This is a genomic window from uncultured Thioclava sp. (genome assembly GCF_913064665.1).
Taxonomy (GTDB): Bacteria; Pseudomonadota; Alphaproteobacteria; order Rhodobacterales; family Rhodobacteraceae; genus Thioclava; species Thioclava arctica.
Genome location: NZ_CAJYBT010000015.1, coordinates 1 through 55,183, shown reverse-complemented (window position 1 = coordinate 55,183; position 55,183 = coordinate 1). Strand labels below are relative to the sequence as shown.

Here is a 55,183-nt window from a genome sequence, read left to right as displayed (position 1 = left end):
GATCGTATCGGCCTCAACCTTGGTAGCCTCGATCGCAAGTTGCAGGCTGTCACCCACAACATCTGCTACGCCGTGGTAAATTTCCGGCGTCATATAGTTATGCGCCAGAATAACGGCATTCTTTTCGCGCTTCAGCTTGTTGATCGCGCGAATATAGGGCGCGTAGCGAGCGAAGTCAGGAAGCGGAACGACCCGATCCATCTTGGCGTGAATGTCGCGCATCTCTTGCGCGAGTTCTAGAGACGGCGCGAGATCGTAGATCTCGGCCAAGGTGGCGCGCATCGTGGTCAGGTCCAGCATGGGTTATCCTCCCTCAAGCCCGGAACAGGTCTTGGATGTAAGGGTAGTTGACGCAGGGTGAAATGGGAAACTTCGCGAAATCTGCGCAAAACCTACAGGTTTGGCTAGTCATACCGCTTCCAGATCGCGGCTTCGCCGATTTTGGCGACAAAGGCGACGTGCGCCTCATTTTCCTGCGCAGTTAGTCGAGGTGGCAGGGGGGTGGGGCGCGGCGAGGGACGCCAGGTATCAGATTGAGCGCCTTTGCCCTTGGTATCATTGACAAGTTGCAGGCCAAAGCCGGGCTGACGGCCGCCGATCAGCTCTAGATAAACCTCGGCTAGGATTTCGCTGTCGAGAAGCGCGCCATGCAGCGTGCGCGACGAATTGTCGATGCTGAAGCGCCGACACAGCGCGTCAAGCGAGGCAGGAGAGCCCGGAAATTTGCGCCGCGCAATCGCAAGCGTATCCAGCGCGCGTTCGTTCGCGATCAGCTCCATCTTGGCCCAACTTAGCTCGGCATTGAGAAATTTCATGTCGAATTTGGCGTTGTGAATAACCAATCTTGAATCCGGGCCGATGAATTCAAGAAAATCCAATCCGATCTCGGCGAATTTCGGTTTGTCAGCGAGGAAGTCGTCACCGAGCCCGTGCACTTCGAACGCCGATGACGGCATTTTGCGTTCGGGGTTGATGTATTGGTGATAGGTGCGTCCGGTCGGCATGTGATTGAACAGCTCAATCGCGCCGATCTCGACGATGCGGTCACCTTCGCCGGGCTCAAAGCCGGTGGTCTCGGTATCCAGCACGATTTCACGCATCGCGAGCCTCCTTGATCTGCGCAATCAGGTGTCGCACATCTTCACGGGTCTGCTCAAGCGTTCGGGTTTCGATCACATAGGTTGCGCGGGCGCGTTTTTGCGCATCAGGCATCTGACGCGCGAGGATCAGTTCAAGCTGCGCCTGCGTCATGCCGGGTCGGTCCAGCACGCGGGCACGCTGAATTTCAGGTGAGGCCGACACGACAAGCGTCGCATCGCAGCCCTGATCCGCGCCAGTTTCAAACAAGAGCGGGATATCAAGCAAGATCAGATCGGCGTCGCCATGCGCTGCGATGAACGCCTTGCGCGATTGGGTGGTGAGCGGGTGAACGATCGATTCAAGGCGGGCTAGAAACTGTTTATCTTGCGATAAGCGCGCCTTCAACGCGTCGCGACTTACTGCGCCATCTTGGACCGCCTCGGGAAAGGCGGCTGCAATTGGCGCCACAGCGGCCCCGCCTTTGGCATAAAGATCCTGCACGCAGGCATCGGCATCCCATACCGGCACGCCCGCGTCAGCAAACATCGCTGCCGTCGTGGATTTTCCCATGCCGATAGAGCCGGTCAAGCCTAGCAGAAACGGGCGTTTCATGCGTTCAGAACCGCATCGCGCAAGGAATCGGTGACCTCGGGGCGCTGGCCGAACCACCGCTCAAAGCCGGGGACCGCCTGATGAAGCAACATGCCCAAGCCATCGACGGCGACGCATCCGGCCTCTTCGGCGGCGATCAGGAATTTCGTGCGCAGCGGCGAATAGACAAGATCGCAGCACGTCGTTCCGGGGCTTAGCGCGTCAAGGGGCACACGAAACTCTTGTTTTCCGGTCATGCCCAGAGAGGTGGTGTTCACAACCGTCGTTGCGCCTTCGATCATATTGCCTGCCTGCACCCAGTCATAAACGACAATGCGCGCGCCGAACTCTGCGCGCAGCGCGTCGGCGCGTGCGCGGGTGCGGTTGGAGATGCGAATTTCAGGCGCCCCGGTTTCCAATAGCGAGGCAACAATCGCCCGCGCAGCCCCGCCCGCACCCAAGACGGCCGCCGAACCCGCGTTAGCGGTCCAGCCCGGCGCGTATTGCTTGAGATTGGCGATAAATCCGTAACCATCTGTATTATCGGCATGAATCTTTCCATCAGAGCGAAAGATCAAAGTGTTGGCCGCCCCGATCAGCGCCGCTCGATCTGAAATCACGTCGGCGATTTCCAATGCACGAATCTTATGCGGGATCGTTACGTTCACACCAACGAAACCGGCTTTGGGCAAGGTACGCAGGACCGTTTCAAGATCACCTGCTGCGACATCGAGCGGCACATAATGCCCCGCAACGCCGTATTGCTGAAACCAATGGCGAAACAGCGCCGGCGAGCGCGAATGCGCGATGGGCGAGCCGATAACGCCGGCAATCGGTATTCGGGGGTGATCGCTCATGTGCTCAGCTCTCCTCGTGCGCTTAGCCAGTTGAGAAACTCAATCAGGGGCAGGCCCAGAACCGCAAAATAGTCGCCTTCGATGCGAGAGAAAAGCAGCACGCCTTCTTCTTCAAGCTTATAGCAGCCAACGGCGTGACGGATGCTCTCCCAGTTGCGTTCAACATAGGCGTCAATGAAGCCATCGGAAAGCGGGCGCATAGTAAGGCGCACCTCTGCGACATGGCGCCAAAGCGGTTCGCCATCGCGGATCGCGACAAGCGCAGATAGCAATTTATGGGTCTGACCGCTAAGCGCGCGCAATTGGGCACGGGCGTCATCAGGAGTTACGGGCTTTGTAAAGATTTCACCCTTCAACTCAAGCACTTGATCCGCCCCCAGTACAAGTTGACCGGGTGCTTTGGCCGAAATTTTGGCGGCTTTCATTTCTGCCAACAGATCGGCAACGTCACGTGGACGCGCCGCTTCAGCCTCAAGGCCTTGGCGGATCGCATCTTCGTCGATGCGGGCGGGCAGGACCTGAACGATCAGCCCGGCATTGCGTAAAAGTTGCGCGCGGATCTCGGATGCAGAGGCAAGCAGGATGTTCATGACTATGTGGATAACCCGATGTGAAACCCTAGGGATGGAATTGGGCATAACTGGGTTTGACGAAGTTCTCCACCATCTCGTCGTGTTCCACGGACGATCCACGCAGATTATCCACCTGTGGAACTCAGGATCGCGAGGATGTGTGAAAACGCCGCGTTCCACAATCCATCCCAAGAGTTATCCACAGGAATAGATCTCAAAAACACGTTAAATGTCTTTTATCATCAATAGGTTATTGTCTTCTCGAAAAAAGTCAGTCCAGCACTTATCCCGATCCACGTTCCTGTGGAAAAGCCCTGAACAAACTGTTAATCCACATAGTCCACAGGGCCTACATCATCATCATCTTTTCAATATCTATATTTATTTATTAAGAAGAGGCCTGTGACCTGGAGGCGACATGACCAATTTCCTGAGCGACTGGTATCCGTGGATCAAGGCTTTGCATGTGATGTCCATCATCACTTGGATGGCTGGGCTGTTTTACTTGCCAAGGCTGTATGTCTATCACGTTGAGGGGCTTAAAAAGCAGGGCGTGGTGCATGGCTCTGACATGGATAAGCTGTTTCAGCATCAAGAGCGCTTGTTACTCAAGGCGATCATGAACCCGTCGATGATCGCGAGCTGGCTGTTTGGTCTGATGTTGGTTTTCACACCGGGGATTGTGGATTGGTCAAGCATCTGGCCCTGGACCAAGGCGGTTTCAGTGCTGGGGATGACATGGTTTCACATGTGGTGCGCCAAAGAGCGCAAAGCGCTTGCCAGTGGCAATAGTGCTAAAACCGGGCGGCAATATCGGATGATGAACGAGGTGCCGACGGTGTTTATGATCGTGATCGTTCTGTCGGTGATCGTGAAATTCTAAGTTTTATTGACTTCGCACGGCGTGAGGCGTATCTGGCAGATAAGCCCCGGCCGTTCTGGCTGATTGGTTTTTCTGTAGATAATGATATGACGCCGCACGGGTTGCATCCCGTGTGGGTTGGCACGACAGGTGACATATGAGCGAAACCCGCCTCAATCTCTTTGATCTCAAAGCGAAAAGCCCGAAAGAGCTGTTGGCTTTGGCGGAAGAATGGGATGTCGAAAACGCTTCGACCATGCGCAAGGGCGAGATGATGTTCTCGATTCTTAAAGAGCATGCCGAAGATGATTGGGATATCGGCGGTGACGGTGTTTTGGAAGTTCTGCAAGACGGGTTCGGGTTCCTGCGCTCGACCGAGGCGAACTATCTGCCGGGTCCCGATGACATTTATGTCTCGCCCGAGATGATCCGCCAATACAGCTTGCGTACGGGGGACACCGTTGAAGGTGTGATCCGCGCGCCCGGCGAAAACGAACGTTACTTCGCACTGACCACAGTTGAGAAAATCAACTTCGAAGAGCCGGAAAAAGCCCGTCATAAGGTGGCGTTTGATAACCTCACGCCGCTTTACCCTGATGAGCGTTTCAAACTGGAAATCGAAGATCCGACGATCAAGGACCGTTCGGCCCGTATCATCGATTTGGTCGCGCCGATCGGCAAAGGTCAACGTGCGTTGATCGTAGCGCCGCCGCGCACGGGTAAGACTGTGCTGCTGCAAAATATCGCCAATTCGATCGAAACCAATCACCCGGAATGCTATTTGATCGTGCTTCTGATCGATGAGCGTCCTGAAGAGGTGACGGACATGCAGCGGTCGGTGAAGGGAGAGGTTGTGTCCTCGACCTTTGATGAACCGGCGACACGCCACGTTGCGGTGTCCGAGATGGTGATCGAAAAGGCCAAGCGTTTGGTTGAACACAAGCGCGATGTCGTGATCCTGCTCGATTCGATTACCCGTCTGGGGCGCGCGTTTAACACCGTTGTGCCAAGCTCGGGTAAGGTCTTGACCGGTGGTGTGGATGCGAACGCCTTGCAACGCCCGAAACGCTTCTTTGGTGCCGCACGTAATATCGAAGAGGGCGGCTCGTTGACGATCATCGCGACGGCCCTGATCGATACCGGCTCGCGGATGGACGAAGTGATCTTTGAGGAATTCAAAGGCACGGGTAACTCGGAAATCGTTCTGGATCGCAAAGTGTCTGACAAGCGCGTCTTCCCGGCGATGGATATCTTGAAATCCGGCACCCGGAAAGAAGAGCTGTTGGTTGATCAGAAAGATCTGCAAAAGACCTATCTGCTGCGGCGCATCCTGAATCCGATGGGCACGACTGACGCGGTAGAGTTCTTAATTTCCAAGCTCAAACAAACCAAAACAAATTCCGAATTCTTTGACTCGATGAACGGCTGACGCTGATTTATCGTTTTCCCTCAGGGGGTTACGATGGACACGATCTTTGCTTTGGCGACCGCGCGTGGCAAGGCAGGTGTTGCGGTGATCCGAATTTCGGGGCCGCAAGCTTGGGATGCTGCGACTGCGTTATCCGGCCCATTGCCGCCACCGCGGGTTGCAGGCTTGCGCAAATTGCGGCTGGGTTCTGAGGAGCTGGATGAGGCACTCGTGCTGTGTTTTGCAAGCGGCGCAAGTTTTACCGGCGAGGATGTGGCAGAGCTGCATATCCATGGGGCTGTTGCCACGGTCAGTGCTGTTTTGGGTGCATTGGGTCAGCAAGAAGGTCTGCGTTTGGCGGAGCCGGGCGAGTTTACCCGGCGTGCCTTGGAAAATGAGCGGCTCGATCTATCGCAAGTCGAGGGCCTATCGGATTTGATCGAGGCTGAGACGGAAGCGCAACGCAAGCAAGCGTTAAAGGTTCTGTCTGGAGCGGTAGGGGATTGCGTCGAGGGGTGGCGCGCCGATCTGGTGCGCGCTGCGGCCTTGATCGAGGCGACGATCGATTTCGCCGATGAAGAGGTGCCAGTTGACGTGTCGCCCGAGGTTACAGCGTTGATTGATCGGGTTCGTGCTGGATTGAGCGATGAACTCCGTCGAATCGATGCCGCCGAGCGGGTGCGCGAGGGGTTTGAAGTCGCGATTGTCGGTCGCCCGAACGCTGGTAAATCCACACTTTTGAATGCTCTTGCCGGGCGAGAAGCGGCGATCACCTCGGAGTTTGCGGGCACAACTCGGGATGTGATTGAGCTTCGGATGGATATCGCTGGTTTGGCGGTGACATTGCTGGATACCGCCGGATTGCGAGAAACAGAGGATGCCATCGAAGCGATCGGCGTCGAGCGGGCTTTGCAGCGTGCTGGTCAATCCGATTTAAGGGTGTTCCTGCTGGACGGTGGCGAGGTGCCGCTGATTTCCCCTGAGCCCGATGATATCATCGTCCACGGCAAGGCAGATCTTGGAGTCGCTGCGGGGTTTGCGGTGTCGGGGAAAACCGGGCTTGGTCTGGACCGTTTGATTGCTGAAATTGCTTCGCGGCTGTCTGAATGTGCTGCAGGCGCAGGCGTGATGACGCGCGAACGTCACCGTCATGCGATCCGCGCGGCATTTGAGGCTTTGGAATCGGCGCGAGATGAGGTATTGCGCGGGTCTGAACGAAGCGAGTTGGCGGCGGAATCACTGCGACAAGCTGTGTGGTCTTTGGAATCTTTGCTTGGCCGCGTCGATGTTGAGCATCTTCTGGATGAGATATTCTCCAGTTTCTGTATCGGAAAGTAGGAGTGTTTCACGTGAAACATTACGATGTCATTGTTATTGGTGGCGGGCATGCCGGCACAGAGGCAGCGCATGCGGCGGCACGCGTCGGTGCTGTGACGGCACTGGTGACTTTGCGCGCGGATTCGCTTGGGGTGATGTCGTGCAATCCGGCGATTGGCGGGCTTGGAAAAGGCCATTTGGTGCGCGAGATTGATGCGCTTGATGGAGTCATGGGACAAGCCGCAGATCGCGCGGGAATTCAGTTTCGGCTGCTCAATCGACGTAAGGGGCCTGCGGTGCAGGGGCCACGTGCCCAAGCGGACCGCACGCTTTATCGTCGTGCAATCACGGAACTGACGGCAGCGCAGAGAAATTTGGATGTGATCGAAGGCGAGGTTGTGGACCTTGTTATCGAGAGTGGTCGTGTGGCCGGAGTCGTTCTGGCGGATGGGTCCGTCCTTCGGGGCGCGGCCGCTATATTGACCTCGGGCACCTTTTTGAACGGCGTGATCCATATCGGTGATCAAAGGCAGCCGGGTGGGCGCATTGGCGATAAGCCGTCGCGCGCATTGGCAGAGCGTTTGAAGGCATTGGGCTTGCCGCTTGGTCGGCTGAAGACAGGAACGCCGCCGCGGATCGACGGTAAAACGATTGCCTGGGACCGTCTGGAAAGCCAGCCGGGCGATGATGACCCAACGATGTTTTCGTTTCAAAATCGACGGCCTTTTGTTCGGCAAATATCATGTGGGATTACCCATACGAACGAGCAAACGCATGATATTATTCGGGAAAACTTGGATAAATCGGCGATGTATGGCGGTCATATTGAAGGTGTTGGCCCGCGATATTGCCCCTCAATCGAAGACAAGATCGTGCGGTTTGCAGATAAGACGTCGCACCAAATTTTCCTTGAGCCAGAAGGGCTTGAAGACGATACAGTATACCCGAATGGGATCTCGACCTCGTTGCCGCGCGATGTGCAGGAAGCCTATGTTCATTCAATTTATGGGTTGGAGCAGGCGCGAATTCTGCAACCGGGATATGCGATTGAATATGATTACGTCGATCCCCGCGCGCTTGATTTGACACTACAGTTGCGTGAGCTTCCCGGGCTGTACCTTGCGGGACAAATCAACGGCACAACCGGATATGAGGAAGCCGCCGCGCAGGGGCTGGCTGCGGGCTTGAATGCCGCACTAGCCGTGCGCGATCAGGAGCCGGCACATTTCAGCCGCACAAATAGCTATATCGGCGTGATGATCGACGACTTGGTGACGCGTGGGGTGAGTGAGCCTTATCGGATGTTTACCTCTCGCGCTGAGTTCCGTCTTTCGCTGCGCGCGGATAATGCCGATCAGCGGCTGACCCCATTTGGGATCGCTCTTGGCTGCGTCGGGGCGGGGCGGCAGGAGATGTTTGAACGTAAGGTTGAGGCGCTGGAGGCGGGGCGGTTGCTGATGGAGGCGATCTCGTTGAGTCCAACAGAGGCGCAGGCGAAGGGGTTTCGTGTCACTCAGGATGGGACGCGACGTAGTGCGCTGCAGCTATTATCGTTCCCGGACATTTCGATGGATCAGCTCCAAGACGCTCTTCCAAGCTTGGCAGACATCCCACCGGAAATCTGCGATCAGCTTGCGAAGGATGCGCTTTACGCTAATTATACAGCGCGCCAAGAACGTGATGCCGCGTCAATTAAGCGTGATGAGAATTGGGCGATTCCAGCGGATTTCGACTATGACGGGCTTACGGGCCTCTCGAATGAGCTCAAGCTAAAGCTTGAAGCAGCGCGCCCGCAAACGCTTGGGCAAGCGGGGCGCGTTGATGGGGTGACGCCCGCTGCGTTGACGCTGTTGCTGGCAAAGCTCCGTCAGACAAAGAAGGACAAAATTGCATGAGCGGCGCGTCGGCGCAATTTCAAGCGAAATTCGATGTTTCACGTGAAACATTGGAGCGCCTGCAGAAGCTAGAAACGCTGCTCGTAAAATGGAACAAGGCGATCAATCTGGTTTCCGCAACAACGCTATCGGAAATTTGGAGCCGCCACTTTGTCGATTCGGCGCAGATATTTGCTCTGGCATCGGAAACGGGGCGGTCATGGGCGGATTTGGGCTCGGGCGCAGGGTTTCCCGGGCTCATAATCGCAATATTGGCTGAGGAAAAGCGGCCAAATCTGTCCGTGACCCTCGTCGAATCGGATCACCGGAAAGCGGCGTTTCTGATGACAGCGATCCGCGAGTTAGGGCTTTCTGCGCGCGTCGAGGCCGAGAGAATCGAAGAAATGAGCGGGCTTGACTGTGATGTTCTGAGCGCACGCGCCTTAGCGCCTCTCCCGAAATTGCTGGGATTTTCTGCGCTTCACCTCGCAAAAGGGGGCGTTGCGCTATTTCCAAAAGGGGCGCGCTGGGAAGAAGAGGTTGCGAGCGCACGGGAAAGCTGGTCCTTTGATCTTGAGACTTGGTCGAGCCAGACCGATCCTAACGGCGTCATTCTGAAAATTACCGGAGCAAAGCGTGTCTGATCCAATTCGCGCAAGCGATCCTCGAATAATTGCAATCGCAAACCAGAAGGGAGGGGTGGGTAAAACGACCACCGCAATCAATCTGGCGGCCGCATTGGCTGAGGCTGGTGAAAAGGTGCTTCTGATCGATCTGGACCCGCAGGGGAATGCCTCGACCGGGCTGGGCGTTGAGGCCGATGATCGCGATGCGAGCACCTATGAGTTGCTGCTCGAAGATGCGCCGATTGCGTCCGTCATTCGCAAGACAGATATTGAGAACCTCTTTCTTTGTCCCGCGACGACAGATCTTTCGTCCGCCGATATGGAGCTCGTTTCAACGGAAAAGCGCAGCTTTCTTTTGCATGATGCCCTACGACATACAGACATAGATCCCTTTGAATTCGCCTATATCTTGATTGATTGCCCACCTTCGCTCAGCCTATTAACGGTGAATGCAATGGTTGCGGCGCATTCCGTTCTTGTTCCCTTACAGGCAGAATTCTTTGCGCTAGAGGGCCTTTCCCAGCTGATGCTGACGATCCGTGAGATACGTCAAAGCGCCAACCGCTTTCTTCGGATCGAGGGTGTTGTGCTGACAATGTATGATGTGCGCAACAATCTGTCGCAACAAGTTGAGGCGGATGCGCGCGCCACTCTGGGTGAGCTGGTTTTTCGTACGATGATCCCGCGAAACGTCCGCGTATCCGAGGCGCCCTCTTACGCTATGCCAGTGCTAAGCTATGATAGCAGTTCGCGCGGGGCAGTGGCGTATCGTGCGCTGGGTCAGGAATTGGTTGCGCGCCATCAGGCGACGAAACGAGGGGGTTGAGACATGGCCGAGAAGCGAAATGAGCGTCGGGGATTGGGCCGGGGTTTGTCTGCCTTGATGGCGGATGTCGATCTGAACCCGGCTGTGTCCGAGGATGCGCCGCGACGCGCCGAGCAATATATTCCGATTGAGCGGCTGGAGCCCAATCCCGATCAGCCACGGCGAGACTTTGAGCCGGGCGCGTTGGAGGAATTGTCAGCCTCTATCCGAGAAAAAGGCGTCATTCAGCCGCTGATCGTGCGCCCACACCCCAAGAAACCTGATCATTTTGAGATTGTCGCGGGTGAGCGGCGCTGGCGCGCGGCGCAGATGGCACGCTTGCACGAATTGCCAGTGATTGTTCGCAATTTCGACGACACCGAAGTGCTTGAAGTTGCGATCATCGAAAACATTCAACGCGCAGAGCTCAATCCGCTTGAGGAGGCGCAAGCCTATCGTCAATTGATGGATCGCTTTGGGCATACGCAGGAAAAGCTGGCTGAAGCGCTGTCGAAAAGTCGAAGCCATATCGCAAACCTGATGCGGCTTTTGCAGCTGCCTGAAGAGGTCCGCGACATGCTGCGAGAGGGTAAGTTGTCGGCAGGGCACGCACGCGCGATGATTACGGCAGATGACCCAGTGGCATTGGCGCGCCAAGCGGTTGCAAAGTCGCTGTCGGTTCGCGACGTCGAGCGTTTGGCGAAAAAACCCGAAAAAGGGGCGAAGGCCCCGCGACCGAAGCCCCAGAAAGATGCAGATACCCGGGCTTTGGAGGGAGATCTCTCTGCTACAATTGGTATGAAGGTCAATATCGACCACAATGATGTGGGGTCAGGCAAGCTGGTGATCAGCTATAGCGATCTTGATGACCTTGATCGTTTGTGCCAGTTGCTGAGCAGTGGGCGCTGATTAGCTATTTGGTCGTGTCCAAATGAAGATTGAGACAGCGATGAGCGTTGCTGCTTGAATCGCCAAAAGCTTGACCGGCAAGCTGATAATCACCGAGAACGCGAAAGCCATGAGGATAGAGATCGAAGCCGCGATCTTTGCGCGTTTTGAGATCGCGCGGTGCTCTTGCCAGTCCTGAATCGCGGTGCCGAACCGGGGATGGGTGATGAGCCAGTTATGCAGGCGCTCCGAGGATTTCGCGAAGAAAAACGCCGCGAGCAGCATGAGTGGGACGGTCGGAACAAGGGGAACGATCGCGCCAATCAGTCCGATCACTAGCGAAATCAGCCCCAGGGTGAGCCAAAGAAACCGGATCACGGCATGAGCTCTCGAATAATCGCGTTTAGAACAGGGCGGCCCTGTTCAGTCGTGCAAATTCGACCCTGATCCAGCATAATCATGCCAATTTCCTCTAAATGACGAATGGCAGCGGGCTCGATCTCTCTGCCAGCAAGTTTGGCATATCTGTTCATGTCGAGCCCTTCCGTCAATCGCATCGAAAAGAGAAGATACTCGATTGCTTGGTCGCTGTCGCTGAGACTTTCACGCGCACCTTCACCGGTGCCGCGTTCGTTTACTTGGTCAAGCCATAGAGTGGGGGACTTTGGCGTATCAGTTGCATAGCGCGTCCCGTTGAGCGTGAGGCGCCCATGCGCGCCGGGACCAATCCCAAGATAATCTCCATAGCGCCAGTAGATCAGGTTATGGCGGCTCTCCGAACCCGGTATCGCGTGGTTTGACACCTCATAGGCGGGCAGGCCGTGCTGATTACAGATGTCTTGTGTGATCAGATACATATCGGCCGAGGTGTCGTCGATCGGAAGGCCGTGAAGCTTGCCCAGATCGTGACGGGCCCCGAAAACTGTGCCGGGCTCGATCGTGAGTTGATAGAGGGAGAGGTGATCTGCGGCCATACTGAGCGCTTCGTTCAACTCAGCGCGCCATTGCTCCGTGCTCTGGTGTTGGCGCGCGTAGATCAGATCAAAGCTGACGCGGTCGAACGTATTGCGCGCAATATCAAAGGCGCGACGCCCTTCAGCGGCGCTATGCATCCGCCCAAGGCGGCGTAAATCATCGTCATTCAGCGCCTGCATCCCCATCGAAACGCGATTCACACCCGCGTCAAAAAAGGCTCTAAACCGCCCCGATTCAATGCTTGTGGGGTTCGCTTCGAGGGTGATCTCAGGATCGTTGACCATTGGCCAAGTCGCGCGGACACGCTCCAGGATCGCGCCGACAAGTTCGGGGTCCATCAACGAGGGCGTGCCGCCACCGAAAAAGACAGTGTTGAGGGTGCGGCCCTGAGTTTCGCGGCCCACACGGTCAATCTCTGACAGATAGGCTTTGGCCCATTGAGATTGATCAATTTTGGACGAAACATGGGAATTGAAGTCGCAATAGGGGCATTTGGCGGCGCAGAAGGGCCAGTGAAGGTAGAGGCCAAAGCCGCCATTCCGCCAGTCGTCACTCATCCCCGAAAGGCCGTGACTTCGATTTCGACCTTCATCGCAGGGTTTACGAGGCCGGCGACGATCATCGTTGCCGCGGGTCGGATATTGCCGAATGTGTCGCCTAGCGCCGGTGCGATCGCCTCTACGAGGCTTGCGTCGGTGATGATGTAATTCGCCCGCACAACGTCTTTCATCGTGAACCCAGCCTGCTCCAAAGTCGCGCGGATGGTTTTGAGCGCATTTCGAGCCTGTTCCAGCGGATCATGGGGAAACTGACCATTGAAATCCGCGCCCGTCGTTCCCGCGACAAAGCACCAATCGCCCTGAACTACAGCGCGCGAATAGCCGAGTTTCGGCTCGTAGGGGGAGGTGCCAGATATAAGGCGTCGCTCGGTCATCTATCCCTCGAACACTTTTACAAATTGACGAAACGCATCGGCGCGGTGAGAGATTTGGTTTTTCTCATCTGCATCCATCTCGGCAAAGGTAATGTCGTAGCCGTCGGGTTGAAACATTGGATCATAACCATGACCAAGCTTGCCGCGCATTGGCCAAACCAATTGTCCCTCAACCTTGCCAGCGAAGACCTCGTCATGACCATCGGGCCACGCAAGTACGAGGGTCGAACGAAACCGCGCAATGCGTGGGGCGGGGGCCGCAATGTCGTCGCAGGCCTTCCAGGTTTTCTCCATAGCCATCGTGAAATCACGACCGGTGGGTGTGGTTGCCCAATCGGCGGTAAAGACGCCTGGCGCACCGTTCAGGCAATCCACCTCAATCCCGGAATCGTCGGCGAGTGCGGGCAGTCCGGTGGCCTTGGCGGCGGCATGGGCTTTGATGCGCGCATTGCCGACAAAGGTGTCTTCGGTTTCCTCTGGCTCGGGAAGGTTCAGGGCTTTGGCGCCAACGACTTCGATGCCGAAAGGCGCAAGGATAGAGATGATTTCCTCAAGTTTCCCCGCATTATGCGTGGCAACCAATAGCTTTTTGTCCGTGAATTTTCTCATCCGACGGCAGCTTTCTGCGCTGCGACGAGCTGCGTCACGCCCGACTCGGCCATGTCGAGCAGCTTGTTCATCTGATCGCGCGAAAAGGTAGCGCCCTCGGCAGACATCTGCACTTCGATCAGCTTGCCAGCGCCGGTCATGATGAAATTACCATCTGTGCCTGCTTCGCTATCCTCGGCATAATCGAGGTCAGCGACCGGCTGGCCTGCATAGATCCCGCAGCTGATTGCAGCGACATGGTCCAGTAGCGGATCGGAGGTGCAGGCGCCCGTTTTAAGAAGTTTATTCGCAGCCAAACGCAGCGCAACCCAGCCCCCGGTGATCGAAGCACAGCGCGTGCCGCCATCGGCCTGAATGACATCGCAATCCACGACGATCTGACGTTCGCCCAGTGCAGAGCGGTCCACGCCCGCGCGCAGTGCCCGTCCGATCAGGCGTTGGATTTCAACGGTGCGACCGCCTTGTTTGCCAGCCGCAGCCTCGCGCCGGTTGCGGGTATTGGTTGCACGGGGTAGCATCCCGTATTCTGCGGTGACCCAGCCGAGGCCTGAGCCTTTGAGGAAAGACGGTGCGCGATCTTCGATCGAGGCGGTGCACAGAACGTGCGTGTCGCCCATTTTGATCAGGCAAGAGCCCTCGGCGTGTTTTGTTACGCCCGTTTCGATTGAAATCGTGCGAAGGTCGCTTAACTCTCTGCCGGAAGGGCGCATCTTTGGATCCTCTCAACTGGTTTGATCCCATTTGATCCCCGCGTGGCCGCGATGCAACCCCGAAAGCCGAGATTGACGACCGGCCTCACGCAGCTTTAATTCACTCGGAGGCGCGCTGAGATGACAGTTAAGACCGATATTCTGACCGAGATGAATGACCGCTCCCGCGAGGTGTTTCGCCGGGTGGTTGAGGGGTATTTGTCTTCGGGAGATCCGGTGGGGTCGCGCACGTTGACCCGTCAAATGACGGAAAAACTGTCAGCGGCCACCATCCGAAACGTCATGCAAGACCTCGAATATCTGGGGCTGTTGGACAGCCCGCATGTGTCGGCCGGGCGTATCCCTACGCAGTTGGGCCTGCGGATGTTTGTCGATGGTGTGATGGAGTTGAGCCATCTCGGTGAGGATGACCGCGCCGCGTTAGAAGCGACGATGGGGGCAAATTCGGGTGATGTAGGGTCTATTTTAGGGCGTGTTTCAAGCGCTCTGTCGGGGATGACCCAGGGCGCGAGCCTTGTTTTGGCGCCCAAACAAGAGGCACCGATCCGACATATCGAGTTTGTTTCACTTGCTCTGGACCGCGCTTTGGTTGTCTTGGTCTTTGCCGACGGTCAGGTAGAAAATAGGGTATTCACGCCGCCAATCGGGCAGACGCCGTCATCCATGCGCGAGGCTGCGAATTTCCTGAACGCGATGGCAGAGGGGCGAACACTCTCAGAGCTGCGCTCCCATATTCTGCATCAAATCGCCAACCGTCGGCAGGAAATTGATTCGCTGGCGGCCGAGTTGATCGACAATGGTTTGGCCGCTTGGGAAGACAAGGGCGAGCGATCTGAGCGTTTGATCGTGCGTGGCCGGGCGAATTTGCTGGGCGAAGAGGTTGATCTCGACCGCATCCGCACCCTTTTTGACGATCTGGAGCGCAAGCGCGATATCGCGGAATTCCTGAATCTGGCCGAGGATGGCGAAGGTGTTCGCATTTTTATTGGCTCTGAGAACAAACTTTTCTCGCTTTCGGGTTCCTCTTTGGTGGTCTCTCCTTATATGAACGCTGACCGGAAGATCATCGGCGCGGTTGGTGTAATCGGGCCGACGCGGCTCAACTATGGGCGGATCGTTCCGATTGTGGATTATACAGCGCAGCTGGTCGGGCGATTGATTTCCGGCCAGAGCAAGGGATGAAGGGCATGAGCGAGAAGAAAGACGAAATTGCCGAAGATCAGGCCCATGTGGATGAGGCTTTTGAAGATATCATGGCCGCAGAGGCCGATGAGATCGAGCAGTTGCGTGCCGAACGTGATGAGTTCCGTGAACGCTTCATGCGCGCTTTGGCCGATGCCGAGAATGCGCGCAAGCGGGCTGATAAAGAGCGGCAAGAGGCCTCAAATTACGGCGGTTCGCGTTTGGCGCGTGACATGCTGCCGGTCTTTGACGCTTTGCAGCGCGCCTTGGAGGCCGTAACCGAAGAGCAGCGTGCCCAAGCGGGTCCGGTGATCCAAGGGATCGAGTTGACACAGCGCGAGCTGATCAATGTCTTCGCGCGGCACGGGATTACATCGATGGCGCCCCAGATTGGTGATCGCTTTGATCCCCAGCAACATGAAGCGATGTTTGAAGCCCCTGTGCCTGGCACGAAAGCGGGTGACATCATTCAGGTCATGGAGCACGGCTTCATGATCCACGACCGGCTGTTGCGGCCTGCTAAAGTTGGCGTGAGTTCAACGCCGAAATCCTGATCGTAAGTCTGGGGGTGTCATGCCCCCAGACCCTCGTCGGATATTTTCCAAATACGAAGATCAATCCTTGAGCAGGGCGCGCAATGCGTAAAGCGCGTTGAGCGCGTCTTTCGGCGACATCTCATCCGGGATGTAGGATTTCAAAGCCGCCTCGAGTTCCGGATTTCCCGCAGGCTTTGGGCTGGTTTGGGGTGTGTTAGAGACTGAAAACAAGGGTAGGTCATCAATCATCGCCTGCTTTTTGGTGCCAGATTCCCGCTCGCCTTTTTCCAAAGCGTCAAGGACGAGGCGGGCGCGTTCAACGACCGAACTCGGCAGTCCGGCAAGACGCGCCACTTGCACCCCATAAGAACGATCTGCCGCGCCCCTGCGGACCTCGTGCAGAAAGATCACCTCGCCGTCCCATTCCTTGACAGTAACGGTCGCATTTTCCACGCCCTCAAGCTTGGCGGAAAGCGCGGTCATCTCGTGGTAATGGGTTGCAAACAGCGCGCGGCAGCGGTTCGTGGCGTGTAGATGCTCCATCACCGCCCAGGCAATCGAAAGCCCATCGTAGGTGGCTGTGCCTCGTCCGATTTCATCAAGGATCACCAAAGCGCGGTCATCGGCTTGATTGAGGATCGCCGCCGTTTCGACCATCTCGACCATGAAGGTCGAACGCCCTCGCGCGAGATCATCAGCAGCGCCCACGCGCGAAAATAGCTGTGAAACAATCCCGATATGGGCGCTTTTTGCGGGAACGAAGCTTCCGGCTTGCGCAAGCAGCGCAATAAGTGCGTTTTGGCGCAGGAAGGTCGATTTACCCGCCATGTTCGGGCCGGTGAGCAGCCAGATGGCTGGAGTCGGCCCATTTGTGAGGCCGCAGTCATTGGCGATAAAGGGCTCGCCCGTTCTTTTGAGTGCGGCTTCGACGACCGGATGGCGCCCCCCGGAAATCTCAAAGGCGCGGCTATCATCGATCTTGGGTTCGGCCCAGTTTTCACCTCTGGCGAGGGTTGCGAACGCGGTGGAAAGATCAATTTCGGCAAGGGCACGCGAGGCTTCACCAATCGGGCCGGATTGGCCTAAAATTGCGCCTTTCAGGCTGTTATAGAGACGTTTTTCAATTTCAAGCGCGTGATTTCCCGCGTTCAGAATGCGGGTTTCCAGCTCGCTTAGTTCAATCGTCGTGAAGCGCACTTGATTGGCGGTGGTTTGGCGGTGGATGAAGCGTTCCGAAAGAGGCGGCGCAAGCATCTTTTCTGCATGGGTCGCCGTGGTTTCAATGAAATAGCCCAAGACATTGTTGTGTTTGATTTTGAGGCCGGTGATGCCTGACGCCGCAATATATTCCGCCTGCAATTCTGCGATCACGCTGCGCCCTTCGTCGCGCAACTTGCGGGTTTGATCGAGTTCGGCGTCATAGCCCGTGGCGATAAAGCCGCCATCGCGCGCCAGAAGCGGCGGCTCTGCGATGAGGGCCGCATCAAGGAGCGCGACCAAGTCTTCGTGGCCGATCAACGCGCGGGCAGCCGTTTTCAAAAGATCCGGGGCGTCGGTCTGTTGCAGGGCTTCGGCGATGCGTCCCGCTTGTTCAAGGCCATTGCGGATTGCCGCCATATCGCGCGGACCGCCGCGATCAAGCGCAAGGCGTGAAAGCGCGCGATCCATATCAGGGCAGCGTTTGAGATCAGCGCGCAGATCATCGCTGAATCGAGCCTGTTCTAGCAGAAACCGCACGGAGTCGTGGCGTGCGTGGATTTCAGGCAAGTTGCGCGAGGGCGCGGACAGGCGACGCTCCAAAAGGCGCGCGCCCCCTGCGGTCACGCTACGGTCGATGGCGTGCAGCAGCGAGCCTTCGCGGCCACCAGACAGTGCCTGCGTGAGTTCCAGATTGCGCCGGGTCGCGGCGTCAATCTGCATGGCGGCGCCGCCATCTTCTAGCACGGGACGACGCAGGAGCGGGAGTTTGCCCTTCTGGGTGATGTCGAGATAATCGACAATCGCCCCCATCGCGGCCATTTCGGCGCGGCTGAAGCTGCCAAACGCCTCGAGTGAGCCAATTTCATAGAGGTCAAGCAGGCGCTTTTCTGCGGCCTGACTGTCAAAACTTGCCCGCGACAAAGGCGTGAGAGCGGCGCGCATATCAGAGACAATATCGGCGCAATCCTGCTCTTTTACTTCGCTGACCAGCACTTCGCGCGGGGCGAGGCGGGCCAATTCGGGCCCCAAGCGTGTCAGCGGGCAGGTCATGACGCGAAACTCGCCCGTCGAGATATCTACCCAAGCCAGCGCGCCCGCATCGCGAACTTCGGCCCACGCGGCAAGGAAGTTATGACGGCGAGCCTCTAGCAGGCTTTCTTCGGTCAGCGTTCCGGGGGTGACAAGACGCACCACGTCACGTTTCACAACCGATTTTGCTCCGCGCTTTTTCGCCTCGGCGGGGTCTTCCAGTTGCTCGGCGATGGCGACGCGAAAGCCTTTGCGGATCAGCGTCAGCAGATAGCCTTCAGCGGCATGAACGGGCACGCCACACATCGGGATGTCTTCGTCGTTGTGTTTGCCGCGCTTGGTCAGCGCAATATCAAGCGCCGCAGCCGCATCGACGGCGTCGTCAAAGAACATCTCGTAGAAATCACCCATGCGATAAAACAAGAGTGCGCCCGGATTGGCCGCCTTGATCCCAAGATATTGCTCCATCATCGGCGTGACGGTTGGCTTGTTCATGTCGCCCCCATTTCCAGTCGCGTGACCCTACAAAACCCCGGATTCGGGCGCAATTCCATTGAGCGTGAGATAACCGGGCGTTATGACGAAAGAACCTGTAGGAGGAGCCCGGACCATGCCCAGCAAGACTCGTATCACGCCAGAAGAGGCGCTTGCCTATCATCTGGAGCCGCGTCCGGGGAAATATGACATTGTGCCCTCGACGCCGATGACGTCGCAGCGCGATCTGTCGCTGGCCTATTCGCCCGGTGTTGCGGTGCCGGTTGAGGCGATTGCGGCCAATCCAGAGCTGGCTTATGACTATACGGTCAAGGGCAACATGGTTGCGGTGATCACGAATGGTTCGGCGATTTTGGGGTTGGGCAATCTTGGGGCGCTGGCGTCAAAGCCGGTGATGGAGGGCAAGGCGGTTCTGTTCAAACGCTTTGCTGACGTCAACGCGATTGATATTGAGCTCGATACCGAGGACGCCGACGAAATCATCAATGCGGTCAAGCTGATGGGGCCGACCTTTGGTGGCATCAACCTTGAGGATATCAAGGCGCCGGAGTGTTTCATCATTGAGCAGCGGCTCAAGGAGTTGATGGATATTCCCGTCTTCCACGATGATCAGCATGGCACTGCGGTAATCTGTGCGGCGGGATTGATCAACGCGCTGGAGCTGTCGGGCAAGAAGATAGAAGATTGCAAGATTGTGCTCAACGGAGCCGGCGCTGCAGGGATCGCGTGTCTGGAATTGATCAAGTCGATGGGCGCGCAACACGATAATTGCATCATGTGCGACACGAAGGGTGTGATTTTTCAGGGCCGCACCGAGGGCATGAATCAATGGAAATCTGCCCATGCCGCAGTAACTGAGGCGCGCACGCTGGAAGAAGCGATGGAGGGTGCGGATGTGTTTCTTGGCGTGTCGGCCAAGGGGGCCGTGACGCCCGAGATGGTTGCGGTAATGGCCGACAATCCAGTGATCTTTGCAATGGCGAACCCCGATCCCGAGATTACACCCGAGGAAGCTCATGCTGTGCGCCCCGATGCCATCGTAGCGACCGGGCGTAGCGATTATCCCAATCAGGTTAATAACGTGCTTGGGTTCCCCTATCTGTTCCGGGGTGCGCTTGATATCCACGCCCGCGCGATCAATGACGAGATGAAAATCGCCTGTGCGCGCGCATTGGCCGAACTTGCACGCGAGGATGTGCCCGACGAAGTTGCGATGGCCTATGGGCGCAAGCTCAGCTTTGGGCGCGACTACATCATTCCGACGCCGTTCGATCCGCGTCTGATTTATGTGATTCCGCCCGCCGTCGCGCAGGCGGGAATGGATACCGGCGTGGCGCGGCGTCCGATCATCGACATGGAGGGCTATGCCCAAAGCCTCAAGGCGCGGATGGATCCGACGGCCTCGATCTTGCAGGGCATTCACGCGCGTGCGCGTCAGGCGCAGGCCAACATGATCTTTGCCGAGGGCGATGATACCCGCGTTTTGCGCGCAGCCGTCGCCTATCAGCGCGCGGGCATGGGGCAGGCGCTTGTTGTCGGGCGCGAACAAGACGTCAAAGAGCGGCTGGAGGCCGCGGGTCTGGGCGATGCCTATCGCGAGTTGAGCATCGTAAACGCGGCCAATTCCAAACATATCGCCGCCTATAAAGACTATCTCTACGAGCGGTTGCAGCGCCAAGGCGTGGATCGTGAGGATGCCCACAAGCTCGCCACGCGCGATCGTCATGTGTTCGCTGCACTCATGCTGGTGCATGGGCATGGCGATGGGCTGGTGACGGGGGCGACTCGGAAATCGGCGCATGTGCTTGAGCTGATCAACAAGGTGATTGATGCCAAGCCTTCGGATGGGGCGGTGGGGATCACGGCGGTCCTAAATAAAGGGCGCGTGGTGCTGATCGGCGATACGCTGGTGCATGAATGGCCTGATGAGAACGATCTGGCCGATATTGCGACCTCGGGGGCGCAAGTGGCGCGTGGCCTTGGGCTAGAACCGCGCGCGGCGTTTTGTTCCTTCTCGACCTTCGGCTATCCGGTGTCCGAGCGCGCGACCAAAATGCACCGGGCGGCGAAAGTCCTGGATCAGCGTGGCGTCGATTTCGAATATGATGGCGAAATGACTGTCGATGTCGCGTTGAATATGGACCAAATGGCGAATTACCCGTTCTGCCGCCTGACCGGTCCAGCCAACATTCTGGTGGTTCCAGCGCGGCATTCCGCGTCGATCTCGGTCAAGCTGATGCAAGAAATGGCAGGCGCCACCGTGATCGGGCCGATCCTGACCGGGATCTCGCAGGCGGTGCAGCTCTGCCCAACGTCATCGACGGTGAACGACATCCTCAATATGGCAGCCTTGGCGTCTTGTCGGTTGGGGCAAGCGAAATAGGGCGCGAACCAATCCGTAGCGATTGCGCGGGATCGGGCGACGCGATGATCCTGCAAAATGAAGCTGGTTTTCAGGTGGATGCGGCGTATCTGATCGCCGGACTCGCGGAAGGGTTGGCCGGGGCGGCGGCAGTGCTCAAGGTGATACGCCCCGGCGCTGCCGATGTCATACCGACACGCGCCGAGGTTGATGATTTTATCGCCAATCAGCCCAGCGAATAGCCCGTCCCGCGCACAGTGCGCACAGGATCGGCGCCGCCATGAGTCATCAAAGCCTTGCGCAAACGCCCTACATGCACGTCGATGGTGCGCGTATCGACATAAATATCGCGCCCCCAGACCCGATCCAGCAATTGATCGCGAGTCCAGACTCGACCCGGTTTCTCCATCAGGGTCGAGAGCAAGCGGAACTCAGTTGGCCCTAATTTCAATGGCTTACCGTCTCTGAAGACGCGATGTTCTTCGGAATCCAGCAAGATATCGTCGTAAGTTAGCCGCTCTCCCATCGTCGCAGGGCGCGTTCGACGCAACTGGGTACGCACGCGGGCCATCAGCTCGACCACAGAGTACGGTTTTACTACATAATCATCCGCGCCGGTTTCAAGCCCGCGCACCCGGTCCACCTCTTCCGAGCGCGCTGACAACATGATGACGGGGATGTGGCGCGTCTCGGTATTGGCTTTGACGCGCCGACAAATCTCGATGCCCGAAACATTCGGCAGCATCCAGTCGAGCACGATGAGATCGGGCTTTTCCTCGGCGACCATCAGAAGGGCCTCGTCGCCGTTTTCCGCCATCACAACGCGAAAGCCTTCGGCATCGAGATTGTAGAACAGGACTTCACGCTGGGCGGACTCGTCCTCGACCACCAATACACAGGGCTGCTGGGCGGGCGCCATGTCAGACCTCCGTTTCGATCACGCTGGAAGATTTCGGGCGAGTATCATCGGGCAACTCTCCAGTGACGAGATAAATCACCTGCTCGGCGATCGAGGTCGCATGGTCACCCATCCGCTCGATGTTCTTGGCGATAAAATGCAGGTGCATGCAGGGTGTGATGTTGCGCGGGTCTTCCAGCATATAGGTCAGGAATTCGCGAAACAGCGCATTATACATCTGGTCCACTTCAAGATCGCGCGTGCGCACGTCGCGGGCCAGATCGACATCGCGTTGAATATAGCTGTCGAGCGCGTCTTTGAGCATCGCTTCGGTCGCTTGTGCCATGCGCCGGATCGCGGCGGGCGTGCCATTGATCGGCGGGCTGTCGAGCAGAACCTTGGAGCGCTTGGCGATATTCTTGGCGTAATCGCCGACCCGCTCAAGGCTGGCCGAAATCTTGATCACCGAAAGCGCAACCCGCAGATCGCGGGCGGCGGGGGCGCGCAGGGCGATCAGGCGCGCGGCCTCTTCGTTGATTTTCTCTTCAAGCTGGTCGACGGCGCGATCACGTTCGCGCACAGTTTTGGCCAGATCAGCATCGCGGGTCTCAAGTGCGCGCGCGCTGTTAAGGATCTGCTCTTCGACGATTCCGCCCATCTTCACGACGAGGGCCTGAACAGCCTCTAGGTCGCGGTCAAATGCGGAAAGGATATGGTCGCTCATGCCTGCCTCCTTAGCCGATCCGGCCGGTGATATAACTTTCGGTCCGGGGGTCGGTGGGATTTGTGAAAATTTTGTCTGTATCGCCGTATTCCACCAAATGTCCGAGGTGGAAGAAGGCGGTTTTCTGACTCACCCGGGCAGCTTGCTGCATCGAATGGGTCACGATGACGACCGAATAATTGGTCCGTAACTCGTCAATCAATTCTTCAACTTGCGCCGTGGCGATCGGATCAAGCGCCGAACAGGGCTCATCCATCAGCAACACCTCGGGTGAGGTGGCAATTGCGCGCGCGATGCACAGGCGTTGCTGCTGTCCGCCCGAAAGCCCGGTGCCCGGCGCGGTCAGGCGGTCTTTCACCTCGTTCCAAAGGGCGGCCTTGCGCAACGAGGCCTCGACGGTCTCGTCCAGTTCGGCGCGGTTCCGCGTCAAGCCGTGGATCTTGGGGCCATAGGCCACGTTGTCATAAATCGATTTCGGGAAGGGGTTGGGTTTTTGAAACACCATCCCAACCTTGGCGCGCAACTGCACCGGATCGACGCGGCGGTCGTAAATATCCTCGTTATCCAGCAGGATCTCCCCGGTGACCCGGCAGATGTCGATCGTGTCGTTCATCCGGTTAAGGCAGCGCAGAAAGGTCGATTTTCCGCAGCCTGAAGGGCCGATAAACGCGGTCACGGTCTTGTCGAGAATATCGACATCGACATCTTTGATGGCGTGGTTTTCGCCATAGTAGACCTGCACGTTGCGCGCGGTGATCTTGTTTTCGGTGGCGTTCACAGCTCTCTCCGTCAATGTCATGTCGTTCATGGCTGCGTCTCCTTACCAGCGGCGCTCAAACTTGCGGCGCAAAATGATCGCGATGATGTTCATGCTCAGCAGAAAGACCAGCAAGATGATGATACCGCCCCAAGCGCGTTCGTAAAATGCCGGGTCTGCGCGCTTGGCCCATTCATAGATCTGCGCGGGCATCGCTGAGTTGGGCGATACGAAGCCGTCGATAAAGCCATCGGGGGTGTTTGTCGCGACATAGCCCACCATCCCGATCAGCAAAAGCGGCGCGGTTTCCCCAAGCGCCTGGGCCAAGCCAATGATCGTGCCGGTAAGAACGCCGGGCATCGCGAGCGGCAGGACGTGGTGGAACACCGACTGCATTTTGGACGCGCCAACGCCCAGGGCCGCATCGCGGATCGAGGGCGGCACCGCCTTGAGGGCAGCGCGGGTCGAGATGATGATCGTGGGCAACGTCATCAGCGTCAGCACCAGACCACCGACCAGTGGGGCGGATTGCGGCAGATGGGCGAACTGATGAAGACGGCAAGGCCGAGGATACCGAACACGATGGAGGGCACTGCAGCGAGATTGGAGATATTTACCTCGATCAAGTCGGTGAAGCGGTTTTTCGCAGCGAATTCCTCAAGATAGATCGAAGCGGCCACCCCAATGGGCAGAGCCAGCACCAGAACCACCAGCATCATGTAGAACGAACCCAGCATCGACACGCCAAGCCCCGCCTGTTCGGCGCGCGAATCCGAGGCGTCAGAGCCGAATATGAAATTCCAGTTGAAGCCTTTGTGAACTACGCCCGCTTTGAGAAGCGCGTCGGTCAGATCAAGCTGCGCGACATTGATGTTCTTGTCCTTGGCGATTTCATCGCGATGCACGCGGCCCTTGAGATAGCCATCGACGCGTGAGGACGCGAGGATTTTGAAATCGACCGTTTGTCCAATCAGCGCAGGATCGGCGAGCACCTGGTCACGCACCTGAGCCGCTGCTGAGGCCGATATCAGGTTCTTGAGCTCTTTAGCTTTGCTCAGATCAGTCTCTAATCCAGCCTTTTCCACAACTTCCAGCAAGCCCTTCTGGATCAGCGGGGCATAGGTGAACGTGGTCGCCTTTTTCAGATCTGCGGGGTCACGATTGCCCTTTTTGTCGATCTTGGCGGGATCAAGATAGACTGGCACGTTGATAAAAGTCTGTTGAAAGGCCGACGCACCGTTGAGAATGATTGTGGTGAGCAGCAACACCAGAAAGGCCAGTCCAACACTGATCGCTGCGATACCCATCACCTTGAATCGGGTCTCAGAGGCGTTACGGCGTTTGGTGCGCGTATCTAGCTGATGCAGCGAACGGGCGGCCGGTTTCTGCGGTGCGGAATGGGTCGCGTCACTCATTCGTATTGCTCCCGATATTTGCGCACGATCCAGAGCGCGAAGATGTTGAGGCAAAGCGTGATCACAAAGAGGGTCATTGCCAAAGCAAAGGCCACCAACGCCTCGGGTGAGGCGAAATCGGCGTCGCCGGTCAACTGGCTGACGATCTTGGCGGTGACGGTGGTCATCGCGTCAAACGGGTTGAGCGACAGACGCGCCGCAGCCCCGGCCCCCAGCACCACGATCATCGTCTCGCCAATGGCGCGCGAGGCGGCAAGCAGGATAGCGCCCACGATGCCGGGAAGGGCCGCAGGCAGGATCACTTGTTTGATCGTCTCAGATTTCGTCGCACCCAGGCCATATGAACCGTCGCGCAGGCTTTGCGGCACGGCGTTGATGATGTCATCAGACAGCGACGATACGAAGGGGATCAACATGATGCCCATCACGAGGCCAGCGGTCATCACCGCGGTGCCGGCATGCATCCAGCCGTTTTCGGCAATCGCCGCCGTCGGGCCATTGGGGCCGAAAATCGACATCAGGAAGGGGCCAACGGTAAGCAGCGCGAACAGACCATACACGATGGTCGGGATCCCCGCGAGCACCTCGAGCAGCGGCTTGACGATGCTGCGCACCGGATGTGAAGCATATTCCGAGAGGTAAACAGCGGCATAGAGCCCAATCGGCACGGCGACCAAGAGCGCGATAAACGAGATGTAAAGAGTGCCCCAAATCAGCGGCAGAATGCCCAGATCAGAGCCCCCACCAAAGCTGGGCGTCCAGTTCATCCCAAGGAAGAAGTTTGAGGCGGGATAGAGGCCGAAAAACTCTATCGTGTTGAAAATAAGCGACAACACAATGCCAACGGTGGTGAGAATCGCAACGCTTGCTGCAGCAATCAGCAGGGCGCGCACCCCGGCTTCGACAGCATTTCGCGCGCGAAAGTCTTGGCTGATCAGGCGCAGGCTTATGGCAAAGCCGACCAGTGCCGCAAGGATCGTCGCGCCAGCCAAGAGGAGGCTTGAGGCTTGCAAAGCCAAAAGTAAAACCAACATGATCAAGGCCGGTATAAAGCTCGCCATTGCAATCAGCGCGCCTGCGTAAAATGGGAGCGAATGCAAAAGGCGCCGATCCCCGCCAACGGATCTCAGGGCTTTCGCGCGCCCCATCGCAAAGCCTGTCACAGCCAGCGCCAGCATGATCGCGATGATCCAGAAAACAGGCATGAGCCTCGCCTTTGTTTTGGAAAATGTCCTAAAAGGAAGGTGGGGGCGACGAAATATGCCGCCCCCAGAGCCGCATCATAAGATGCAGTGCTTGATTACTTCATGGTCACTTCGTTGGCGACAGCGTCTTGAACCTTGGTGAGTTCCGGGTCGGACACCAAACCGTATTGCGCCAGCGGGCCATCGGGGCCAGCCATGTCGTCAGAGACGAAGAATTCAGCATAGTCCTTGAGACCGGGGATCTCGCTGATATGCGCTTTCTTGACGTAGAAGTAGAGCGGGCGCGACACCGGGTAGCTGCCGTCGGCGATGGTCGCCGTGGAGGGCGCGATACCCGACATGGTTGCCACTTTCAGCTTGTCGGTATTGTTCTCGTAGAAAGCGAGACCGAACACACCAACCCCATTGGGATTCGAAGCGATCCGCGCGAGGGTTTCGGTGTAGTCGCCGTCGATATCCACAGCCTTGCCGTCGGCGCGCACTTTCATGCAGGCTTTCGAGGCGGCTTTGTCGTCCATGCCCTCGGCCTTGTAGGCTTCGAACGCGCCGGTGGCTTCGCAGCCAGCTTCGAGAACTTTTTCTTCAAAGACTTCACGGGTGCCGTGCTTGGTTCCGGGGATGAAGGCCATGATGTCGGCATCGGGGAGGTTCGCGTTGAATTCGTTCCATTTGCCGTAGGTGTTGTCGACGAGCTTGCCGTCTTTCATCACCTTGGCGCCAAGCGCGTTATACAGGTCAGCGGGCACGAATGTGGTGAAGTCCGGGCCATCTTTTTGGCTGGCAAAGACGATGCCATCATAGCCGATGCGGACTTCCATGATGTCTTTCACGCCGTTTTCAGCGCAGGTCGCAATCTCTTTGTCTTTGATTTTGCGCGATGCGTTGGCGATGTCGATCGTGTTTTCGCCTACGCCTTCGCAGAAGCGCTTAAGGCCGGCCGAAGACCCACCGGATTCTACGACCGGGGTCGGAAAGTCGAAGTTTTCGCCAAAGGCCTCGGCCACGATCGACGCGTAGGGCAGTACGGTCGACGAACCAGCGATTTGGATGTTGTCGCGCGCAAGCGCTGCGCTGCCTGAAGCGGCGAGGATCGCTAGGGCGGAAGCGGTGAGGGTCACGGATTTCATTTGTTACTCCCAGAGTTCAGTTGCGGGCCTTTGCGGCCTTGTTGGCGTCCTATTGGGCTTGCGTGACGCTTATGCGAAGGAAATGTAACAGTCATGTGACATTACACGCGAATGTGAGCGTGACGCAAAGGGCGGGGCCGACTTGCTCACGAATTCGCGAGCGATTCCAGCTATTTGATGGGGGTAAAATCTTTTTCACGACACAAGTGGTGTGATGTCGCAGCACAAGGGTTAATGAAGTATTGACGTTAACGCATTGTAATTGCTTGTATTTTCATGATAGTAAGCTTGCCTTGAGGCGGATTTGTCCGTAAACCTATCTCACCGGCCAGGATGGCCAGACCCGAGATACAGTTTCACGTGTGGTGCGTTAGGGGAGCACGTGGGTGACGGAGGGTTCTGGTAGGGGTGCCGGAACCCTCTTTGTCTTTTCAAAGAGGGCGTCAGTGATTCCTATTCGGGATCCACGCCACCTAGATCGCAGACGATCTTCCACTCTTCTTCGGTCACTGGCTGCACCGAAAGCCTCATCGAAGTAACGAGCGACATTTCTGATAGGCGCGGATCGCCTTTGACTTCGGCGAGCGTCACCGGGCGTTTGAACGGTTTTACCGCCTTGATATCAACGCAGTCCCAGCGCGGGTCATCCGTTGTGCTGTCGGGATGGCTGAGGGCGCAAACCTCGACAATGCCGACAACCTCTTTGCCGATATTGGAATGATAGAAAAAGGCGCGATCGCCGATTTCCATCTCGCGCATGTTGTTGCGCGCCAGATAATTGCGGATTCCGTCCCATTCTTCGCCCGCGTCGCCCTTGGCGACTTGTTGATCCCATGACCATTTGTTGGGTTCGGATTTGAACAGCCAGTAGCGCATCAGCCCACCACCTTTTTCCATTCCTGAATGCTGACATCGGCGAAAAGCCCGGCCTTGGCGTAGGGGTCATTCGCAGCCCAGTCTTGCGCGGCTTCAAGACTGTCGAGCGCGAGAATCACGAGAGAGCCACACATCGCGCCCGCCTCGATGAACGGTCCGGCCATGAACACCACGCCTGTTTCAGCGATATAGGCGAGGTGGGCGTCGCGGTTTTCCTTGCGAATATCGAGTGCGCCGGGTTTGTCGCGGCAGATCAGGGCAAAATACATTTCATTCCTCTTTCAAAGGGCGCGCAAGCAGCGCTTGAACCGCGTCGTTTACGCTGATTTTCTGTTCTGTCAGGGCCGTCACCATGGCAGCGATCGGCATCTCGATATCGCGGCTTTGCGCCAGTTTAGAGACTGCTTTGGCCGTGGCTACCCCTTCCACCGTGATCGTTTGATCGAAGGGTTCGTTCGCACCAAGCGCATGGCCTAGCTTAAAATTGCGCGATTGGCTTGAGGTGCAGGTCAATACCAGATCTCCGAAACCCGAAAGGCCCGAAAGCGTTTCGGCCCGCGCGCCCAACATCAACGCAAAGCGCAACATTTCGGCAAATCCGCGGGTCATCAACGCGGCGCGCGCGGAATCGCCAAGGCCTGCACCAATCACGGTGCCCGCCGCGATGGCATAGACATTTTTCAACGCTCCACCCAGCTCTGCGCCGGTCGTGTCCGTTGTGCGATAGAGGCGCAAATTTGGCGTTGAAAGTGCGGTCTGCAAGCTCTGCGAATGATCGGTGCAGGCAAGCGTCAACGCCGTTGGCAGGCCACGCGCGATATCGGCGGCAAAGCTTGGACCTGTCAGAACGGCGGCGCGAGCGCCGGGGCAATGAGCGCGGATCAGGCCAGTCGGGCCTTGGCCCGTCGCGATATCAATGCCCTTCGAACACGACACCAGCGTTTTGCCGCCAAGCTTTTCGGCATGGGTCTTTAGGAAATCTCCCATTTGCTGCATCGGCATCGCTAACAGCAGCGTGTCAGCGGCAAGACATAGCGAAAGGTCTGCATCTATCGAAACGTTTTCGGGCAAATCCACCCCCGGCAATCTCCGGGCGTTGGTTCGCGTCGCCTGCATTTGGCGGGCATGCTCGCCATCGCGCGCCCAAAGCGTGACGGGGCCGTTTTGGGCAAGGCTGATGGCGAGCGCGGTACCAAAAGCGCCCGCTCCAAGAACTGAGATGCTCATGCCTTGGCCCCTTTCTTTCCCGATCCCAACAACGCTGGTGCAGTTTTATCAAGCGGCCAACGCGGGCGCGCCGCCAAGTCCATCCCATCGCGCGCACCTGCGCGAAAACGCTCAATTCCAGCATAGGCGATCATCGCCGCATTATCGGTGCAAAGCCGCAAGGGTGGGGCGAGGAATTGTGCGCCGAATTCACCGCAAACTGTCTCTAAACTGGCGCGAATAGCCGTGTTGGCCGCCACGCCCCCTGCGACCGCCAAGGCAGGATGCTGGGGTGCGCTCGTCAGATATTCGCGCAAGGCCCGGCGGGATTTCTCGGCCAAGACATCCGCCACGGCCGCCTGAAACGAGGCGCAGAGATCGGCACGTTTCGTGCGCGGCAGGCCACCATATTGGGCGATGATTTGATCGCGTGCGCGCAAAACGGCGGTCTTGAGACCGGAAAAGGACATATCACACCCCGGCCGGTCCAAAAGCGGGCGCGGTAACGAGATCGCTTTGGGATCACCTTTGGCTGCTTCGGCCTCGACCGCAGGGCCACCGGGTTGGGGCAGGGCCAGCAGCTTGGCGACTTTGTCAAAGGCCTCGCCAGGGGCATCGTCAATGGTGCCGCCCAGACGTGTGAACTCTTCGGGGCCCTTCGCGATCAGAAACTGGCAATGCCCACCTGACACCAACAGCATCAGATACGGAAACGGCAGATTATCCGTGAGACGCGGCGTCAGCGCGTGGCCAGCAAGATGGTTCACGCCAATCAGCGGCAAGCCGGACCCGGCGGCAAGACCCTTGGCGCACATCACGCCCGACATCACCCCACCAATCAGGCCCGGCCCGGCGGTAACTGCGATCCCATCCAGACCATCCAGATCAATTCCGGCCTGTTCCAGTGCCTCTTCGACGCAAAGATCAAGCTTTTCAGCGTGGGCGCGCGCGGCGATTTCGGGAACGACGCCTCCGAACGGGGCGTGCAGCTCGGTCTGGCCTGCGACGACGGAGGATAGGATTTCATTTCCATCGGGCGTGCTGCGCACCACAGCGGCGGCTGTGTCGTCGCAGCTGGATTCGAGGCCGAGGAATGTAAGCGTCTGTGTCATCGGGGCCGATGTTGCGTGTGCGTTGCTTCGCAGGTAACACCGGGGAAGGGTTCACACAATCCCGAGGCGCATTTGGCAGATGGGTAAGCGTATCGAGAAGCCGATTCTGCTGCTGACGCGGCCGCGTGCCAGTTCCGAGGCGTTTGCCCGGCAATTTCACGCGCGGTTTGGCGCCGATTGGCCCGTGCTCATCTCTCCTTTGATCGAGATCGACCCTTTGGATGGGGCAATCCCGCCAGCCGAAGCGCTGATTTTTACGTCCCAACATGCGGTGCGTGTCTTTGCCGAGCGGGAAGATGCGATGGGGCGCGTCGCTTATTGCGTTGGCACGCGCACGGCGCAGGCGGCGCGCAAAGCGGGGTTTCATGCGATCGCAGGTGAGGGTGGTGCCGAGGCGCTGATACCGGTGATCAAGGCAACGTATTCCGGGGAAAGACTGCTTCACGCACGTGGTGAAGAGATCGCGTTTGATCTCGCAAAAGCGCTCGATTACGCCGGAATAGAGACGAATGAGATCGTTTTATACCGACAAGTGTCAGTCCCGCTATCGCCGGATGCGCGCGCTGCATTGCGCGGAGAGACGCCGCTATTGATACCGATTTTTTCACCAAATAGTGCGCGGGCCCTCACCAAGGCACTGCCTGATCATCATGCGCCGCTATTTGTCGCAGCGATCAGCGCGGCAGTAGCTGATATCTGTCAGCCCTCTATATATGATCTGATTGAAGTTGCGCCGACAGCGGATGCGGTTGGGGTGTTGGAGGCCCTAAACCGTTTGCTGCGCGCGCAGATGGCGGGTTGAGCCGGGGGCAGCACCTCTCTAGATTGACTATATACCGCGAAATTTCGGCGCGAATCTGGAGGGCGTGGCCAATGGCAAAACCAAGAACTCGGAAACCAAAATCCGAGGAGCAGCCAGTAGATGGTGTCGAAAACACTTCAGCTGAGAGCGTTGATCCATCATCGGATATCGCGCAAGACACGCAGCCCGCTGGCGTCGATGAGACAGAGCTGGCGTCCGATGTTTCCCAAGACACCAGTGATGCGCCGTCCGAAGCCGTTGTTGAGGCGGATGAAAGTGTTGATCTAGCCCAGACAACTGAAGATGCGCCCGCTGAGGATGCGATCACAACTGCCACGGAAGAGACTGCGCCAGAGGCGCCAGACCCCGAACCCGCAATCTTGCCGCCGCCCGCTGCCGCTCCGGTGAAGCGCGGCGGTTTCATGCCGCTTTTTCTGGGCGGTGTGATTGCTGCGATCGTGGGAGCAGGAGCCGCAATTTACACGCTCCCCAAGCTGCCGCCGCAATTTGCCGCGTGGTTCCCAGCTGCCCCCGAGAGCAGCGCCATTGCCGACATCGACGCAAAACAGAATGCGCTATCGAGTAAGATTGACGCGCTCAGCAGCCAGTTGGCCGCATTGAAATCAGCCCAGCCTCCCGCGCCGGATCTGTCGGGCGTGCAAGGCGCGCTGGACCAGATCGGGTCTGAGGTGCGGGCGAATAAATCGACGCTCGATGATCTGAAAAAGCAGATGTCCGGGTTTGAGGCGTCGGGTGCCGCGGTGGATGCAACGACCAAGGCGCAAATCGAGGCGGTCGCAAAAGCCGCGCAAGATCGCATTGATCAGGCCGAGCAGCAGGCAAAGACGTTGCAAGACCAATCGCAGGCGGCTGCAAAGGCGGCGATGGCGCAAGCGGCGAGTGCGCGGATGAAGGCCGCTCTTGATGCCGGCGCTCCGCTTGATCCGGCGCGGGCTGATTTGCAGGCGGCGGGTGTCTCTATTCCTGCTGCATTGAGCGGGGACGTGCCTACATTGCAATCGCTACAGGCCAGTTTCCCCGAGGCGGCGCGCTTGGCGCTCGCTGCGGCACGCAAGGCGGGTAGCGGGGCGAGTTTGGGCGATAAGCTGGGGGCGTTTTTGTTGACGCAAACGGGCGCGCGGTCTTTGACCCCACAAGCGGGCGATGGCCCAGATGCGGTTTTGTCGCGCGCGCAAGCGGATGTGAATACGGGCGATCTGACAGCGGCCCTGACCGAGATCGCAAAACTGCCCGAGGCGGCGCGACCTGCACTGTCCGATTGGTCCACACAGGCGCAGGCGCGGGTCGCCGCGCTGGATGCGGCCGGCCAGCTTGGCCAGAATCAATGAGGAACCGCAGATGATCTGGACCTTTATAAAAGTTGCCCTGTTCCTTGTCGTCGTGGCTGCAGCCACGCTGGGGGCGTCACATCTGGCGGATATGTCAGGCGGATTGCGGATTTCGACGCTGGGAATGGAGTTCACGCTTGGTCCGTTGCAGGCGGTGATCGCGGCGATCTTGTTGTTTGTGGCGATTTGGTTGGTGATCCGGATCGTGGGGTTCTTGGTGGCGTTTCTGCGCTTTATCTCGGGGGATGAAACCGCGATCAGCCGCTATTTTGATCGCAACCGGGAACGCAAAGGCTATGAGGCACTCGCCGAAGGCATGATGGCTGCGGCGGCAGGCGAAGGGCGGTTGGCACTGTCCAAAGCGGCCAAGGCCGAGCGTTATTTGCAGCGCCCTGAGTTGACCAATCTGCTCACCGCGCAGGCGGCTGAACAGATCGGCGATACGAAGAAGGCCAGCGAAGTTTACAAGCGCCTTCTGGGCGATGATCGCACGCGGTTTGTGGGCGTGCGCGGCTTGATGCGCCAAAAGCTGGAAGAGGGTGACACGACCACCGCGCTGGAATTGGCCAAAAAGGCCTATGCGCTCAAACCGCGTCACCGCGAGGTTCAAGATACGCTGCTGAAATTACAGACGGAAAAAGGCGATTGGAAGGGCGCGCGTGGCGTACTTCAATCCAAGCTGCGCCAAGGCGAGTTGCCGCGCGACGTGCATAAGCGGCGCGATGCAGTGATGGCTCTGCAAGAGGCCAAGGATGTCATGGCTGAAGGTGCGAGCGTTGAGGCGCGTGAAGCAGCGATTGCTGCGGCGAAGTCCTCGCCCGATCTGATACCGGCGGTGGTGATGGCGGCACGGTCTTACATCGAGAAAGACAAGCCCCGCGCGGCAGAGCGTATTTTGCGCAAAGCCTGGGGGGTGCAACCGCATCCGGACTTGGCGGCGGCCTATGCCGCGATCGCGCCTGATGAAGCGCCTGCCAAGCGGCTCAAGCGGTTTGACAAACTGTTGGTGACGCGACCCGAGCACGAAGAGACACGGCTTTTGAAAGCCGAGTTGAACATTTCCGCCGAAGATTTCCCGGCAGCCCGTCGGGCGCTGGGCGATCTGCCCGAGACACATCCCACCGCGCGCGTGCTTGCGATCATGGCGGCGGTAGAGCGTGGCGAGGGCGCGGATGATGCCGTTGTGCGCGGTTGGTTGACCTGTGCGCTGACGGCTCCGCGTGGCCCGCAATGGTGCTGCGATAATTGTCAGAATATCCAGTCCGAATGGACGCCGATTTGTGACAATTGCGGTGGTTTCGACACTTTGAGCTGGCGCGAAACGACACAGCATGCCGCGCCGTTGCCCAATGGGGCCGAGATGTTGCCGCTGATCGTGGGCAAACCTGCATCTGCGCCTGCGTCAGATCCTGAGGAGTCCATCGTGGATGCCGAGGTGGTCGAGGCGAGCGAGCAGATGAGCGCCGAGGACGAAAAGCCAGCAGCAAGCTAAGGTAATTCTTGCGGTCATTTCCTGTTTGCGGGCCTCAGGTAGATGGGGGTCTAGTTGCGACGTGCAAACGGAGTTTTCCTGGGAAAGCGGCCAAGTTCTTAGCCCTTTCCAAGGGGACAGGATCTCGTAGATCGCCACAGATGACTCAAAATTCAGGGGCGCACCATTGCTGATCGGTGCGCCCCTGAATTTGTCTCTATTCCCGCCTTTTTGGCTTTAATCTGGTCGCGGTTCAGATCTCGGTCCAGGCTTTGTCCGCACCACCCAATCCGCCGATTTGCACCCGCGTGGGCAGGCCGATCCGGTCGAGTACGGTAAAGAACGGCTTCGGGTCCAGTTCTTCGACGTTTTTCATCGTCTTGGCGTCCCAATCGCCTTGCGCGACCAAGATCGCGGCGGCGACCGGGGGCACGCCCGCGGTGTAGGAAATGCCCTGCGAGCCGACCTCTTCATAGGCCTCTTTGTGATCGGCGACGTTATAGACAAACAGCTCGGTCTCGACGCCGTCTTTCACGCCTTTGACTACATCGCCGATGCAGGTCTTGCCGGTATAATTCGGAGCCAGCGAGGACGGATCAGGCAGGCAGGCCTTGACCACCTTGAGCGGGATGACCTCTTGCCCCTCTGCCGTCATCACCGGTTTTTCCGACAGCAGGCCGATATTTTTCAGCACGGTGAAAACGTTGATGTAGTGATCGCCAAAGCCCATCCAGAAGCGCACATCGGCATCGGGGTAATTCGCGGCCAGCGAGTGCACCTCATCATGGCCCGACATATAGGCTTTCTGCTTGCCCACGACGGGCAAATCCCATTCGTGGCCCACTTCGAACATCGCGTTTTCCTGCCACGCACCTTGCTGCCAAGAATAGACCGTGCCGGTGAACTCGCGGAAATTGATTTCAGGGTCGAAATTGGTCGCAAAATACTTGCCGTGCGAGCCTGCGTTAATATCGACGATGTCGATAGATTTGACCGTGTCCATCTGATCGGCGGCAAAGCGGGCATAGGCGTTGACCACGCCCGGATCAAACCCGGCACCCAAAATTGCCGTTACGCCCTTTTGCGCGCAGAGATCGCGTTTCTTCCACTCGTAATTGGCATACCACGGCGGAGCCTCGCAAATTTTGTCGGGCTCTTCGTGAATTGCGGTGTCGATATAGGCCGCACCGGTCTCGATACAGGCATCGAGCACGTATTTGTTCACGAAAGCCGAGCCAACATTTATCACGATCTGCGCGCCCGTCTTGCGGATCAGTTCGGCGGTCGCGGCGACATCCATCGCGTCCAGCGCATGGGCCTCAAACGTGCCCTCGATCTTCATCGCACCCTTTTCGCGCACGCTGTCAAGAATCGCGTCGCATTTCGCTTTGGTGCGCGAGGCGATGTGAAGATCGCCGAAAATATCGTTATTCTGCGCGCATTTATGGGCCACGACTTGCGCGACACCGCCCGCTCCGATGATGAGCACGTTCTTTTTCACTTCGGCTGTCTCCTTTTGATTGGACAGGGGAAGGGGGCGCGAGCGCCCTTCAGGACAATGAGGACAGGTAGTCCTCATAGGTGAAATCTCGAATCCGCTCGATCGTGCCATCGGCACGGCGAATTGCGATTGCGGGCATGTTCACGCCGTTAAACCAGTTCTTTTTGACCATCGTGTAACCGGCTGCATCGGCAATCGAAATCCGGTCGCCAATCTGCAAGGGCGCATCGAATTTGCCATCGCCAAAGATATCGCCCGCCAGACAGGTCTTGCCCGCGATCTGATATTCATGCGTGCCGTTCTGGGGCAGCTTGGCCGTTTCGCGATAGATCAGCAGGTCCAGCATATGCGCTTCGATCGAGCTGTCGACGATGGCGATCTTTTTGCCGTTGTCGAGAATATCCAGCACCGTCACTTCAAGGCTGGCGGTCTGCGTGATCGCCGCTTCGCCGGGCTCGAGATAGACCTGCACGCCGAAATCGTCAGAGAAGCGTTTCAGCCGATCCGCGAGATCATCCAGCGGATAGCCTTCGCCGGTGAAATGGATGCCACCGCCAAGGCTGACCCAATCGAGCCGCTTGAGGATATCGCCGAACTCTGCCTCGATCCGGCCAAGCTGGTGATCGAACAGCGCAAAGTCACTATTCTCGCAGTTATAGTGGATCATCACGCCCGAGATCCGCCCCATAGCCGCCTCAAGCCGCTCGGTATCCCACTCGCCCAGACGCGAGAACGGCCGCGCCGGATCGGCCAGATCGAAGCCGCTGGTCGAAAACCGTGGATTGAGCCGCAGCCCACGTTCGATATGCGCGGCCTTGTCGCCGAAACGGTCAAGCTGGCTCAGCGAATTGAAGATGATCTTGTCGGCATACCCGATGGCTTCGTCGATTTCGCCATCAGACCACGCCACGGAATAGGCATGGGTTTCCTTGCCGAATTTCTCGCGCCCCAGATGCAGCTCGAACAGCGAGCTCGACGTCGTGCCATCCAGATAGGGGCGCATGATGTCAAAGGCCGACCATGTGGCAAAGCATTTCAGCGCCAGCAGCGCCTTCGCCCCCGAGCGTTCGCGCAGGCGTTCGATCTTGCGCATATTTTCAAGAAGGCGCATTTCGTCGATCAGGTAGAAGGGCGTGTCAGACATGGCTTTTCCCCCGGCAGGACAGGCCCGGGATATAAGGTGCATGTGACAGCGGTGCAACCGGACTCAATCGACGCGGATCGCCTCTTTCGCGACGCTCAGCGCATAGCCCTTGCGCGCGATATTGCGCACCAGCAGCTCTGTCACCAGCTGATTTCCCAGCGCATCGCGCAGCCGTTTGATGCGTGTGGCACCTGCGGCTTCGTCGCAATCGGCCTCGGATCGGCCCGATATCATCGCTTCGATCTGCACCCCGGTGAGGATATCGTCATCCATCCGTGCCTCGGCCAGCACCGAAAGGGTCTCAATCGCGGCGGGGGTCAACGAGAACGCCATATCGTTGAGCATCACGGCGTTTTCGCTGCGCAGGATGTGCAAAGATTGCACCTCGATCCCGGCGCGGCGAATCTCGATCATGCGACGGTTGAGACCGATCAGCAGCAGCAAGAAGATCAGTGTGACGATCAAAAGCGCCGCCGCAAAGATCAGCAGGATGAAAATGATCACGCGATAAGAACTGAGCACATCGGAAAACGCGGTGCCCGATTGCGCGAGCACTTCCAGCAGCTTGATCTCAGCCTGCGAGGTGAGGTTGTCGTTTTGCACGAAAATCTGCTCGACCCGCGCGTTGAACGCGTTGGCATCGGGCAGTGCGGCAAATAACAGCCCCGCCGCTATCGCCAGAATCGCGACCACCGCCGCGATTCCGCCGATCACCGCGCGCGAACCCAGCCGCAAACTGTCAGTAACGGAGGTAAAATGGTCCGGCACTGGCCTTCCTTTGCGCTAAGCCTTCGGGGCCGAATGTGGAGACAACCGTCAACAAGGTCCAGCCCGCAGACTTGAGCCTCGGCGCTAATTCGCGCGCGGCCCCCTGTTTCGAGCACGCCTTATCCGAGACTCTCGCCACGCCATATTGCAGCTGCAACGGGTCGTCGCGCTTGGCCTTGTAATCGGCATAACACTCGGCCTGTGCCGTGCTTGCCATGCCGATGAAGGCGCATATGAGGATAAGCTGTTTCATGCCGACCACGTTGCGCAAACCGGCAATGTTATTCAATAGCCAAAGGGGGTTGGTGGGGCTGCTATCCGATAACATCGCGGCGTTATTGTCTGTCCAAGCCGATTGGGATGAGGGTGACTTATCGCTTTGATGCGGCCCCGGTGGGTCGCCCTACCGAAAGGACTGACCATGTCACTCAAAACCAAAATGACCGCTTTGTTCACCGCCTCCGCGCTGGCTTTGGGCACCTTTGCCGCCACCGCGAGCCCTGCGGCGGCGCTGGGCCAGAAGGACCGTCAGGCGTTGACCGTCATCTTGGGGATTGGGGCTGCGGCGCTGATCCTTGATTCCGCAAACAACAACCAACGCCGCGTGCGTCATGCGCCGCCGCCGCCGCCGCGTGTTGTGTATCGCGAAGTGCATCGTCACGGCCACCATGGCGACCGCCGTGTGGATCGCCGTGACGAGCGCCGCTTTGAACGCCGTGTGGAGCGTCGCAACGATGCCTATGATCGCAATCGCTGGGACCGCAATCACTGGGATCGCAACGCCTATTACGGGCGCGACTCACGTCGCTAAGTCAGCAGGCAGGTGCCACAGAACGCACCGTCGAGCAGGGCGGGGGCCAAGTGCCCCCGCTTTTTCGTTGAACGCGACGCTAAACCGGGGCATCTCGGTGCGATGACACAAGCCCCCGATTTTTCCTTCGAAAGCGCCGCCCTTTTGCGCGGCTTCACCGTAATCGCTGGCGTTGACGAGGTGGGGCGCGGCCCGCTTTGTGGCCCTGTAACGGCGGCGGCAGTGGTGCTGGATCCGGCTCATATCCCCGCAGGGTTGAACGATTCGAAAAAGCTCAGTGCGGCGAAACGCGCCAAGCTTGCCGCTGAGATCATGCAAACCGCGCAATTTTGCGTTGCCCATGCCAGCGTCGAAGAAATTGACGCGATAAACATCCTGCAAGCCTCGCATCTGGCGATGTGCCGCGCGGTTACGGGACTGCCCAAGCGCCCCGATCATGTCTTGGTCGATGGAAACCGCCTGCCGCGCGACCTTACCCTCTCAGCCGAAGCTGTGGTGAAAGGCGATGGCCGCTCCGTGTCGATCGCGGCGGCCTCAATTCTCGCGAAAGAAGCGCGCGATTTGCTGATGGTGGATTTGGCGCAACAGTATCCGGGTTATGGTTGGGAACGAAACGCAGGCTACCCGACCAAGGACCATCTGCAAGCGCTTCTAGATTTGGGGGTAACCCCTGTTCATAGACGTTCATTCAAACCCGTCCACAATATCTTGTGCCAAGAGAAATTTATAACCCCTTGATTCAAAAAAGAAATTGACGGGGAATCGCCTTTGACTCATCTTGGTGGACATAGATCGGCGCAAAAGCCGACACCCGAAAGACGGGCAGAAAGAGGCGAGTATGACCAAGATCAAGACCCCGGTAGTGCGCAATGCACTGCCCCTGAACCAGATTCTTGCAGGTGACTGCATCGAAGTAATGAACAGCCTGCCCGAGGGCAGTGTTGATCTTATTTTTGCCGACCCCCCTTACAACCTGCAACTGCGCGGCGATCTGCATCGCCCCGACAATTCCAAGGTCGATGCGGTGGATGACGCTTGGGACCAGTTCGGATCCTTCGCGCATTACGACCAGTTTACACGCGACTGGCTGGCCGCCGCGCGCCGCATCCTCAAACCCAATGGGGCGATCTGGGTGATCGGATCGTATCACAATGTGTTCCGCATGGGCGCTGAGCTGCAGAATCAAGGCTTCTGGATTCTCAATGATGTGGTCTGGCGCAAATCCAACCCGATGCCGAATTTCCGCGGCAAACGCCTGACCAATGCGCATGAAACGCTGATCTGGGCCTCCAAAGCCGAGGGCGCGAAATATACGTTCAACTATGAGGCGCTGAAATCGCTGAACGAGGGCATTCAGATGCGCTCGGATTGGGTGATCCCGATCTGCAATGGCGGTGAGCGTCTCAAGGATGAGAATGGCGACAAGGCCCATCCCACCCAAAAACCCGAAGCCCTGCTGCATCGTCTCATCGTAGGCACCACCAATCCCGGCGATGTCGTGCTCGACCCGTTCTTTGGTACCGGCACCTCGGGCGCTGTGGCGAAAATGCTGGGCCGCGATTTTATCGGCATTGAGCGCGAGGAAGCCTATCGCGAGGTGGCGCAAAAACGCCTCTCGAAGATTCGCAAATTCGACCGCGAGGCACTCGAGGTCTCGACCTCGAAACGCTCCGAGCCGCGCGTGCCCTTTGGTCAATTGGTCGAGCGCGGCATGCTGCGCCCCGGCGAAGAGCTGTTTTCGATGAACGGTCGTCACAAGGTCAAGGTGCGCGCTGATGGCACGCTGATCGGCGATGATGTCAAAGGTTCGATCCACCAGGTCGGTGCGCATCTTGAAGGCGCGCCGAGCTGTAATGGCTGGACCTATTGGACGTTCAAGCGCGATGGCAAACAGGTCCCCATTGATCTGCTGCGTCAACAAATTCGCGCAGAGATGACCTGAGCGTCTTTCACTAGCAACACAAGTTTACCGCCAGTGCCTGAGGCTCGTCCTCAGGCACAGCCTTGCCCCGTCGTGTCAAAACGACGGGGCCTTTTGAGTCCAGGAGAAAGGGGCTCTGCCCCCTCTGGCTGCGCCATTCACCCCCGGGATATTTCGATCAAGAGGAAGTTAGGCTTTTCTTTACCAGAATCAGGTGAGTTTGGTTTTGCGGAACAGGCGGGGACGCCGATGACCGTTCAAGGGGAAGCGTCCGGCCTTGCAGCCCAGAAACGGGCCCGAGCCGGGCGTTTTTTCTTCCTCTTGATCGAAATATCCCGGGGGAGGCCGCAGGCCGGGGGCAGCGCCCCCAACCCGATCAGCTTTCTTCCAGCCGCGCGCGCAATTCGCGCAAGACCGGCAAGGTTGCGCGCACTTTGTCGGGACCCAGATCGCGCACGATCCCTCCGATGATCGGCATCAACGATGCGAGTGCGCCATCGCGGGCGCGCCGACCCGAGGGCGATAGAGACACCCATTTACGCCGCGCATCATCCCAATCGGGACGCACATGCACATGTCCCGCCCATTCCAGTTTGGCAAGCGTATTGGTCATCGCGCCGCGCGTCACGTGCAGCGCCTCGGCCAACTGTGCAGGGGTGCGTTCCTCATTGATGTGGCTCAACAGGTTGAGCACCGAGAAATGTGAAATTTCCATCCCCTTGGGCAGGGCGCGGCTGACCACGCTGCGCGCCAACTGGTCGGCCATGAAGACCTCGGCGAATAGGGCTGCGGCAAGGGGATCGGGATCTTGGCTCACGGTGCCTCATAGCTCCGGTCATGAAACAGCGAGCGCAGGCGCAATCGCGTGGTTTCGACCTCATCTAGATTGATATCGACAAGGCTGACGCCCGGCTCGGTGCCGCCATCGACCAGCACATCGCCCCAAGGGTTCACTGCCAGCGAGTGCCCCCAGGTCTTGCGTGGTCCCCCCTCATGAGCGCCATGCGTGCCACATTGCGCCGGCGCCAGAACGAAGCATGAGTTTTCAATCGCGCGCGCACGCACCAGAATGTCCCAATGGGCGCGCCCGGTGCCCTCTGTAAAGGCCGACGGGATCGTCAAAATAGTCGCACCTGCCTGTGCGAGTTGGCGATACAAATGGGGAAAGCGCAGATCGTAGCACACCGACATCCCGAGCAAACCGTATTTCGAGGGCGCAAGCACCGCCTGTCTGCCGGGGCGATAGCCCTCTGATTCGCGGTAGCGTTCGGTCTCGGATACGTCGAGGTCGAACATATGAATCTTGTCATAGCTCGCCTTGATGGTGCCTTTGCGTCCGATCAGAAACGACCGGTTGGCAAAACGCCCATCCTCATCGTCGGTTTTCAGACAGAGCGAGCCGATCAGCACATACACGCCCAGCCGTTCCGCCTCTTGTCGGATTGCGGCCAGCGTGGGGTCATTGTGCTCGTGGTGCAGCACCGTGCGCTGATAGGCGCGATCCGAGGAAATCAGATTGGTGCATTCGGGCGTCGCGATCATCTGCGCGCCACCGGCCGCAGCCTCCCGGATGAACTCAAGCGTGATCGGCAGGTTCTTGACCGGGTCATCGGTGACAGAAAGCTGAACCAGAGCTGCTTTCATCGGCTCAACCCGCCAACAAAGTGTCGAGCTTGCCCGAATGATCAAGCGCATGCAGCTCATCGCAGCCGCCAATTGGCTGATCACCGATGAAAATTTGTGGCACAGTGCGCCTACCCTTTGCGCGCTGCGTCATCTGTGCGCGCAGATGCGGGTCACGGCCCACGTCGGTTTCTTCATAGGCAACGCCCTTTTGATCCAACAGGCGCTTGGCCATGATGCAGAACGGGCAGGTCCGGGTCGTATAGATCTCGACGCGCTTCATGCGATAATCCTTCTTAAGTCGGCTCGACTATAGGGATTTAGGGCGCCTTCGCAACGCGCGCCAGTGTCACAACGTCAACTCGGCCAGCACCGGCGTGCATGGCCGCCTGTGTGGCCGCCCCCAGCGTCGCCCCTGAGGTCATCACATCATCCACAATCAGCACATTGCGCCCCGCGATCAGATCGGCGCGCGCCGGGTTCAGGGTGATCGCATCAGAGAGATTGGCAAGCCGCGCGCCGCGGTCATGCCCTTTCTGGCTGGGGGTGTTTCGGGTGCGCAAAAACAGATCGACGCAGCCTTCGCGTTCGGTGATCCGCGCCATCGCCTTGGCCAAAAGCGCGGATTGGTTGTAACGCCGCTTCAGCAACCGCAAGCGATGCAGAGGGATCGGCGCAATCAGCGTGTCAGGCGTGATCAGGGCGCGCGCGGCCTGCGCCATCCACCCTGCCATTGGCCGCACCAGATCAAGCCGGTCGGCATGTTTGAACGCCAGCACCAGATCGCGCCCGACGCCGGAATACATCATCGCCGTGCGCCCGCGCGTCCAGGGGCGCGGATGGGTCAGGCAGTCGTCACACAGCACGGCCTCGCCGCCGTCATCGCCCGGCAGCGGCACCCCGCAGGCATCACAGACCGTTCCGGTGGCGAAACTCGTTTGCTCCCAGCAGCTCAGGCAGAGGCCGAAATCAGACCCGACCTCTTCGCCACAGGCAATACAGCGCGGCGGGAAGACGGCGTGCAGCGCATGCATCCCTCCCGCTAGCATCCGTGCGCGAAGCACGCTAAGACCTGAATTAGCCATGAACACACCGCCCCTCTTGACCGACCGCGCCGCCTTGATGCGCCAACGTGCCCGCGCCGCGCGCGCCCCCGAGCTGTTCCTGCACGAGGACGCGGCTGATGAGCTGTATGAAAGGCTCCAAGAGGTTAACAGAACCTTTACGTCGCCCGCTGTGATCACCGCTTTTCCCGAACCGTGGCGCAAAATCCTGCCCGACGCCAAATTCGTGGCCGATAGCGATCTGCTTGATCTGGAAGCGGGCGCGCATGATCTGGTGGTGCATGCGATGTGCCTGCATTGGGCCAATGATCCGGTCGGCCAGATGGTGCAGGCTGCCCGCGCGCTGGAACCTGATGGGCTATTTCTGGCCGTGATGTTTGGCGGTCAGACCCTGAATGAGTTGCGCGCGGCGCTGGCGCAGGCCGAGGCGTCGATCACCGGCGGTCTTAGCCCGCGCGTGCTGCCGATGGGCGAAATTCGCGATCTCGGGGCCTTGCTGGGGCGGGCCGGGTTTGCGCTGCCCGTGGCAGATGCGGTGACGCGCAAAGTGACCTATGAAACGCCGCTGCGCCTGCTCAGCGATCTGCGCGCCATGGGCGAGACCAATGCGCTTACCACTCGCAGCCGCCACTTCACCCGCCGTGACGTGATGTCCGAGTCTCTGAGGATCTATTCCGAGAGCTATCGCGAGCCTGATGGCCGGATGCGCGCCACATTTGAGATGGTCTGGCTGACGGGCTGGAAACCCCACCCGAAACAGCAAAAACCTTTGCGCCCCGGATCAGCCGCGAAACGTCTGGCTGATGCGCTGGGCACGATGGAAATTCCGACGGGTGACAAGCCGGGTCACTGATTGGCCCAACGCCGCTTACCCCAAGGCGGTCAGAAATGCCTTGGACCACCAATGCACGTCATGCGTGGTCAGACCCTTCATCAAGGCATGGTAGCGCTCGCGCCGCTCTGACAGCGACATCAACAGCGCGGTAAGCATTGATGTCGCCATCTGCTCGGTGTCATGAGGGTTGACGATCAGCGCCTCCTCCATCTGCTCGGCGGCCCCGGCAAATTTCGACAAGATCAATACGCCGGGATTTTCGGGATTTTGCGCCGCGATATATTCCTTGGCGACAAGGTTCATCCCATCCATCAGCGGCGTCACCAGCCCCACTTGCGAGGCCCGATAAAGCCCCGCCAACACCGCGCGCGGCACGGGGCGGTTGATAAAGCGGATCGGCGCCCATTGGATATCGGCAAACTGCCCGTTGATGCGCCCCGACAGATGCTCGGTCTCTTCGCGAATATCGTCATAGGCCGGCACGCCCTCACGGGTTGGGGGCGAAATCTGGATCAATGAGACATGGCGGTGCCAATCTTCGTGGCGATCGAGAAACTCGCCAAAGGCACGAAACCGTTGCGGCACCCCTTTGGAATAATCCAGCCGATCCACGCCAATCATCAGGCTGCGATTGGCTTTGACGATGCCAGCGGGCAGCTTTTCGATCTCGCGCTCGGCCAAGGTCTTGAATTCGCCCGCGTCGATCGAGATCGGAAAGGCCGCGATCCGGCATTGCCGCGGTGAGAGATGCACAAAGCCACTCCCCAAATCCGAGCCGCCGCCAATTTCCACCATCGAGGCAAGACAGGCCCGCACATCGCGCTCGCTTTGCAAGCCGATCAGATCGAAATTGGATAACCACTCGCAAATCTCGCGCCCGTTGGGCAGCGCCCGCATCGTGGTCGGGCCGGGAAACGGGGTGTGCAGGAAAAACCCGAACGGGTTTTGCACGCCCATGACGCGCAGCTCATAGGCCAGCGGCAGGAAGTGGAAATCATGCACCCAGATCCGGTCATCTGGCTGAAGGATCGGCGCAAGCATCTTCGCCAGACGCCGGTTCACATGCTTGTAGCTATCAAGATAATCCTGCTGGATTTGCATCAGATCAGTGCGGCCGTGAAACAGCGGCCACAGCACCGAATTTGAATAGCCGTCGTAATAGAGCGCGTGTTCTTCCTCGGTCAGATCAAAGCAGAGTCGTTTGAACGGTCCGCCCTCGATCTCGCGCAGCTCGGTGCCGGGTTGCTCGGCGATCTCGCCCGACGTGCCAATCCAGACACCTCCGGTTTCGCTCAGCACATCGCCGAGCGCCACGACCAGCCCCCCCGAAGGGTTCGCCCCGGTGGGAATGCGGTTTGACAGGCAAATCAGACGTCCCATGCTTCGCCCTCCAGCGCTGCAGAAAGCCAGCCGCGCAGCTGCTGGGGCTCGGGCAGCCGAAACCGCGCAACACTTTCGCCCGCGCCAATCTTGATACCAAAACCGCCATTCGCCTCGGCCCAGGCCAGCGCTGGCTCGTCCGTCGTATCATCGCCCGCATAAACTGGGCGACGCCCTTCAAAGGCGGATAGCTCGGACAAAAGAACCAGCGCGCCATCTTTGGAAAATCCCGTCGGGCGCAGCTCAACCGCCATCTTTGCGGGTTGGACAGTGAAATCGCGATAGCGCTCTGCAAGCGCGTGCGCGAACCCCTCAACCTGCGCTTGCCGGGTGGGATCAGAGCGAAAATGCACCGCCCCGCCATGGCTTTTATGCTCATAGAGCAGGCCCGACTGGCTAGCAAAATCCGCCATCTCTTGTTGCAAGTCAGACAGGCCCATAGGCTGTTGTGCCATCGGCGCAGTCATGCCGCGTGCCTCGGCCCCGTGAGAGCCGACCATTGGTCCGTCAAACCCCTGCAAAAAAGTCTCTAACTCGTGCAAAGAGCGTCCTGAGACGATTGCCAGCGCCCCATTCAGACGCGCGGCTACTTCCTGCAAGACATGGGGGAGATCATCGGGCACTTTGATGGTATCCGGTGTGGGTGCGATCTCGACAAGGCAGCCATCAAAATCCAGAAAAAGCGCATCCCCGTTCGGGTTCAGTGCCGGTGGTCCGGGTTTCGTCTGGGGTGAGTCATCCAATATCATGTTGCGAACGTAAGTGATCCAGTGTCGGTTGAATAGGCCGCATTGACCTGACAGGCAAACCCGTTAAGTCGGGATAAGGTTCCGAAGAACAAGAAATAGGACAGTGACAGATGACGAATGATGCCGCTGCGCGCCTTGCTCATGCGCCCGCCGACCACCCGCCCGTAAAAGCGGCCAAAATTGGTTTGCTGGTTGCCAATCTGGGAACGCCGGACGGCACGGATTATTGGTCTATGCGCCGCTATCTCAGCGAGTTTTTGTCCGACCATCGGGTCGTCGATATCGCGCGCTGGAAATGGCAGCCGCTGCTGCAACTGATCATCCTGTCGCGCCGTCCGTTCACGAGCGGGGCGAATTACAAGACGATCTGGAACACCGAGGCCGATGAAAGCCCGTTGATGACGATCACCAAACAGCAGGTTACCAAGCTGCGCGCGGCGGTTTCGGCGCGCTACGGGGCTGAGGTGGTGGTCGATTTCTGCATGCGCTACGGCAACCCCTCGACGCAATCGGTCGTGGATCGCATGGTCGAGCAGGGCTGCGAGAAGATCCTGTTTTTGCCGCTTTATCCGCAATATGCGGGCCCGACATCGGCTACGGCGAATGATCAGTTCTTCCGCGCCCTGATGAAGCAAAACCGCCAGCCCGCCGCGCGCATCGCGCCTGAATATTTTGACCGCCCCAGCTATATCGAGGCGCTCGCGGCTTCGGTTGAGAGGGTCTATGCCACGCTGGATCGCAAGCCCGATGTGCTGGTGGCCTCCTATCACGGGATGCCGCAGCGCTATCTGATGGAGGGGGACCCCTACCATTGCCAATGTCAGAAAACCTCACGTCTGCTGCGCGAGCGGTTGGGTTGGGACAAAGACGCGATCGACACCACTTTCCAGTCGGTTTTTGGTCGCGAAGTCTGGCTCAAGCCCTACACGGTCGAGCATGTCGCGGAACTCGCGAAGGCCGGGAAAAAGAACATCGCGGTGATCTCGCCCGCATTTTCCGCCGATTGCATCGAGACGCTCGAGGAAATCAACGGCGAAATCTGCGAAGCGTTCGAGCATGCGGGCGGTGAGACGTTCACCTATATCCCCTGCCTCAACGATGATGATCTGCACATCAAGGCGCTGATGGATGTGGTTGAGGACAACCTGTCGGGCTGGATCAAATAGACCCTATTCCAGCCCGATCAGCCCCGGAACTTGCGCCATATCGGTAAACAGCTCCGCGCCTTCTGCAGCAAGGCGCGGATTCGGCCCCTGCGGCGCGTAGCCCAGACAGCGCATCCCGGCCGCCTTGGCCGCACGCGCGCCGGTCGCGCTATCCTCGATCACCACACAGTAGCCGGGGTCCACGCCAACCGCGCGGGCTGCGTGCAAATACAGGGCCGGATCGGGCTTGGGACAGCCCATATCCTGCCCCGAAAACAGCCGCCCCTCGAGCCGCGCTTTGATGCCGGGATGCTGGCCCAGCGTGGCCTCCATCTTGGCCATTCGCCCATTCGAGCCCACCGCATAGGCAATGCCCGCACGGTCAAGCCGATCCAGCAGTTCCGCAATCCCCGGCATCAGTGCGACCCCCTCGCGCAGCCGCGCATAAAGCCGGATGTAATAGCTCTCGACCCAATCGGCGGGCAGGGTCGCCCCATCTCGCGGGCCTGATGCGCCACGCCTTCGATGGTGCCGCCGATGAACATACGCTCCATCTCGTCATGCGACATCGCTAGCCCATGCGCGGCAAGATCCTCGCCCAGAAGATCGAAGGTCGCAGGCTCGCTATCCACCAGCACACCATCGCAATCAAACAAAACCGCTTGCACGTTCATTCTGGGTTCCTTGCTAATGTGACCAGCGTATCGCCGTAACGGCGCTGGTCGATCTGAACCAAAGGTGCAGGCACCATTGGCGCGGCGCTTTCCTCCCAGACCACCATCGCGCCGGGGGCAATCCAGCCACCTTCAAGGCAAGAGGCAATCGCGCGTTCGCCCAGCCCCATCCCATAAGGCGGGTCCAGAAAGATCAGGTCATAGCCCGCGCCCCGGCACGGCCCCATCTTGGTCGCATCGCGCCGCCACACATCGCTGACGCCCATCGCGCGCATCGCCTCGATATTCTGGCGCATCAGCGCGCGCGCCACTGTGCCGTCATCGACAAAGGCGACCCGCGCGGCCCCGCGCGACAAGGCCTCAAGGCCCAGCGCGCCGGTGCCCGCAAATAGATCAAGCACGCGCGCCCCCGCCACCGGGTTGCCATGACCACCATTGATCAGCAGGTTGAAGATACTCTCGCGGACCCGGTCGGTGGTCGGGCGCAGATGCGCCTGCGCATCGCCCGCCCCCACGTCGGCCAGTTTCAACCCGCGCCGCTCGCCACCAATGATTCTCATTTCAGCAAAGCCTTCAAATCGCATGTCGGGTCAGCAACCTGCGCTGATGTGACGGGCTTGCCCCCTTCGATCAGCCGCTTGCCGATCATATAGGCCCGCGCATCCGAAAGCGCATCGACCGCAATCAACCGCTCGTCCCGGAAATACCAGAAGCTCTGGCCTTCGCCTGCACGCGCAACCACTTTGTCATAACCCAGATTTAACCCGGCGATTTGCAACTTGGCGTCGAACTGATCTGACCAGAACCACGGCTTGGGCGTATACTCCTGGGCCGCCCCCAGCATGTTCGCAGCCACCAATTCGGCCATATCAATCGCGTTGCCCACGCTTTCCAGCCGCAGCCTGCCATCTGCGTAGGGAAAGGACGCGCAATCGCCCGCCGCCCAGATATGCGGGTCTGAACTGCGGCCCCGCGCATCCACCGCGATCCCATTGTCACAGGCGATCCCAGCCGCGCGCGCAAGCGCGTCATCGGGGGTGACGCCAATGCCGACCACAACGAAATCCGCGGCGATCATGCGGCCATCACTCAACTCGGCCCCGGTGACCCACGCATCGCCCGTCAATCGCGTTAGCCCGACGCCCTCGATGATCTCGACCCCATGCGTGTGGTGCAGCGCGCGGATCGCTTCGGCCGTCTCTTCGCAGGCCACCCGGCCCAGAATGCGTGGGGCGGCCTCGATCAACGTGACCTCAAGCCCCAGTTTGCGCGCCACCGCTGCCGCCTCAAGGCCGATATACCCCCCGCCGATCACCACCAGCCGTTTGCCCGCTACGAACAGCGCGCGCATCGCATCGACATCGGCCAGATTGCGCACCGTGAAAACGTGATCCAATGCGCCACCGATCGCGGCAGGCAGCCGCTTGGGCGTGGCGCCTGTGCACAGCGCCAAATCGCTATATTCAAGGGTATCGCCATCCGACAGGGTGAAGACTTGCGCGCCCGGGTCAATCGCGCTCACCGTGGTGTCCAGACGCAGACTTACATCATGCTCCGCCCACCATGTATCTGAGCGCAGGGTCAGCCGCTCTACTGCCATTTCGCCCAGCAAATAGGCCTTGGATAGCGGTGGACGCTGATAGGGTGGCACCGGTTCTGATCCGACAACACTGAGCGCCCCGTCATAGCCAAGACCGCGCAATTTCGCCGCCATCGAGGCCGCCGCTTGCCCCGCTCCAACGATAACGATGCCGCTCATATCAATCTCCACTGGCCTGACCCGCGCTTGACCCTATATCGTCCCAAGCGACAAACGCAACGCGACAGCAACGGAGCATTCCATGACACTCACCACCGGCGACGTCCTTCCAGGCGCCACCTTTCTTTCGATGGGCAGCGAAGGCCCGCAAGATGTTAGCCTTGGCGAGAAGATGAAGGGCCGCAAGATCGTCATCTTCGCGGTGCCGGGCGCTTTCACCGGCGTGTGCACAACCGCCCATGTGCCCAGCTTCCTGCGCACTAAGGATGCGTTTGCTGCAAAGGGCGTGGATGAAATCATCTGCGTCGCGGTCAACGACCCCTTCGTGATGCAGGCTTGGGGCGAGTCAACCGGCGCGACTGCGGCGGGGCTGAGCATGCTCGCTGATGCGGAAGGCGCGTTCACCCAAGCCATCGGCATGGATTTCAACGCCCCGCCCGCGGGCCTGATCAACCGCTCAAAGCGCTATGCGATGCTGGTCGAAGATGGCGTTGTCAAAGTGCTGCATGTCGAGGATAGCCCCGGCACCTGCGAGGCCTCGGCGGGCGAAAGCTTGCTGGCCGCGATTTAAGTTTGCGCGGCGGAGGGCTTGCGCTCTCCGCCGAACCAAATCCTATTCCGGCACCTCATCCGCAAGCCGCATGATCGGACGCCCGATATCGCGATCAACCTCGCAGTCATCGTCCGCCAGCGCATCGAGTGCACGCGCCAACTCGATATCCAAAACGCTGACGCCGCCACAATCATGCGTCGAAAGCGTGATCTCGACCTTGTTATAGACGTTGCGCCAATCGGGATGGTGATCCATCTTTTCGGCGCAGAGCGCGGCCTGTGACATGAACCCCCAAGCGGCAGAGAAATCCTTGAACATCAGCCGTTTGACCAGCGCATCCGCGCCTTCTGCCGCGCGCCAGCCGGTATCTTCCAGCCCGCGCAACAGCGCTTTGCGTTCCTCAGAGTCTAGCTTTGTGGTCATATCTTTCTCCCATAACGCATCTGACGAAACCTAGCGCTTCCGCGCCTCCCTGCAACTCAGACTGCACCGCTTTGCGCAGGCTTCTGCGCAGTTTCGATACGGGGCACCTGCACGACTTCCAAAGTGCGTGTCGGGAAGGGAATGCCGATATCATTGGCGTCGAACTCTTCCTTGATCTTGCGCAGCATCTCGGCTTGCAAAGCCCAGTAATCGCTTGAATTGGCCCAGACCCGAAAGGTGAAATCGACCGAGCTATCCCCCAACGCCTTCACCCGGATCGTCGGGGCGGGATCGGCCAAAGCGCGGGCATCCGAGGTCGAGATAGTTTCAAGAATGGACTGCGTCTTTTTCAGATCCGCATTATAGGCGACCCCAATCGTCAGATCCATCATCCGCGTCGCATTGGCCGAGTAATTGATGATCGAACTCGACCAGATATCGCTGTTGGGAACGATGATCTGCAACCCGTCATAGGTCGTCAGAACCGTGTAAAACAGCTGGATCTCAGTCACCGTTCCGCTTTCGCTGCCCGCTGCGATGAAATCACCCTGCCGGAACGGGCGAAACATGATGATCATCACACCGGCGGCCAAGTTCTTCAGCGCCCCTTGCAGCGCCAGACCCACGGCCAGACCTGCGGCACCGATCAAGGCGGCCAGCGATGTCGTTTGAATACCAAAGCGATTGAGAATGAAGATGATCCCGATCCCGAGAATCAGGTATTTCGCTAAATTTCCCAGGAAACCGAACAGAGTATCGTCTAGCTTTTGATGACTGTTTGATAGCGACACGATCCGGCGCTTGGCCCATGCCGAGACGGACATAGACAGCAGCAGGATCACCAGTGCGGCCAGAACATTCACCGCCACAAGGATTGCCGCGTCGATGCGTGTCTGGGTTAGCCAGCCGCTGACATTCGTAAGATCGTCCAAAGTCATTCAAGTCCCCTTAATATGTCCTGTGACAAACGCCCGATGCCCTTCACGGTTCCTTGAGGTTCCGAAACGGCCCCATCTCGGTCAGGATTTCGATATCTTCATCAACGGCCGTGCGTTCGGCCTCAAGGTAGTCGGCAATCGCGCGTCGCAGGCCCGGATGAGCGATCCAATGCGCCGAATATGTGGCGACCGGAAGATAGCCGCGTGCCAGCTTGTGCTCGCCTTGCGCGCCCGCCTCGACCCGTTTCAATCCCTGTGCAATCGCCCAATCCACGGCCTGATGATAGCACAGTTCGAAATGCAGATAGGGGTGATCCTCGATGCAACCCCAATAGCGTCCGAACAGCGCCTCACGCCCGATCAGGTTCAGAGCCCCTGCAATCGGCGTGCCATCACGCAGCGCCAGCACCAACAGTACATCCTCGCGCATCTCATGCAACGCGTCGAAAAAGGCGCGCGTCAGATAGGGGCGGCCCCATTTCCGACTGCCGGTATCTTGGTAAAACGTCCAGAACGCATCCCAATGCTCGGGGCGAATGTCATCGCCTGTCAGTGAAATGATCTGCCCGCCAAACGCCTGCGCCCGAGCGCGCTCTTTGCGCAAGGCTTTGCGTTTGCGCGACGAAAGCTCGGCGAGGAAATCGTCAAAGCTGGTGTAATCGCGATTGATCCAGTGGAACTGCTGGCCGATGCGGGGCAGCCAACCCGCGTCTGCGGCGGCCTCCATCTCGGGTTGCGTACAAAACGTCATGTGAACCGACGAGACGCCCGCCCCCTCGGCAATTTGCGCCATGCCGGCCAGTAAGGCGCGCCGCCCGGTCTCTTCCAACCCCGGCAGCACCAAAAGTCGGCGTCCCGCCACCGGCGTAAAAGGCACCGCGCATTGCAGCTTGGGGTAATAGCGCCCACCGGCGCGCTCGAACGCATCCGCCCAGCCATGATCGAACACATATTCGCCCTGAGAATGGCTTTTGACATAAAGCGGAGCGACGCCAATCACCCGGCCCTCGACCTTCGCCACCAAATGGCGCGCGTCCCAGCCAGTGCCCGGTCCGACAGATCCAGACGCCTCCAAGGCGGCCAGAAACCGATGCGTTGTGAACGGATCATAGGCCCGCAGGCCCTGCGCAAGCTCTGGGCACGCACAGGCATTCCAATCACTTTCGCTTATTTCGGAAATATCCGAATGAAGCGTGATTTCAACGCTTTGATCCATGGCACCTGCCGAGGTTTGCGGGGGCTTTCGCTGAACTTGGGGCGAGCCACCTTTTGGTCAAGCGGACAGAGGCGAAAGATAGCCCTCAAAGGTGACGTTATTCGCCATGCGGCGCGCCTGCAGCTCAGCCTCAAGCGAGCGGATCGTCCAGCACAACACCGGCACGTTGCGCGCTTTCAGATCTGCCACGCGCGGTGAGTCTAGATCCTTCGCCTCATGCGAGATGAACTGCGCCCCCACAGCGTCAAAATCAGGAATCGAACGCAGCGCATCACGTCGCGCTGCAGGCAACAATTGCCAATCCTGCGCATCATAGGCGGATGTGGTCAGCCCAACACAGATCGCGGGCGCGGCTTTGGAAAACGCCGCGATGGAATGCGGGTTGAACGACATCACCGCCAGCGGCCCCGGGTAATCGCGCAACAGTTCCGCCGCCGCCGCCTCAAGCTGGCCGACATTAGGCCCCATCGCGCCGTCTTGATCCTTGATCTCGATCAGCAGCGGAGCGCGCCCATCGACCAGCGCCAGCACCTCGGCAAGCGTGGGGATGCCCTCATCCCCGCCACGCAGCGCAATGTTGGACAGCTCCGCCGCGGTGCGGCCCTTCACAGGGCCGGTTTCCTCGGTCAGCCGATGCAGGCTGTAATCGTGGAACACCATCACTTCGCCATCCGCCGAGGGCTGCAGGTCAAGTTCAATCCCGTAGCCCGCTGTAATCGCCGCGCGCATCGCCGCGAGACTGTTTTCGGGGCGGCCAGCGGCCGTATCGTGCAGCGCGCGATGCGCAATTGGCAGGTTTAGAAACGCAGGATGTAGCGCCATCACTCGACCTCGAAAATTGCTTCGATTTCCACGCCGACCCCAAGTGGCAGGCTTGGCGCCCCGACGGCGGCACGCGCATGGCGCCCGGCATCGCCAAACACCTCGACCATCAGATCAGAACAGCCGTTCACGACCTTCGGTTGATCCGTAAAATCGGGCGTGCAATTCACGAAACCGGTCAGTTTCACCACCCGCTTCACCCGATCAAGATCGCCCAGTGCCGCCTTGGCCTGCGCAATCAGCGCCAGCCCGCAAAAGCGCGCCGCGACAGCGCCCTCTTCCACATCCATCGTCGCCCCAAGCCGACCCAGGATCAGACCGTCCGGCCCGTTCGAGATTTGCCCGGAGACATAGAGCAAATTGCCACTGCGCACGAAGGGCACATAATTCGCCGCAGGTGCAGGTGCGGCGGGCAGAGTGAGTCCCAATTCGTCCAGTCGAGCGTCAATTTTCGCCATGTTCGCCTCCATATATTTGCGCCGAAGGCTAGGGGTGCGCCGCCTCCCTCGCAAGGTCAAAACGACATTGTGTTTTGGGTACTAAACGGCGGGAAAGAGAGGCGCAGATCGCGCGCCCGCCTGTCAACTTTCAGGCGCCGCTCTCGGCGCAATGACGGCGGAACGCCTGTTTCAACAAGTCCAACTCGGCGCGCAGCAAGTCGATCTCCGCGCGCAGATCATCGGCCAATGGCTCTCCGGCGATGATCGCGAAATGCGCCACCTCTGCGCCGTTGGAGCAGTCGCGCACAACAAAGTTGAGAACGCCATCTGACAACAGCTCTGCCGGGATCGGTTGTGAAATATGCCATTCCATCGGCGCGCCGCTCACCGTGAGCCCCTCCAGCGCCTGACCCAGATGCAACACTTCAAGCACCGGGACCTCGGGGGCGCGCCAAACCGCCTCCCAGCGTCCGGCATGAATGCGCGTTAACTCTAGCATCGCAGGTTCCTTACAACTCAGCGCGTGGGTAGCGCGAGAACGTCAAATCGCGCAGCAAAATCTGGTTCATAGCGGGGCGCTCAAAGATGATATCGACCCAGGCCTTCTCCAGCCGCTTCTCGTTCATCCGCGTGTAGGCGAGATCGAATTCCACAAAGCTGTCGCCCTGCGTCAATGGCATTTCGCGCACCAACTGCTCACTATTCGGGCCATGTTTGATGTTGAGGCGACAGAATATCTCCAGCGGGCGCTCTAGCTCCAGTTTCATATCAAGGCGCACCAGATGATTGAGGTGCAATCGCTGCAGTGCCGTTTCGGGCAGATCAAGCACGAAAGACAGAAACGAGCCATTGAAACGAAACACATCCATCCGCAGCGCGCAGGGAGCCAGATCACTGTCATGGCGGTTGCGGATTTGGCGCAGGGTGATTTCAGACTCGTCGCAGTCGTGAAACAGGGTCAGTTCCCGCCCCAATTGGGCGCGATTCTGCGCGCCCGCCACCCCGAAAGGAGAGACCGGCCCACGCCATAGCTCGGGGCGCCAAGCCCAATCGCTGGTGGGCGGAGCTGGCACAGAATCGGCACCGATCCGGGGCATTTGTAGCCGCCCGTCAACCTGATGCAGCACCGAGTCGATTTCACGGCGTAGCGCACGCGCATCTGAACGCAGAAGCGGCAATTGCGCCAGATCCAGACTGCCTGCAGTTCTTGCAGCTTCACGCCAGCGCGCCAAGGCGCGGCGCTGAACCACCCGGTCAAGAAATGAGCTTCGCCGCGATTTCACCACTTAAATCCACATGCTCTCGCCCGCAGGCGCGTCAATTTCCAACATGGAAACAGTTATTTCTTATCGTTTCTTTACGCGAAAGTCCCTTTCGGGAAATAAATCACAAATTCCTCAACACCTTGCGTGGCGTTCTCTTGCAAGCCTCAATTCGCGTTTCGAATGGCCTCGGCAAAGCGCGTGATCAAAACGCTTTGCGCCTTGGCGCTCATTTCTCCGTCTTTCAGAGGCATGACGGAAAGTGACGTGATTCGACCGCCCAGATCGGTGATCGCGCGCA

The 55,183-nt window shown here is 58.8% G+C and carries 59 protein-coding genes and 2 pseudogenes (1 of these 61 cut by a window edge); 20 read left to right on the top strand and 41 right to left on the bottom strand.

Features of this window, described 5'->3' with window-relative positions; translation table 11 throughout:
* From nadA to QZ571_RS08425, 5 genes are all read right to left on the bottom strand, one after another.
* A protein-coding gene (gene nadA, locus QZ571_RS08445; protein ID WP_295533434.1) for a quinolinate synthase NadA crosses the window boundary here: on the bottom strand, nt 1–300 show its 5' end (the start). 753 nt of this gene lie to the left of the window's left edge; only the first 300 of its 1,053 coding nucleotides appear in the window; it begins with the start codon at nt 298–300; its stop codon lies beyond the left edge, outside the window.
* 104 nt (nt 301–404) lie between these two features.
* Entirely contained in the window at nt 405–1,100 is a 696-nt protein-coding gene (gene dnaQ / locus QZ571_RS08440) for a DNA polymerase III subunit epsilon (RefSeq protein WP_295533432.1), read from the bottom strand.
* Entirely contained in the window at nt 1,093–1,692 is a 600-nt protein-coding gene (coaE, locus tag QZ571_RS08435; protein ID WP_295533430.1) for a dephospho-CoA kinase, read from the bottom strand. Before coaE ends, dnaQ begins: the two co-directional genes overlap by 8 nt.
* Nucleotides 1,689–2,528, bottom strand: a complete 840-nt coding sequence (locus QZ571_RS08430) for a shikimate dehydrogenase (RefSeq protein ID WP_295533429.1) — start codon at nt 2,526–2,528, stop codon at nt 1,689–1,691. Before QZ571_RS08430 ends, coaE begins: the two co-directional genes overlap by 4 nt.
* Nucleotides 2,525–3,124, bottom strand: coding sequence for a Maf family protein (locus QZ571_RS08425; RefSeq protein ID WP_295533480.1), 600 nt, complete (start codon nt 3,122–3,124; stop codon nt 2,525–2,527). The genes QZ571_RS08430 and QZ571_RS08425 overlap by 4 nt, the downstream gene beginning before the upstream one ends.
* Nucleotides 3,125–3,518: 394 nt before the next feature.
* On the opposite strand from QZ571_RS08425, the gene QZ571_RS08420 reads away from it, so the two are divergent.
* The 7 genes from QZ571_RS08420 (at nt 3,519) to QZ571_RS08390 (ending at nt 10,901) form a co-directional block, all read left to right on the top strand.
* Nucleotides 3,519–3,983, top strand: a complete 465-nt coding sequence (locus QZ571_RS08420) for a CopD family protein (protein WP_295533427.1) — start codon at nt 3,519–3,521, stop codon at nt 3,981–3,983.
* Between the two features lie 136 nt (nt 3,984–4,119).
* A complete protein-coding gene (rho, locus tag QZ571_RS08415; RefSeq protein WP_295533425.1) occupies nt 4,120–5,391 on the top strand; it encodes a transcription termination factor Rho in 1,272 nt (423 codons plus the stop codon).
* Between the two features lie 33 nt (nt 5,392–5,424).
* Nucleotides 5,425–6,708: a tRNA uridine-5-carboxymethylaminomethyl(34) synthesis GTPase MnmE gene (mnmE, locus tag QZ571_RS08410; RefSeq protein ID WP_295533423.1), complete on the top strand. Its 1,284-nt coding sequence runs from the start codon at nt 5,425–5,427 to the stop codon at nt 6,706–6,708.
* An 11-nt stretch (nt 6,709–6,719) separates the two neighbouring features.
* A complete protein-coding gene (gene mnmG / locus QZ571_RS08405) occupies nt 6,720–8,582 on the top strand; it encodes a tRNA uridine-5-carboxymethylaminomethyl(34) synthesis enzyme MnmG (protein WP_295533421.1) in 1,863 nt (620 codons plus the stop codon).
* On the top strand, nt 8,579–9,205 hold the full coding sequence (rsmG, locus tag QZ571_RS08400; RefSeq protein WP_295533419.1) for a 16S rRNA (guanine(527)-N(7))-methyltransferase RsmG: 627 nt from the start codon (nt 8,579–8,581) through the stop codon (nt 9,203–9,205). The genes mnmG and rsmG overlap by 4 nt, the downstream gene beginning before the upstream one ends.
* Nucleotides 9,198–10,013 (top strand): AAA family ATPase, encoded by an 816-nt coding sequence (locus QZ571_RS08395; protein ID WP_295533418.1) that lies wholly within the window; start codon nt 9,198–9,200, stop codon nt 10,011–10,013. The genes rsmG and QZ571_RS08395 overlap by 8 nt, the downstream gene beginning before the upstream one ends.
* A 3-nt stretch (nt 10,014–10,016) precedes the next feature.
* On the top strand, nt 10,017–10,901 hold the full coding sequence (locus QZ571_RS08390) for a ParB/RepB/Spo0J family partition protein (protein ID WP_295533416.1): 885 nt from the start codon (nt 10,017–10,019) through the stop codon (nt 10,899–10,901).
* Here the strand turns inward: QZ571_RS08390 and QZ571_RS08385 are convergent, their stop codons facing one another.
* From QZ571_RS08385 to rph, 5 genes are read right to left on the bottom strand one after another with little or no spacing between them, the layout of a single operon-like run.
* Nucleotides 10,902–11,258, bottom strand: a complete 357-nt coding sequence (locus QZ571_RS08385) for a YbaN family protein (RefSeq protein ID WP_366929942.1) — start codon at nt 11,256–11,258, stop codon at nt 10,902–10,904.
* Nucleotides 11,255–12,412: a radical SAM family heme chaperone HemW gene (hemW, locus tag QZ571_RS08380; RefSeq protein ID WP_295533414.1), complete on the bottom strand. Its 1,158-nt coding sequence runs from the start codon at nt 12,410–12,412 to the stop codon at nt 11,255–11,257. The genes QZ571_RS08385 and hemW overlap by 4 nt, the downstream gene beginning before the upstream one ends.
* Complete coding sequence (locus tag QZ571_RS08375) at nt 12,409–12,789, bottom strand: RidA family protein (protein ID WP_295533412.1); 381 nt, start codon at nt 12,787–12,789, stop codon at nt 12,409–12,411. Before QZ571_RS08375 ends, hemW begins: the two co-directional genes overlap by 4 nt.
* The gene (gene rdgB / locus QZ571_RS08370; protein ID WP_295533411.1) at nt 12,790–13,398 is read right to left on the bottom strand and encodes an RdgB/HAM1 family non-canonical purine NTP pyrophosphatase; all 609 of its coding nucleotides are present in this window, start codon (nt 13,396–13,398) and stop codon (nt 12,790–12,792) included.
* Nucleotides 13,395–14,108, bottom strand: coding sequence for a ribonuclease PH (rph, locus tag QZ571_RS08365; RefSeq protein WP_295533410.1), 714 nt, complete (start codon nt 14,106–14,108; stop codon nt 13,395–13,397). Before rph ends, rdgB begins: the two co-directional genes overlap by 4 nt.
* A 120-nt stretch (nt 14,109–14,228) precedes the next feature.
* On the opposite strand from rph, the gene hrcA reads away from it, so the two are divergent.
* Both hrcA and QZ571_RS08355 read left to right on the top strand, forming a co-directional pair.
* Complete coding sequence (hrcA, locus tag QZ571_RS08360; protein WP_295533409.1) at nt 14,229–15,290, top strand: heat-inducible transcriptional repressor HrcA; 1,062 nt, start codon at nt 14,229–14,231, stop codon at nt 15,288–15,290.
* Between the two features lie 5 nt (nt 15,291–15,295).
* Nucleotides 15,296–15,844, top strand: a complete 549-nt coding sequence (locus tag QZ571_RS08355) for a nucleotide exchange factor GrpE (RefSeq protein WP_295533408.1) — start codon at nt 15,296–15,298, stop codon at nt 15,842–15,844.
* A gap of 60 nt (nt 15,845–15,904) precedes the next feature.
* On the opposite strand, the gene mutS is transcribed toward QZ571_RS08355, so the two are convergent.
* Entirely contained in the window at nt 15,905–18,550 is a 2,646-nt protein-coding gene (gene mutS / locus QZ571_RS08350) for a DNA mismatch repair protein MutS (RefSeq protein ID WP_295533407.1), read from the bottom strand.
* Between the two features lie 115 nt (nt 18,551–18,665).
* On the opposite strand from mutS, the gene QZ571_RS08345 reads away from it, so the two are divergent.
* Nucleotides 18,666–20,933 carry an NADP-dependent malic enzyme gene (locus tag QZ571_RS08345; protein WP_295533406.1) on the top strand — a complete coding sequence of 756 codons (2,268 nt, stop codon included), beginning with the start codon at nt 18,666–18,668 and terminating at the stop codon, nt 20,931–20,933.
* A gap of 44 nt (nt 20,934–20,977) precedes the next feature.
* Nucleotides 20,978–21,154 (top strand): hypothetical protein, encoded by a 177-nt coding sequence (locus QZ571_RS08340; RefSeq protein WP_295533405.1) that lies wholly within the window; start codon nt 20,978–20,980, stop codon nt 21,152–21,154.
* On the opposite strand, the gene phoB is transcribed toward QZ571_RS08340, so the two are convergent.
* From phoB to tsaD, 10 genes and pseudogenes are all read right to left on the bottom strand, one after another.
* The gene (gene phoB, locus QZ571_RS08335) at nt 21,139–21,831 is read right to left on the bottom strand and encodes a phosphate regulon transcriptional regulator PhoB (protein ID WP_295533404.1); all 693 of its coding nucleotides are present in this window, start codon (nt 21,829–21,831) and stop codon (nt 21,139–21,141) included. The genes QZ571_RS08340 and phoB overlap by 16 nt on opposite strands.
* A gap of 1 nt (nt 21,832) precedes the next feature.
* The gene (gene phoU, locus QZ571_RS08330) at nt 21,833–22,534 is read right to left on the bottom strand and encodes a phosphate signaling complex protein PhoU (protein WP_295533403.1); all 702 of its coding nucleotides are present in this window, start codon (nt 22,532–22,534) and stop codon (nt 21,833–21,835) included.
* 10 nt (nt 22,535–22,544) lie between these two features.
* The gene (pstB, locus tag QZ571_RS08325; protein WP_295533401.1) at nt 22,545–23,342 is read right to left on the bottom strand and encodes a phosphate ABC transporter ATP-binding protein PstB; all 798 of its coding nucleotides are present in this window, start codon (nt 23,340–23,342) and stop codon (nt 22,545–22,547) included.
* A 12-nt stretch (nt 23,343–23,354) separates the two neighbouring features.
* Nucleotides 23,355–24,706, bottom strand: a pseudogene (pstA, locus tag QZ571_RS08320) (phosphate ABC transporter permease PstA).
* Nucleotides 24,703–25,911 (bottom strand): phosphate ABC transporter permease subunit PstC, encoded by a 1,209-nt coding sequence (gene pstC, locus QZ571_RS08315; protein WP_295533399.1) that lies wholly within the window; start codon nt 25,909–25,911, stop codon nt 24,703–24,705. Before pstC ends, pstA begins: the two are co-directional and overlap by 4 nt.
* Before the next feature lie 95 nt (nt 25,912–26,006).
* Entirely contained in the window at nt 26,007–27,038 is a 1,032-nt protein-coding gene (locus QZ571_RS08310; protein WP_295533397.1) for a substrate-binding domain-containing protein, read from the bottom strand.
* Between the two features lie 453 nt (nt 27,039–27,491).
* On the bottom strand, nt 27,492–27,914 hold the full coding sequence (locus tag QZ571_RS08305; protein ID WP_295533476.1) for an EVE domain-containing protein: 423 nt from the start codon (nt 27,912–27,914) through the stop codon (nt 27,492–27,494).
* Nucleotides 27,914–28,183, bottom strand: coding sequence for a YciI family protein (locus tag QZ571_RS08300; RefSeq protein ID WP_295533395.1), 270 nt, complete (start codon nt 28,181–28,183; stop codon nt 27,914–27,916). Before QZ571_RS08300 ends, QZ571_RS08305 begins: the two co-directional genes overlap by 1 nt.
* A gap of 1 nt (nt 28,184) precedes the next feature.
* Complete coding sequence (locus tag QZ571_RS08295) at nt 28,185–29,141, bottom strand: NAD(P)H-dependent glycerol-3-phosphate dehydrogenase (RefSeq protein WP_295533393.1); 957 nt, start codon at nt 29,139–29,141, stop codon at nt 28,185–28,187.
* Nucleotides 29,138–30,232, bottom strand: coding sequence for a tRNA (adenosine(37)-N6)-threonylcarbamoyltransferase complex transferase subunit TsaD (gene tsaD, locus QZ571_RS08290; RefSeq protein WP_295533391.1), 1,095 nt, complete (start codon nt 30,230–30,232; stop codon nt 29,138–29,140). Before tsaD ends, QZ571_RS08295 begins: the two co-directional genes overlap by 4 nt.
* A 79-nt stretch (nt 30,233–30,311) precedes the next feature.
* Here tsaD and QZ571_RS08285 point away from each other — a divergent pair, with 79 nt between their 5' ends.
* From QZ571_RS08285 to QZ571_RS08275, 3 genes are all read left to right on the top strand, one after another.
* On the top strand, nt 30,312–31,034 hold the full coding sequence (locus QZ571_RS08285; RefSeq protein WP_295533389.1) for a uroporphyrinogen-III synthase: 723 nt from the start codon (nt 30,312–30,314) through the stop codon (nt 31,032–31,034).
* Nucleotides 31,035–31,105: 71 nt separating this feature from the next.
* Nucleotides 31,106–32,383, top strand: a complete 1,278-nt coding sequence (locus tag QZ571_RS08280; protein ID WP_295533387.1) for a hypothetical protein — start codon at nt 31,106–31,108, stop codon at nt 32,381–32,383.
* 10 nt (nt 32,384–32,393) lie between these two features.
* The gene (locus QZ571_RS08275) at nt 32,394–33,875 is read left to right on the top strand and encodes a heme biosynthesis HemY N-terminal domain-containing protein (RefSeq protein WP_295533385.1); all 1,482 of its coding nucleotides are present in this window, start codon (nt 32,394–32,396) and stop codon (nt 33,873–33,875) included.
* A 232-nt stretch (nt 33,876–34,107) separates the two neighbouring features.
* Here the strand turns inward: QZ571_RS08275 and QZ571_RS08270 are convergent, their stop codons facing one another.
* From QZ571_RS08270 to QZ571_RS08255, 4 genes are all read right to left on the bottom strand, one after another.
* Nucleotides 34,108–35,355: a saccharopine dehydrogenase family protein gene (locus QZ571_RS08270; protein ID WP_295533382.1), complete on the bottom strand. Its 1,248-nt coding sequence runs from the start codon at nt 35,353–35,355 to the stop codon at nt 34,108–34,110.
* Nucleotides 35,356–35,404: 49 nt separating this feature from the next.
* Nucleotides 35,405–36,499, bottom strand: coding sequence for a carboxynorspermidine decarboxylase (gene nspC, locus QZ571_RS08265; protein WP_295533378.1), 1,095 nt, complete (start codon nt 36,497–36,499; stop codon nt 35,405–35,407).
* A 63-nt stretch (nt 36,500–36,562) separates the two neighbouring features.
* Nucleotides 36,563–37,267, bottom strand: coding sequence for a hypothetical protein (locus QZ571_RS08260; RefSeq protein WP_295533376.1), 705 nt, complete (start codon nt 37,265–37,267; stop codon nt 36,563–36,565).
* Nucleotides 37,239–37,520: a hypothetical protein gene (locus QZ571_RS08255; protein WP_295533374.1), complete on the bottom strand. Its 282-nt coding sequence runs from the start codon at nt 37,518–37,520 to the stop codon at nt 37,239–37,241. Before QZ571_RS08255 ends, QZ571_RS08260 begins: the two co-directional genes overlap by 29 nt.
* A gap of 168 nt (nt 37,521–37,688) precedes the next feature.
* Here QZ571_RS08255 and QZ571_RS08250 point away from each other — a divergent pair, with 168 nt between their 5' ends.
* From QZ571_RS08250 to QZ571_RS08240, 3 genes are all read left to right on the top strand, one after another.
* The gene (locus tag QZ571_RS08250) at nt 37,689–38,078 is read left to right on the top strand and encodes a hypothetical protein (protein ID WP_295533372.1); all 390 of its coding nucleotides are present in this window, start codon (nt 37,689–37,691) and stop codon (nt 38,076–38,078) included.
* A gap of 102 nt (nt 38,079–38,180) precedes the next feature.
* The gene (locus QZ571_RS08245) at nt 38,181–38,816 is read left to right on the top strand and encodes a ribonuclease HII (RefSeq protein ID WP_295533370.1); all 636 of its coding nucleotides are present in this window, start codon (nt 38,181–38,183) and stop codon (nt 38,814–38,816) included.
* Nucleotides 38,817–38,916: 100 nt separating this feature from the next.
* Nucleotides 38,917–40,020 carry a site-specific DNA-methyltransferase gene (locus QZ571_RS08240; protein ID WP_295533368.1) on the top strand — a complete coding sequence of 368 codons (1,104 nt, stop codon included), beginning with the start codon at nt 38,917–38,919 and terminating at the stop codon, nt 40,018–40,020.
* 355 nt (nt 40,021–40,375) lie between these two features.
* Here QZ571_RS08240 and QZ571_RS08235 read toward each other — a convergent pair whose 3' ends face one another.
* The 4 genes from QZ571_RS08235 to QZ571_RS08220 are packed head-to-tail and all read right to left on the bottom strand — an operon-like array spanning nt 40,376 to nt 42,707.
* On the bottom strand, nt 40,376–40,816 hold the full coding sequence (locus QZ571_RS08235) for a MarR family transcriptional regulator (RefSeq protein ID WP_295533366.1): 441 nt from the start codon (nt 40,814–40,816) through the stop codon (nt 40,376–40,378).
* Nucleotides 40,813–41,643 (bottom strand): carbon-nitrogen hydrolase family protein, encoded by an 831-nt coding sequence (locus QZ571_RS08230; protein WP_295533364.1) that lies wholly within the window; start codon nt 41,641–41,643, stop codon nt 40,813–40,815. The genes QZ571_RS08235 and QZ571_RS08230 overlap by 4 nt, the downstream gene beginning before the upstream one ends.
* Nucleotides 41,644–41,647: 4 nt before the next feature.
* A complete protein-coding gene (gene grxC, locus QZ571_RS08225) occupies nt 41,648–41,905 on the bottom strand; it encodes a glutaredoxin 3 (RefSeq protein ID WP_295533361.1) in 258 nt (85 codons plus the stop codon).
* Between the two features lie 37 nt (nt 41,906–41,942).
* Entirely contained in the window at nt 41,943–42,707 is a 765-nt protein-coding gene (locus QZ571_RS08220) for a ComF family protein (protein WP_295533359.1), read from the bottom strand.
* Here QZ571_RS08220 and QZ571_RS08215 point away from each other — a divergent pair.
* Nucleotides 42,706–43,539 (top strand): methyltransferase domain-containing protein, encoded by an 834-nt coding sequence (locus tag QZ571_RS08215; RefSeq protein ID WP_295533357.1) that lies wholly within the window; start codon nt 42,706–42,708, stop codon nt 43,537–43,539. The two genes, QZ571_RS08220 and QZ571_RS08215, sit on opposite strands and share 2 nt — an antisense overlap.
* Before the next feature lie 15 nt (nt 43,540–43,554).
* Here QZ571_RS08215 and QZ571_RS08210 read toward each other — a convergent pair whose 3' ends face one another.
* Both QZ571_RS08210 and otsB read right to left on the bottom strand, forming a co-directional pair.
* Nucleotides 43,555–44,901 (bottom strand): trehalose-6-phosphate synthase, encoded by a 1,347-nt coding sequence (locus QZ571_RS08210; protein WP_295533355.1) that lies wholly within the window; start codon nt 44,899–44,901, stop codon nt 43,555–43,557.
* Nucleotides 44,889–45,650: a trehalose-phosphatase gene (otsB, locus tag QZ571_RS08205; RefSeq protein ID WP_295533354.1), complete on the bottom strand. Its 762-nt coding sequence runs from the start codon at nt 45,648–45,650 to the stop codon at nt 44,889–44,891. The genes QZ571_RS08210 and otsB overlap by 13 nt, the downstream gene beginning before the upstream one ends.
* 110 nt (nt 45,651–45,760) lie before the next feature.
* Between otsB and hemH the strand changes: the two genes are divergently transcribed.
* A complete protein-coding gene (hemH, locus tag QZ571_RS08200; protein WP_295533352.1) occupies nt 45,761–46,816 on the top strand; it encodes a ferrochelatase in 1,056 nt (351 codons plus the stop codon).
* Between the two features lie 3 nt (nt 46,817–46,819).
* On the opposite strand, the pseudogene QZ571_RS08195 reads toward hemH, so the two are convergent.
* From QZ571_RS08195 to QZ571_RS08185, 3 genes and pseudogenes are all read right to left on the bottom strand, one after another.
* Nucleotides 46,820–47,469, bottom strand: a pseudogene (locus QZ571_RS08195) (HAD family phosphatase).
* Entirely contained in the window at nt 47,466–48,029 is a 564-nt protein-coding gene (gene rsmD, locus QZ571_RS08190) for a 16S rRNA (guanine(966)-N(2))-methyltransferase RsmD (protein WP_295533350.1), read from the bottom strand. Before rsmD ends, QZ571_RS08195 begins: the two are co-directional and overlap by 4 nt.
* Nucleotides 48,026–49,228: an FAD-dependent oxidoreductase gene (locus QZ571_RS08185; protein ID WP_295533348.1), complete on the bottom strand. Its 1,203-nt coding sequence runs from the start codon at nt 49,226–49,228 to the stop codon at nt 48,026–48,028. The genes rsmD and QZ571_RS08185 overlap by 4 nt, the downstream gene beginning before the upstream one ends.
* Before the next feature lie 82 nt (nt 49,229–49,310).
* Here QZ571_RS08185 and QZ571_RS08180 point away from each other — a divergent pair, with 82 nt between their 5' ends.
* Complete coding sequence (locus QZ571_RS08180; protein ID WP_295533346.1) at nt 49,311–49,799, top strand: peroxiredoxin; 489 nt, start codon at nt 49,311–49,313, stop codon at nt 49,797–49,799.
* Between the two features lie 42 nt (nt 49,800–49,841).
* Here QZ571_RS08180 and QZ571_RS08175 read toward each other — a convergent pair whose 3' ends face one another.
* The 7 genes from QZ571_RS08175 to QZ571_RS08145 all read right to left on the bottom strand — a co-directional run bounded on the left by QZ571_RS08175 (nt 49,842) and on the right by QZ571_RS08145 (nt 54,903).
* A complete protein-coding gene (locus QZ571_RS08175; RefSeq protein ID WP_295533344.1) occupies nt 49,842–50,204 on the bottom strand; it encodes a 4a-hydroxytetrahydrobiopterin dehydratase in 363 nt (120 codons plus the stop codon).
* Between the two features lie 56 nt (nt 50,205–50,260).
* Nucleotides 50,261–51,142 carry a mechanosensitive ion channel domain-containing protein gene (locus tag QZ571_RS08170; protein WP_295533342.1) on the bottom strand — a complete coding sequence of 294 codons (882 nt, stop codon included), beginning with the start codon at nt 51,140–51,142 and terminating at the stop codon, nt 50,261–50,263.
* A 43-nt stretch (nt 51,143–51,185) separates the two neighbouring features.
* Entirely contained in the window at nt 51,186–52,358 is a 1,173-nt protein-coding gene (locus QZ571_RS08165) for a GNAT family N-acetyltransferase (protein ID WP_295533340.1), read from the bottom strand.
* A 57-nt stretch (nt 52,359–52,415) separates the two neighbouring features.
* Nucleotides 52,416–53,180, bottom strand: coding sequence for a glycerophosphodiester phosphodiesterase family protein (locus QZ571_RS08160; protein ID WP_295533338.1), 765 nt, complete (start codon nt 53,178–53,180; stop codon nt 52,416–52,418).
* Nucleotides 53,180–53,638 (bottom strand): RidA family protein, encoded by a 459-nt coding sequence (locus QZ571_RS08155; protein WP_295533336.1) that lies wholly within the window; start codon nt 53,636–53,638, stop codon nt 53,180–53,182. The genes QZ571_RS08160 and QZ571_RS08155 overlap by 1 nt, the downstream gene beginning before the upstream one ends.
* Nucleotides 53,639–53,768: 130 nt before the next feature.
* A complete protein-coding gene (locus QZ571_RS08150) occupies nt 53,769–54,119 on the bottom strand; it encodes a hypothetical protein (RefSeq protein WP_295533334.1) in 351 nt (116 codons plus the stop codon).
* Between the two features lie 10 nt (nt 54,120–54,129).
* Nucleotides 54,130–54,903, bottom strand: coding sequence for a DUF6478 family protein (locus QZ571_RS08145; RefSeq protein ID WP_295533332.1), 774 nt, complete (start codon nt 54,901–54,903; stop codon nt 54,130–54,132).
* Nucleotides 54,904–55,183: the final 280 nt, after the last annotated feature.

What these genes read in the sequence shown, in the direction of transcription:
- dnaQ (WP_295533432.1), bottom strand. Translation starts at nt 1,100, where the DNA reads ATGCGTGAAATCGTGCTGGATACCGAGACCACCGGCTTTGAGCCCGGC.
- coaE (WP_295533430.1), bottom strand. Translation starts at nt 1,692, where the DNA reads ATGAAACGCCCGTTTCTGCTAGGCTTGACCGGCTCTATCGGCATGGGA.
- QZ571_RS08430 (WP_295533429.1), bottom strand. Translation starts at nt 2,528, where the DNA reads ATGAGCGATCACCCCCGAATACCGATTGCCGGCGTTATCGGCTCGCCC.
- QZ571_RS08420 (WP_295533427.1), top strand. Translation starts at nt 3,519, where the DNA reads ATGACCAATTTCCTGAGCGACTGGTATCCGTGGATCAAGGCTTTGCAT.
- rho (WP_295533425.1), top strand. Translation starts at nt 4,120, where the DNA reads ATGAGCGAAACCCGCCTCAATCTCTTTGATCTCAAAGCGAAAAGCCCG.
- mnmE (WP_295533423.1), top strand. Translation starts at nt 5,425, where the DNA reads ATGGACACGATCTTTGCTTTGGCGACCGCGCGTGGCAAGGCAGGTGTT.
- rsmG (WP_295533419.1), top strand. Translation starts at nt 8,579, where the DNA reads ATGAGCGGCGCGTCGGCGCAATTTCAAGCGAAATTCGATGTTTCACGT.
- QZ571_RS08390 (WP_295533416.1), top strand. Translation starts at nt 10,017, where the DNA reads ATGGCCGAGAAGCGAAATGAGCGTCGGGGATTGGGCCGGGGTTTGTCT.
- hemW (WP_295533414.1), bottom strand. Translation starts at nt 12,412, where the DNA reads ATGAGTGACGACTGGCGGAATGGCGGCTTTGGCCTCTACCTTCACTGG.
- QZ571_RS08375 (WP_295533412.1), bottom strand. Translation starts at nt 12,789, where the DNA reads ATGACCGAGCGACGCCTTATATCTGGCACCTCCCCCTACGAGCCGAAA.
- rdgB (WP_295533411.1), bottom strand. Translation starts at nt 13,398, where the DNA reads ATGAGAAAATTCACGGACAAAAAGCTATTGGTTGCCACGCATAATGCG.
- rph (WP_295533410.1), bottom strand. Translation starts at nt 14,108, where the DNA reads ATGCGCCCTTCCGGCAGAGAGTTAAGCGACCTTCGCACGATTTCAATC.
- hrcA (WP_295533409.1), top strand. Translation starts at nt 14,229, where the DNA reads ATGACAGTTAAGACCGATATTCTGACCGAGATGAATGACCGCTCCCGC.
- QZ571_RS08355 (WP_295533408.1), top strand. Translation starts at nt 15,296, where the DNA reads ATGAGCGAGAAGAAAGACGAAATTGCCGAAGATCAGGCCCATGTGGAT.
- mutS (WP_295533407.1), bottom strand. Translation starts at nt 18,550, where the DNA reads ATGAACAAGCCAACCGTCACGCCGATGATGGAGCAATATCTTGGGATC.
- QZ571_RS08345 (WP_295533406.1), top strand. Translation starts at nt 18,666, where the DNA reads ATGCCCAGCAAGACTCGTATCACGCCAGAAGAGGCGCTTGCCTATCAT.
- QZ571_RS08340 (WP_295533405.1), top strand. Translation starts at nt 20,978, where the DNA reads ATGATCCTGCAAAATGAAGCTGGTTTTCAGGTGGATGCGGCGTATCTG.
- phoB (WP_295533404.1), bottom strand. Translation starts at nt 21,831, where the DNA reads ATGGCGCCCGCCCAGCAGCCCTGTGTATTGGTGGTCGAGGACGAGTCC.
- phoU (WP_295533403.1), bottom strand. Translation starts at nt 22,534, where the DNA reads ATGAGCGACCATATCCTTTCCGCATTTGACCGCGACCTAGAGGCTGTT.
- pstB (WP_295533401.1), bottom strand. Translation starts at nt 23,342, where the DNA reads ATGAACGACATGACATTGACGGAGAGAGCTGTGAACGCCACCGAAAAC.
- pstC (WP_295533399.1), bottom strand. Translation starts at nt 25,911, where the DNA reads ATGCCTGTTTTCTGGATCATCGCGATCATGCTGGCGCTGGCTGTGACA.
- QZ571_RS08310 (WP_295533397.1), bottom strand. Translation starts at nt 27,038, where the DNA reads ATGAAATCCGTGACCCTCACCGCTTCCGCCCTAGCGATCCTCGCCGCT.
- QZ571_RS08305 (WP_295533476.1), bottom strand. Translation starts at nt 27,914, where the DNA reads ATGCGCTACTGGCTGTTCAAATCCGAACCCAACAAATGGTCATGGGAT.
- QZ571_RS08300 (WP_295533395.1), bottom strand. Translation starts at nt 28,183, where the DNA reads ATGTATTTTGCCCTGATCTGCCGCGACAAACCCGGCGCACTCGATATT.
- QZ571_RS08295 (WP_295533393.1), bottom strand. Translation starts at nt 29,141, where the DNA reads ATGAGCATCTCAGTTCTTGGAGCGGGCGCTTTTGGTACCGCGCTCGCC.
- tsaD (WP_295533391.1), bottom strand. Translation starts at nt 30,232, where the DNA reads ATGACACAGACGCTTACATTCCTCGGCCTCGAATCCAGCTGCGACGAC.
- QZ571_RS08285 (WP_295533389.1), top strand. Translation starts at nt 30,312, where the DNA reads ATGGGTAAGCGTATCGAGAAGCCGATTCTGCTGCTGACGCGGCCGCGT.
- QZ571_RS08280 (WP_295533387.1), top strand. Translation starts at nt 31,106, where the DNA reads ATGGCAAAACCAAGAACTCGGAAACCAAAATCCGAGGAGCAGCCAGTA.
- QZ571_RS08275 (WP_295533385.1), top strand. Translation starts at nt 32,394, where the DNA reads ATGATCTGGACCTTTATAAAAGTTGCCCTGTTCCTTGTCGTCGTGGCT.
- nspC (WP_295533378.1), bottom strand. Translation starts at nt 36,499, where the DNA reads ATGTCTGACACGCCCTTCTACCTGATCGACGAAATGCGCCTTCTTGAA.
- QZ571_RS08255 (WP_295533374.1), bottom strand. Translation starts at nt 37,520, where the DNA reads ATGAAACAGCTTATCCTCATATGCGCCTTCATCGGCATGGCAAGCACG.
- QZ571_RS08250 (WP_295533372.1), top strand. Translation starts at nt 37,689, where the DNA reads ATGTCACTCAAAACCAAAATGACCGCTTTGTTCACCGCCTCCGCGCTG.
- QZ571_RS08245 (WP_295533370.1), top strand. Translation starts at nt 38,181, where the DNA reads ATGACACAAGCCCCCGATTTTTCCTTCGAAAGCGCCGCCCTTTTGCGC.
- QZ571_RS08240 (WP_295533368.1), top strand. Translation starts at nt 38,917, where the DNA reads ATGACCAAGATCAAGACCCCGGTAGTGCGCAATGCACTGCCCCTGAAC.
- QZ571_RS08230 (WP_295533364.1), bottom strand. Translation starts at nt 41,643, where the DNA reads ATGAAAGCAGCTCTGGTTCAGCTTTCTGTCACCGATGACCCGGTCAAG.
- grxC (WP_295533361.1), bottom strand. Translation starts at nt 41,905, where the DNA reads ATGAAGCGCGTCGAGATCTATACGACCCGGACCTGCCCGTTCTGCATC.
- QZ571_RS08215 (WP_295533357.1), top strand. Translation starts at nt 42,706, where the DNA reads ATGAACACACCGCCCCTCTTGACCGACCGCGCCGCCTTGATGCGCCAA.
- QZ571_RS08220 (WP_295533359.1), bottom strand. Translation starts at nt 42,707, where the DNA reads ATGGCTAATTCAGGTCTTAGCGTGCTTCGCGCACGGATGCTAGCGGGA.
- QZ571_RS08210 (WP_295533355.1), bottom strand. Translation starts at nt 44,901, where the DNA reads ATGGGACGTCTGATTTGCCTGTCAAACCGCATTCCCACCGGGGCGAAC.
- otsB (WP_295533354.1), bottom strand. Translation starts at nt 45,650, where the DNA reads ATGATATTGGATGACTCACCCCAGACGAAACCCGGACCACCGGCACTG.
- hemH (WP_295533352.1), top strand. Translation starts at nt 45,761, where the DNA reads ATGACGAATGATGCCGCTGCGCGCCTTGCTCATGCGCCCGCCGACCAC.
- rsmD (WP_295533350.1), bottom strand. Translation starts at nt 48,029, where the DNA reads ATGAGAATCATTGGTGGCGAGCGGCGCGGGTTGAAACTGGCCGACGTG.
- QZ571_RS08185 (WP_295533348.1), bottom strand. Translation starts at nt 49,228, where the DNA reads ATGAGCGGCATCGTTATCGTTGGAGCGGGGCAAGCGGCGGCCTCGATG.
- QZ571_RS08180 (WP_295533346.1), top strand. Translation starts at nt 49,311, where the DNA reads ATGACACTCACCACCGGCGACGTCCTTCCAGGCGCCACCTTTCTTTCG.
- QZ571_RS08175 (WP_295533344.1), bottom strand. Translation starts at nt 50,204, where the DNA reads ATGACCACAAAGCTAGACTCTGAGGAACGCAAAGCGCTGTTGCGCGGG.
- QZ571_RS08170 (WP_295533342.1), bottom strand. Translation starts at nt 51,142, where the DNA reads ATGACTTTGGACGATCTTACGAATGTCAGCGGCTGGCTAACCCAGACA.
- QZ571_RS08165 (WP_295533340.1), bottom strand. Translation starts at nt 52,358, where the DNA reads ATGGATCAAAGCGTTGAAATCACGCTTCATTCGGATATTTCCGAAATA.
- QZ571_RS08160 (WP_295533338.1), bottom strand. Translation starts at nt 53,180, where the DNA reads ATGGCGCTACATCCTGCGTTTCTAAACCTGCCAATTGCGCATCGCGCG.
- QZ571_RS08155 (WP_295533336.1), bottom strand. Translation starts at nt 53,638, where the DNA reads ATGGCGAAAATTGACGCTCGACTGGACGAATTGGGACTCACTCTGCCC.
- QZ571_RS08150 (WP_295533334.1), bottom strand. Translation starts at nt 54,119, where the DNA reads ATGCTAGAGTTAACGCGCATTCATGCCGGACGCTGGGAGGCGGTTTGG.